The sequence below is a fragment of the Amycolatopsis sp. lyj-108 genome (genome assembly GCF_046549005.1).
Classification (GTDB): Bacteria; Actinomycetota; Actinomycetes; order Mycobacteriales; family Pseudonocardiaceae; genus Amycolatopsis.
The window spans coordinates 1-46,432 of sequence record NZ_JAJPWQ010000021.1; the positions used below are offsets into that span (position 1 = coordinate 1).

General features: G+C 66.2%; 47 protein-coding genes and 1 pseudogene. 16 read left to right on the forward strand and 32 right to left on the reverse strand.

Going from position 1 to position 46,432, the window contains the following annotated elements; genetic code table 11:
• Nucleotides 1-181: 181 nt before the first annotated feature.
• The 4 genes from ACLJO0_RS43280 to ACLJO0_RS43295 are packed head-to-tail and all read right to left on the reverse strand — an operon-like array spanning nucleotide 182 to nucleotide 3,058.
• Entirely contained in the window at nucleotides 182-664 is a 483-nt protein-coding gene (locus ACLJO0_RS43280) for a DUF6653 family protein (RefSeq protein WP_410585704.1), read from the reverse strand.
• A 13-nt stretch (nucleotides 665-677) separates the two neighbouring features.
• Nucleotides 678-1,946: a glycosyltransferase gene (locus ACLJO0_RS43285; protein ID WP_410585705.1), complete on the reverse strand. Its 1,269-nt coding sequence runs from the start codon at nucleotides 1,944-1,946 to the stop codon at nucleotides 678-680.
• Nucleotides 1,943-2,554 (reverse strand): TetR/AcrR family transcriptional regulator, encoded by a 612-nt coding sequence (locus ACLJO0_RS43290; RefSeq protein ID WP_410585706.1) that lies wholly within the window; start codon nucleotides 2,552-2,554, stop codon nucleotides 1,943-1,945. The genes ACLJO0_RS43285 and ACLJO0_RS43290 overlap by 4 nt, the downstream gene beginning before the upstream one ends.
• A 57-nt stretch (nucleotides 2,555-2,611) precedes the next feature.
• Nucleotides 2,612-3,058, reverse strand: coding sequence for a CBS domain-containing protein (locus ACLJO0_RS43295; protein WP_410585707.1), 447 nt, complete (start codon nucleotides 3,056-3,058; stop codon nucleotides 2,612-2,614).
• 214 nt (nucleotides 3,059-3,272) lie between these two features.
• On the opposite strand from ACLJO0_RS43295, the gene ACLJO0_RS43300 reads away from it, so the two are divergent.
• The gene (locus ACLJO0_RS43300) at nucleotides 3,273-4,769 is read left to right on the forward strand and encodes a SulP family inorganic anion transporter (RefSeq protein WP_410585708.1); all 1,497 of its coding nucleotides are present in this window, start codon (nucleotides 3,273-3,275) and stop codon (nucleotides 4,767-4,769) included.
• Nucleotides 4,766-5,257, forward strand: a complete 492-nt coding sequence (locus ACLJO0_RS43305; RefSeq protein ID WP_410585709.1) for a beta-class carbonic anhydrase — start codon at nucleotides 4,766-4,768, stop codon at nucleotides 5,255-5,257. Before ACLJO0_RS43300 ends, ACLJO0_RS43305 begins: the two co-directional genes overlap by 4 nt.
• Here the strand turns inward: ACLJO0_RS43305 and ACLJO0_RS43310 are convergent, their stop codons facing one another.
• A complete protein-coding gene (locus tag ACLJO0_RS43310; RefSeq protein WP_410585710.1) occupies nucleotides 5,258-5,704 on the reverse strand; it encodes a CBS domain-containing protein in 447 nt (148 codons plus the stop codon).
• 38 nt (nucleotides 5,705-5,742) lie between these two features.
• Nucleotides 5,743-5,898 carry a hypothetical protein gene (locus ACLJO0_RS43315; protein ID WP_410585711.1) on the reverse strand — a complete coding sequence of 52 codons (156 nt, stop codon included), beginning with the start codon at nucleotides 5,896-5,898 and terminating at the stop codon, nucleotides 5,743-5,745.
• Nucleotides 5,899-6,175: 277 nt separating this feature from the next.
• On the opposite strand from ACLJO0_RS43315, the gene ACLJO0_RS43320 reads away from it, so the two are divergent.
• A complete protein-coding gene (locus ACLJO0_RS43320) occupies nucleotides 6,176-7,468 on the forward strand; it encodes an SLC13 family permease (RefSeq protein WP_410585712.1) in 1,293 nt (430 codons plus the stop codon).
• A 10-nt stretch (nucleotides 7,469-7,478) separates the two neighbouring features.
• On the opposite strand, the gene ACLJO0_RS43325 is transcribed toward ACLJO0_RS43320, so the two are convergent.
• A complete protein-coding gene (locus ACLJO0_RS43325) occupies nucleotides 7,479-8,651 on the reverse strand; it encodes a PucR family transcriptional regulator (protein WP_410585713.1) in 1,173 nt (390 codons plus the stop codon).
• Between the two features lie 208 nt (nucleotides 8,652-8,859).
• On the opposite strand from ACLJO0_RS43325, the gene ACLJO0_RS43330 reads away from it, so the two are divergent.
• On the forward strand, nucleotides 8,860-9,291 hold the full coding sequence (locus tag ACLJO0_RS43330) for an NfeD family protein (protein ID WP_410585714.1): 432 nt from the start codon (nucleotides 8,860-8,862) through the stop codon (nucleotides 9,289-9,291).
• 3 nt (nucleotides 9,292-9,294) lie between these two features.
• Nucleotides 9,295-10,344, forward strand: a complete 1,050-nt coding sequence (locus ACLJO0_RS43335; protein WP_410585715.1) for an SPFH domain-containing protein — start codon at nucleotides 9,295-9,297, stop codon at nucleotides 10,342-10,344.
• Between the two features lie 94 nt (nucleotides 10,345-10,438).
• Here ACLJO0_RS43335 and ACLJO0_RS43340 read toward each other — a convergent pair whose 3' ends face one another.
• Nucleotides 10,439-10,909 (reverse strand): hypothetical protein, encoded by a 471-nt coding sequence (locus ACLJO0_RS43340; protein WP_410585716.1) that lies wholly within the window; start codon nucleotides 10,907-10,909, stop codon nucleotides 10,439-10,441.
• 141 nt (nucleotides 10,910-11,050) lie between these two features.
• Here ACLJO0_RS43340 and ACLJO0_RS43345 point away from each other — a divergent pair, with 141 nt between their 5' ends.
• The 3 genes from ACLJO0_RS43345 to ACLJO0_RS43355 all read left to right on the forward strand — a co-directional run bounded on the left by ACLJO0_RS43345 (nucleotide 11,051) and on the right by ACLJO0_RS43355 (nucleotide 13,579).
• Entirely contained in the window at nucleotides 11,051-11,740 is a 690-nt protein-coding gene (locus ACLJO0_RS43345; protein ID WP_410585717.1) for a winged helix-turn-helix domain-containing protein, read from the forward strand.
• On the forward strand, nucleotides 11,737-13,125 hold the full coding sequence (locus ACLJO0_RS43350; protein ID WP_410585718.1) for a sensor histidine kinase: 1,389 nt from the start codon (nucleotides 11,737-11,739) through the stop codon (nucleotides 13,123-13,125). The genes ACLJO0_RS43345 and ACLJO0_RS43350 overlap by 4 nt, the downstream gene beginning before the upstream one ends.
• A 238-nt stretch (nucleotides 13,126-13,363) precedes the next feature.
• Nucleotides 13,364-13,579: a hypothetical protein gene (locus ACLJO0_RS43355; protein WP_410585719.1), complete on the forward strand. Its 216-nt coding sequence runs from the start codon at nucleotides 13,364-13,366 to the stop codon at nucleotides 13,577-13,579.
• Nucleotides 13,580-14,396: 817 nt separating this feature from the next.
• Here the strand turns inward: ACLJO0_RS43355 and ACLJO0_RS43360 are convergent.
• Complete coding sequence (locus ACLJO0_RS43360; protein ID WP_410585720.1) at nucleotides 14,397-14,831, reverse strand: SPW repeat protein; 435 nt, start codon at nucleotides 14,829-14,831, stop codon at nucleotides 14,397-14,399.
• A gap of 315 nt (nucleotides 14,832-15,146) precedes the next feature.
• A complete protein-coding gene (locus ACLJO0_RS43365) occupies nucleotides 15,147-15,287 on the reverse strand; it encodes a hypothetical protein (protein WP_410585750.1) in 141 nt (46 codons plus the stop codon).
• Between ACLJO0_RS43365 and ACLJO0_RS43370 the strand changes: the two genes are divergently transcribed.
• Nucleotides 15,265-15,759 carry a DUF4232 domain-containing protein gene (locus tag ACLJO0_RS43370; RefSeq protein ID WP_410585749.1) on the forward strand — a complete coding sequence of 165 codons (495 nt, stop codon included), beginning with the start codon at nucleotides 15,265-15,267 and terminating at the stop codon, nucleotides 15,757-15,759. The two genes, ACLJO0_RS43365 and ACLJO0_RS43370, sit on opposite strands and share 23 nt — an antisense overlap.
• A gap of 439 nt (nucleotides 15,760-16,198) precedes the next feature.
• Here the strand turns inward: ACLJO0_RS43370 and ACLJO0_RS43375 are convergent, their stop codons facing one another.
• Nucleotides 16,199-16,405 (reverse strand): hypothetical protein, encoded by a 207-nt coding sequence (locus tag ACLJO0_RS43375; RefSeq protein ID WP_410585721.1) that lies wholly within the window; start codon nucleotides 16,403-16,405, stop codon nucleotides 16,199-16,201.
• Between the two features lie 63 nt (nucleotides 16,406-16,468).
• Nucleotides 16,469-16,831: a hypothetical protein gene (locus ACLJO0_RS43380; RefSeq protein ID WP_410585722.1), complete on the reverse strand. Its 363-nt coding sequence runs from the start codon at nucleotides 16,829-16,831 to the stop codon at nucleotides 16,469-16,471.
• 99 nt (nucleotides 16,832-16,930) lie between these two features.
• Between ACLJO0_RS43380 and ACLJO0_RS43385 the strand changes: the two genes are divergently transcribed.
• Entirely contained in the window at nucleotides 16,931-17,686 is a 756-nt protein-coding gene (locus tag ACLJO0_RS43385) for a hypothetical protein (protein WP_410585723.1), read from the forward strand.
• Nucleotides 17,687-18,993: 1,307 nt separating this feature from the next.
• Entirely contained in the window at nucleotides 18,994-19,818 is an 825-nt protein-coding gene (locus tag ACLJO0_RS43390; RefSeq protein WP_410585724.1) for a DUF2637 domain-containing protein, read from the forward strand.
• 401 nt (nucleotides 19,819-20,219) lie between these two features.
• On the opposite strand, the gene ACLJO0_RS43395 is transcribed toward ACLJO0_RS43390, so the two are convergent.
• Nucleotides 20,220-20,351: a hypothetical protein gene (locus ACLJO0_RS43395; protein ID WP_410585725.1), complete on the reverse strand. Its 132-nt coding sequence runs from the start codon at nucleotides 20,349-20,351 to the stop codon at nucleotides 20,220-20,222.
• 42 nt (nucleotides 20,352-20,393) lie between these two features.
• On the reverse strand, nucleotides 20,394-21,809 hold the full coding sequence (locus ACLJO0_RS43400) for a family 2B encapsulin nanocompartment shell protein (RefSeq protein ID WP_410585726.1): 1,416 nt from the start codon (nucleotides 21,807-21,809) through the stop codon (nucleotides 20,394-20,396).
• Between the two features lie 615 nt (nucleotides 21,810-22,424).
• Here ACLJO0_RS43400 and ACLJO0_RS43405 point away from each other — a divergent pair.
• A complete protein-coding gene (locus ACLJO0_RS43405) occupies nucleotides 22,425-23,297 on the forward strand; it encodes a geranyl diphosphate 2-C-methyltransferase (protein WP_410585727.1) in 873 nt (290 codons plus the stop codon).
• Nucleotides 23,298-23,489: 192 nt separating this feature from the next.
• Here the strand turns inward: ACLJO0_RS43405 and ACLJO0_RS43410 are convergent.
• Nucleotides 23,490-24,034 (reverse strand): annotated as a pseudogene (locus ACLJO0_RS43410) (IS5 family transposase); the annotation flags it as partial.
• A gap of 41 nt (nucleotides 24,035-24,075) precedes the next feature.
• Between ACLJO0_RS43410 and ACLJO0_RS43415 the strand changes: the two are divergent.
• On the forward strand, nucleotides 24,076-24,381 hold the full coding sequence (locus ACLJO0_RS43415; protein WP_410585728.1) for a hypothetical protein: 306 nt from the start codon (nucleotides 24,076-24,078) through the stop codon (nucleotides 24,379-24,381).
• Between the two features lie 338 nt (nucleotides 24,382-24,719).
• Here ACLJO0_RS43415 and ACLJO0_RS43420 read toward each other — a convergent pair whose 3' ends face one another.
• The 3 genes from ACLJO0_RS43420 to ACLJO0_RS43430 are packed head-to-tail and all read right to left on the reverse strand — an operon-like array spanning nucleotide 24,720 to nucleotide 26,711.
• Entirely contained in the window at nucleotides 24,720-25,112 is a 393-nt protein-coding gene (locus ACLJO0_RS43420; protein ID WP_410585729.1) for a hypothetical protein, read from the reverse strand.
• A gap of 14 nt (nucleotides 25,113-25,126) precedes the next feature.
• Nucleotides 25,127-25,507 carry a hypothetical protein gene (locus tag ACLJO0_RS43425; protein WP_410585730.1) on the reverse strand — a complete coding sequence of 127 codons (381 nt, stop codon included), beginning with the start codon at nucleotides 25,505-25,507 and terminating at the stop codon, nucleotides 25,127-25,129.
• Between the two features lie 10 nt (nucleotides 25,508-25,517).
• Nucleotides 25,518-26,711 (reverse strand): hypothetical protein, encoded by a 1,194-nt coding sequence (locus ACLJO0_RS43430; RefSeq protein WP_410585731.1) that lies wholly within the window; start codon nucleotides 26,709-26,711, stop codon nucleotides 25,518-25,520.
• Between the two features lie 316 nt (nucleotides 26,712-27,027).
• On the opposite strand from ACLJO0_RS43430, the gene ACLJO0_RS43435 reads away from it, so the two are divergent.
• The 3 genes from ACLJO0_RS43435 to ACLJO0_RS43445 are packed head-to-tail and all read left to right on the forward strand — an operon-like array spanning nucleotide 27,028 to nucleotide 29,081.
• Nucleotides 27,028-27,588: a hypothetical protein gene (locus tag ACLJO0_RS43435; protein ID WP_410585732.1), complete on the forward strand. Its 561-nt coding sequence runs from the start codon at nucleotides 27,028-27,030 to the stop codon at nucleotides 27,586-27,588.
• Nucleotides 27,585-28,589, forward strand: coding sequence for an RICIN domain-containing protein (locus tag ACLJO0_RS43440; RefSeq protein WP_410585733.1), 1,005 nt, complete (start codon nucleotides 27,585-27,587; stop codon nucleotides 28,587-28,589). Before ACLJO0_RS43435 ends, ACLJO0_RS43440 begins: the two co-directional genes overlap by 4 nt.
• Before the next feature lie 39 nt (nucleotides 28,590-28,628).
• Nucleotides 28,629-29,081 carry an RICIN domain-containing protein gene (locus tag ACLJO0_RS43445; RefSeq protein ID WP_410585734.1) on the forward strand — a complete coding sequence of 151 codons (453 nt, stop codon included), beginning with the start codon at nucleotides 28,629-28,631 and terminating at the stop codon, nucleotides 29,079-29,081.
• A gap of 1,130 nt (nucleotides 29,082-30,211) precedes the next feature.
• On the opposite strand, the gene ACLJO0_RS43450 is transcribed toward ACLJO0_RS43445, so the two are convergent.
• The 14 genes from ACLJO0_RS43450 to ACLJO0_RS43515 form a co-directional block, all read right to left on the reverse strand.
• Complete coding sequence (locus ACLJO0_RS43450; protein WP_410585735.1) at nucleotides 30,212-30,910, reverse strand: class I SAM-dependent methyltransferase; 699 nt, start codon at nucleotides 30,908-30,910, stop codon at nucleotides 30,212-30,214.
• A gap of 75 nt (nucleotides 30,911-30,985) precedes the next feature.
• Entirely contained in the window at nucleotides 30,986-32,197 is a 1,212-nt protein-coding gene (locus tag ACLJO0_RS43455; protein WP_410585736.1) for a SagB family peptide dehydrogenase, read from the reverse strand.
• 98 nt (nucleotides 32,198-32,295) lie between these two features.
• Nucleotides 32,296-33,153 carry a thiopeptide-type bacteriocin biosynthesis protein gene (locus ACLJO0_RS43460; RefSeq protein ID WP_410585737.1) on the reverse strand — a complete coding sequence of 286 codons (858 nt, stop codon included), beginning with the start codon at nucleotides 33,151-33,153 and terminating at the stop codon, nucleotides 32,296-32,298.
• Nucleotides 33,150-34,598 (reverse strand): hypothetical protein, encoded by a 1,449-nt coding sequence (locus tag ACLJO0_RS43465; RefSeq protein ID WP_410585738.1) that lies wholly within the window; start codon nucleotides 34,596-34,598, stop codon nucleotides 33,150-33,152. Before ACLJO0_RS43465 ends, ACLJO0_RS43460 begins: the two co-directional genes overlap by 4 nt.
• 13 nt (nucleotides 34,599-34,611) lie before the next feature.
• Nucleotides 34,612-36,564: a TOMM precursor leader peptide-binding protein gene (locus ACLJO0_RS43470; RefSeq protein ID WP_410585739.1), complete on the reverse strand. Its 1,953-nt coding sequence runs from the start codon at nucleotides 36,562-36,564 to the stop codon at nucleotides 34,612-34,614.
• On the reverse strand, nucleotides 36,561-38,279 hold the full coding sequence (locus ACLJO0_RS43475) for a hypothetical protein (RefSeq protein WP_410585740.1): 1,719 nt from the start codon (nucleotides 38,277-38,279) through the stop codon (nucleotides 36,561-36,563). The genes ACLJO0_RS43470 and ACLJO0_RS43475 overlap by 4 nt, the downstream gene beginning before the upstream one ends.
• Nucleotides 38,276-40,792 carry a lantibiotic dehydratase gene (locus ACLJO0_RS43480; RefSeq protein ID WP_410585741.1) on the reverse strand — a complete coding sequence of 839 codons (2,517 nt, stop codon included), beginning with the start codon at nucleotides 40,790-40,792 and terminating at the stop codon, nucleotides 38,276-38,278. Before ACLJO0_RS43480 ends, ACLJO0_RS43475 begins: the two co-directional genes overlap by 4 nt.
• Nucleotides 40,789-41,850: an LLM class flavin-dependent oxidoreductase gene (locus ACLJO0_RS43485; RefSeq protein ID WP_410585742.1), complete on the reverse strand. Its 1,062-nt coding sequence runs from the start codon at nucleotides 41,848-41,850 to the stop codon at nucleotides 40,789-40,791. The genes ACLJO0_RS43480 and ACLJO0_RS43485 overlap by 4 nt, the downstream gene beginning before the upstream one ends.
• Nucleotides 41,850-42,926, reverse strand: a complete 1,077-nt coding sequence (locus ACLJO0_RS43490; RefSeq protein ID WP_410585743.1) for a hypothetical protein — start codon at nucleotides 42,924-42,926, stop codon at nucleotides 41,850-41,852. The genes ACLJO0_RS43485 and ACLJO0_RS43490 overlap by 1 nt, the downstream gene beginning before the upstream one ends.
• A gap of 86 nt (nucleotides 42,927-43,012) precedes the next feature.
• Entirely contained in the window at nucleotides 43,013-43,165 is a 153-nt protein-coding gene (locus ACLJO0_RS43495) for a thiazolylpeptide-type bacteriocin (protein ID WP_410585744.1), read from the reverse strand.
• Nucleotides 43,166-43,193: 28 nt separating this feature from the next.
• Nucleotides 43,194-43,373 (reverse strand): thiazolylpeptide-type bacteriocin, encoded by a 180-nt coding sequence (locus tag ACLJO0_RS43500; protein ID WP_410585745.1) that lies wholly within the window; start codon nucleotides 43,371-43,373, stop codon nucleotides 43,194-43,196.
• 79 nt (nucleotides 43,374-43,452) lie between these two features.
• On the reverse strand, nucleotides 43,453-43,974 hold the full coding sequence (locus tag ACLJO0_RS43505; RefSeq protein ID WP_410585746.1) for a hypothetical protein: 522 nt from the start codon (nucleotides 43,972-43,974) through the stop codon (nucleotides 43,453-43,455).
• 21 nt (nucleotides 43,975-43,995) lie between these two features.
• Complete coding sequence (locus tag ACLJO0_RS43510) at nucleotides 43,996-44,739, reverse strand: HTTM domain-containing protein (RefSeq protein WP_410585747.1); 744 nt, start codon at nucleotides 44,737-44,739, stop codon at nucleotides 43,996-43,998.
• On the reverse strand, nucleotides 44,736-45,746 hold the full coding sequence (locus tag ACLJO0_RS43515; RefSeq protein WP_410585748.1) for an alpha/beta hydrolase: 1,011 nt from the start codon (nucleotides 45,744-45,746) through the stop codon (nucleotides 44,736-44,738). Before ACLJO0_RS43515 ends, ACLJO0_RS43510 begins: the two co-directional genes overlap by 4 nt.
• Nucleotides 45,747-46,432 lie beyond the last annotated feature (686 nt).

The window sequence follows — 46,432 nt, forward strand, 5'->3', positions numbered from 1 at the left end:
TCTTCCGAGAAGCGCGAGCGGCGGCAGGGCCAGCGCGGTCACTGCCCGTTGGCCGTTCGAACGTGAAAGCCGCACTAGGCACACCGCGCCGTCAGCGGCATGAGCGGATGTTCCTCGATACCCGCTGATCGCCATCGATGGAACCTCGGGCACGGTACGGATAGTCGACGACTGACGCCTGTCACGCGGCCGCCTGCTCCTCGGCCCGTTCCCAGAGCCAGCCGAACCGGTCGATCCGCCACAGCTGGGCCACCACGACCACCGTCGCGCCGAACAGTGTCGGCCAGAAGTCGAGCGCGATCAGACCCCACGTGATGAGCCCGAAACCGGCAAAACCGAGTACGACCAGGACACGCAGCACCCGCCGATGGTCCGGCGGCACCAAGGATTTGTCGTGTGCCCAGACGCGTTCGCCGTAGATACCGCGTGCGGCCCAGCTGCGTGGTTCGACCGGCGGGAACGCCGAGGGGTTGAGGAACAGCCACACGACGACGGCCGCGATCGGCACGAGACACCACCAGCCGATCCAGGTCCGGCTCCAGATCGCGAGCAGCATCAGCGGGATCGCGGCGAAGCGGGTCCACACGCTCCAAGGGTTCGCGTGGCGGCGCCAGGCTTCGTCGTCCATCCGGAAGGTCTTCGTCACCGCGTCGGTGAGTTCCATCATGGTCTCCTTGTCAGGTCAGGTTTTCGAGGAGCTCGACAGCGGCGGATACTCCGTTCTCCGCGCTGATTTCCCGGCCGAGTCGTTCGGCCCGTTCGCGCATCCCGGCGTCGCCAGTGGCTTGCCGCAGCGCCGCGGTGAGCCGGTCGGCCGTGAGTTGCTGCTGGCGTATCGGGGGCGGCGCGACGCCGGCGGCGTGCATGCGGTTCGCCCAGTACGGCTGGTCGGCGACGAACGGGCACACCACTTGCGGCTTGCCCGCCACCAGTGCGGCTCCGGTCGTGCCGCCGCCTCCGTGATGCACGACCGCGCTCATGCGCGGGAACAGCCAGTCGTGCGGCGCGTGGTCGAGCACGAACAGATCGCCGGTTCCGGCGTCCGCGGCGATACCGCCCCAGCCGGTGGCGAGCACCGCGCGCACCCCGGCCCGGCGGACGGCCTCCTCGACCACCGCACGGGTACGGCGCGAGTTCCTGCCCGCCATGCTGCCGAATCCGATGTAGACCGGAGCGGGGCCCGCGTCGAGGAAGTCCCGCAACGCCGCGGGTGGTTCCCACCCTGCCGCGGCGGGGAGGTACCAGAAACCGGTGGTGTGCACCGAATCCGGCCAATCCGTGGCCGAGAGGGCGATCTCGCGGCTGAATGCCTGCAGGACCAGCCGGTCGCGGCCCTCCGCGTCGTGCAGGATGTCGTGGCTCCCCCGGCGGCGCGGCAGCCCGAGTTCGGTCGTGCGCCAGGTGGAGGTGATCCCGGCGAAGGCGCGCAAGATCCCGGCCACCGCGAGATACGTGGCGCGGTTCAGAATCTTCGGCAGGCGGGGCAAGGGAATCATCGGGCAAGGGAACTCGCCGGTGGGGATCCAACCGGGTTGCAGCGCGACGACCACCGCGGGAACGCCGAGCATCTCCGCCGCGTGGTGGGCGGGCACCCCCGTCGTGTGCACGACGACATCCGCGCGAGAGGCTTTCGCGGCCACACCGACGTGGTGCAGGACCTCCGCCATCATCGGTTTGACCCGCTGGGCCGTCCGCAGGGCGGTGATCTTGCCCCGGATGCCCCGGTAACCGCCCTCGATGGCTTCCTTCACCACCGGGTCGTCCATCAGCCGGTTCGCGCCCTCACCCAGCGGGGCGAACTCGATGTCGTACTCCCCCGCGGCATCGGCGAACGATTCCGGCGCGGCCAGCACCGTCTCATGCCCGCGATCGCGCAGGGCGACCGCGAGAGCCAGCATCGGCTGAACGTCGCCGCGGGTGCCGTGGGTGACCAGCAGCGCCCTCATTTCGACCGCTCCTGGTCGTTGATGGCGGTGAACGCGGTCAGCCAGCGGTCATCGGTGAACAGGCCGTTGGTCAAGATCTCCAGCCCCGCCCTGGCACCGCGGACCGCGGTCGCGGTCTCCGCGGCATCCCCGCCGAGCAACCGGCCCACGTGGTCACCGAGCACGAGTGGTGCCAGTAGCCACGACACATAGACGACCGCGCGCGCACGCGAGTCGTCCGACGGGCGCACCCAGCCCTCCCGCTCGCCGTCGGCGAGCCACGCTTCGGTGCGTTCCACGATCTCGGTGAACAGCGCGGACGCCCCGCTCGACCCGTCCAGAAACGCCCTGGCCAGATAGCGCCGCACCGGCGTGGCTGCCTGCAGTACCTCCGCCAGCGCGTCGTCGCCGGCCTCACCTCCGCCCCGGATCGAGTCGAGCACATGCTCGTCACAGGCCTGCCGCAGCCCGTCCTTCGAGCCGAAATGGTGGAGCACCAAACCCGGAGACACCCCGGCATCGGCGGCTACCGCACGCACCGAGGTCCCGGCGATGCCGTCGGCACCGAACCTGGCCAGCGCCGCATCACGGATACGGGCCCGTGCCGTCAGATCAGAGACTGAACTCATGTTCAGAGTATTGAACATCTGTTCAGCCACGTCAAGGCAAGGCCGCTTGACGAGCAGTCAGTTCGACGAGAGGACGAGTTCCAGCAGCCGGGACGCCGTGATTACACCGATCATCGTGCCGTCACGCAGTACCGCGGCCAGCGGACAGCGCAGCCGGGCCATCATCGCGGCGACTTCCACGATGTTGTCGTCGTGCTCGACAACAGCCAGCTCAGGAGGCCGAGCGGGAAGGAGGTCGCGGACCGTCTTGCCGCCCAGCTTGTCCGCGGCCCGGTCGGCCATCGATTCCGAGAGCACCGCGGCCAGCGCGGGAGCCTCCTGAACATAGGCGGGCACCAGGAACTTCACCACGTCCGAGGCGGGCAAGACCGTATAGGGCATGCCGTCGGCCGCGGTGACGACAAGTCCGGGCAACCGATTCTCGGCCAGAAGACGAGCCGCCTGCAGCGCGAGCGAATCGAGACCCACCATCGGGAACTCCTCGGCCATGACGTCGGCGCGCATCTCCACAGAATATGGCAAATCGGTCATTTCAACCATGTCGCGGACCACCGAGCGTCGGTTAGGCCGTCGGCGTGATGATCTCGACCGTCAAGCCTCCTTTACTGGACCTTTACACTCTTTTAGGGCATCTTTACGCCCAGGAGTGCCGGGAAGTCTGGTCGGCGGCTTGGCCCACCGAGGGCCGAGTTAGACGTATGCCGACGAGCGGGGACCGATGCTCCAGCGTTTCGCCAGAGAACTTCTTGCCGGGCTGACCGTGGCCATCGTGGCGCTGCCACTGGCGATCGCCTTCGGCATCACCGCGACCGGCACCTCCGAGGGCGCGCTCGTCGGCCTGTACGGCGCGATCTTCGCCGGATTCTTCGCCGCGGTCTTCGGAGGAACACCTGCGCAGGTGACCGGTCCGACCGGCCCGATCACCGTGGTCGCCACCGGCGTCATCGCGGCACACGGACTCGAAGGCGCCTTCCTCGCGTTCATCATGGCGGGTGCGCTTCAGATCCTGTTCGGCGTGTGCCGGCTCGGTTCTCTCATCCGCTATATCCCGCACCCGGTGGTGTCGGGGTTCATGGGCGGGATCGCGCTGATCATCATCCTGGGCGAGCTCGACCAGCTGCAAAAGAGCTTTCTGGTGGTGGCGGCCACGATCGTGCTCATGCTCGTGGCCGCGAAGGTGGTCAAATCCATCCCGGCGAGCCTGATCGCGCTCGTGATCATCACCGGCATCCTGTCGTTCGCGGAACCCGTCCTGCAGAACCTCCGGATCGGCCCGGTTTCCCTCAACAGCACGGTCGACTACATCGGCCAGATCCCCGAATCGATTCCCTCCATCACCCTCCCGGAGTTCAGCGGCTCGCTGATCCTCACCCTCGTGCTGCCCGCACTGAGCATCGCGCTGCTGGGCTCGATCGACTCCTTGCTCACCTCGGTCGTGATGGACAACATCACGGGCCGACGGCACCGCAGCAATCGCGAACTGGTCGGCCAGGGTCTCGGCAACATGGCCAGCGGCCTGTTCGGCGGCTTGGCCAGCGCGGGTGCGACCGTCCGGTCCGTGGTCAACGTCAGAAGCGGCGGCAAAACCGCGGTGTCGGCCGCGACCCACAGTGTCATCCTGCTGGCACTGGTGGCGGGTCTCGGCGCGGTCGTCCAGTACATCCCGCTCGCCGTGCTGTCGGGGATCTTGATCCTGACCGCGATCGGCATGTTCGACTGGGAAAGTCTCCGCAAGACCCATGTCACTCCGCGGGGCGACGTCGTCGTGATGTTCGCGACGATGATCATCACCGTCCTCGTCGATCTGACCGTGGCCGTCGCGGTCGGCGTCGCCGTGGCGCTCATCGTGCATTTCACGCAATCACGCCGAAGCAAGGCTTCGGTCATCTACGACGAGACCGGCACTTACCACATCGAGGGACCGCTGTCGTTCCTCTCCATCGACCGCGTCTTGACCAGACTGCGCGACGACGAGCCGAAACTGTCGCTCAGCCTGCGGAACGTGAGCTACATGGACATGTCCGGAGCCAAGGGACTGCTGACCTTCATCGACCACTCCCACAAATCCGACGTGGAACTCGACTTCAAGGACCTGCCGCCACACGTCGAGCACAAATTGACCGCGCTCGCGAACGACGAACAGCGCGGCAAGCTCACGACCGTCATCAGGAACGCGCCCAGTGCCGCGAACCGGCCGAACGATGGGAAGTCATGACCGCGATCGACGTACTGCTCAAGCGCAATCACGAACTCGGCGACGCGGTGCCAGGCGATCGGCGGTCGCCGCGGCCGTCCCTGCAGGTGACCATCCTGACCTGCATGGACGCGCGCGTGCGAGTGTTCGAGATCTTCGGCCTCATCCAGGGCGAAGCGCATGTGCTGCGCAACGCCGGCGGCGTGGTCACCGACGACATGATCCGCTCGCTCGCGCTGAGCCAGCGGAAGCTGGGCACCCGCGAGGTCCTGATCGTGCAGCACACCGACTGCGGATTGTCGCTGGTGACCGAAGACGACTTCAAGGACGAACTGGAAGCCGGCACCGGGCTGCGACCGACGTGGTCGGTCGAGGCGTTCCGCGACGTTTCCGACAGCGTCCGCCGCTCGATGCAGCGAGTGAAGCGCTCGGATTTTCTCCTGCACACCGACAGAGTCCGCGGTTTCGTCTACGACGTGAAGGCCGGAGCGCTGACCGAGGTCAGCTGATCACCGTGGCGCGAGCGCCAACTCCAGGAGCCGGGACGCGGAGATCACGCCGAGCAGCGTCTTGTCCTGCATGACCGCGACCAGAGGGCAGTGCAACCTCGCCATGATCGCGGCGACCTCGATGATCGTGTCGTCGGAGTTCACCTGAGGCAGCTCGGCGGGCTCCTCCGGAAGCAACGAACGCACCTTGCGGCCGCCCAGTTTGTCGGCGACCCGATCGGCCATCGACTCGTCGAGGACACCGGCGAGCGACGGATCGTCCTGCACATAGGTCGGCACCAGGAAACGGACCACCTCTGAAGCAGGCAGGACCGACTGAGGACAGCCACTCCGGTCGGTCACGACGATTCCGGGCAGGCGGTGCTCCGCGAGAAGCCGCGCCGCGTCGAGCGCGTCGGAATCCATGTCCACGACCGGGAATTCCTCGGCCATCTCGCTGGCTTGCATGCCGCAAGACTACGACCGTCCGGGCAGGTGCGCCCGGGTCAGCCGTCGTTACTGTCCGACTCTTTACGGCCCGACGAGATTCCGGTGCTCTTCGACGATTCCCCGCGCTCCTGCCGCAGGTGCATTACGCGGAGAGCGGCCATCAGGACGACGAACACGGCGATCAACGCGAGAGGGCCGAGCAGTCCGGACATAAGCCCCCCATCTCACACCACTGTGATCACCGGCACAGTCCAGAGTAGCAGGACCGCACCATCACCGAATCCACTGGACAGGGTGGCAATTGTCCGAGTTGCCTCTGCTTCTCGTTTACGGCATCTTGACGCGTGGAGCGCCGGGAAGTCTGGTCGGCATACCCCGTCCCTGACCGGGCCGGGGCGGTCGGCATGGACAGGAATCGGTGAGAGTACAAGTGATCTGGCAGCGTCATCGGCCGGTATTCGCCCTTGATTCCGCTCCCGGGGACATGGCATGAGCGCCGCCGTCGCGATCGTCGTTTTCGTGGTGGCGTACCTGTTCATCGCCACCGAGAAGATCCCGAAGATGGTCACCGCCCTCGCCGGCGCGGGCATCGTCCTCGGCCTCGGTGTGCTCGACTCCGAGGACGCGTTCTACTCCCACGACACCGGTGTCGACTGGGACGTCGTCTTCCTGCTGCTCGGCATGATGATCATCGTCGGAGTCCTCCGGAAGACCGGCGTCTTCGAGTTCACCGCGATCTGGGCGGCCAAGCGCGCCAAGGGATCGCCGCTGCGGATCATGCTACTGCTGGTGCTCATCACCGCGGTCGCTTCGGCGTTCCTGGACAACGTCACCACGGTGCTGCTGATGGCACCCGTGACGCTGCTGGTCTGCGATCGGCTCGACATCAAGCCGGTGCCCTTCCTGATCGCGGAGGTCATGGCCTCGAACATCGGCGGGGCCGCGACCTTGATCGGCGACCCGCCCAACATCATCATCGGCAGTCGCGCCGGCCTGACGTTCAACGACTTCCTCGTCAACATGGCGCCGATCGTGGCGATCGAGCTGGTCGTGTTCTGTCTTGTCCTGCCGAGACTGTTCCGTGGTTCCTTCACGGTCGACCCGGAACGGGTCGCCGACGTCATGGCCCTCAACGAACGCGAAGCCATCCACGACAAGCGACTTCTCGTCAAATGTGGTGTCGTGCTCCTGGCCGTCTTCACCGCGTTCATCGGCCACTCGATCTTCCACATCGAACCCTCGGTCGTCGCCCTGCTCGGCGCCGGTGCCCTCGTGCTGCTGGCCCAAGCCAAGCCGAAGGACTATCTCGCGAGCGTCGAATGGGAGACCCTGCTGTTCTTCGCCGGTCTCTTCATCATGATCGGTGCCCTGGTCAAAACCGGCGTCATCGGAGATCTGGCGAAACTCGCCGCCGACGCGACCGGAGGCAATGCGCTCCTGGCTGTGATGCTCATCCTCGGCGTCTCCGCGCTGCTGTCCGGCGTCGTCGACAACATCCCCTACGTCGCGACGATGAGCCCGCTGGTCCTCGACCTGACCAACAGCATCGCCGACCCCACCCACTCCGAAGCTCTCTGGTGGTCGCTCGCCCTCGGTGCCGACTTCGGCGGCAACGCCACCGCCATCGGAGCCAGTGCCAACGTCGTCGTCCTCGGCATCGCCGCGCGAGCGGGAAGTCCCATCTCCTTCTGGGAATTCACCAAGAAGGGCGCTCTCGTCACGCTGATCACCGTGCTCGTCGCGGCGCCTTACCTGTGGCTGCGCTACTTCGTCTTCGCCTGACCTCGCGCGCTCAGCCAGGGGGCGCCAACGTGTGGGCGGGCCAGTCGAGCAGACGCGCACCCAGCACGGCCGCTTCCAAGGTGAATCGCTGGGCGGGGTCACGCGGGTCGTAGCCCGTGCTGTGCTTGACGCGGTCGAGCCGGTAGGTCACCGCCCGAACGCTCAAGAACAACGTCCTCGCCGTTTCAGCAGCGACCCCGCCGGAGGCGAAATAGGCGGCGAGGGTGTCCAGCAACGGCCGTGCACCACCGCGAGTTTCGTTCAACGGCCCCAGAACCGTGTCGACCAGTTCGATGATCGCGGCCCGGTCGCGGAACAAGACCTGATACACCAACAGGTCGCTGGCATTCAGGACGGACTCGGTGAGCCCCAGGGACTCGGCGAGGTCAAGAGCGCCTCGCGCCTCCTCGTAGGACCGAAGAATGCCGCCGGGCCCAGGATGCCTCCGGCCGACCCCGATCTGGAACCGCAGGCGTGCGGACAAGCCCGCCTCCACCTGCCGGGCGAACTCCGCGGGGACCTCAGGAAGCGCGCCAGGGGCGATGCAGAGGAGCGTGCCGTCCTTCGTGGTGATCATGACCTCGCGGGAATCAAAGCGGCCTGACAACGCCGCCTCGATCCGCTGCGCCGCGGCGTCCCCGTCGACGAACACGTGGTCGGCACGGGCGACGGTCACGACATAGCTCGCGGCCAGACGAAGGCCGAACCGGTCTGCGCGCTCAGCCAGGCGACCGAGATCGCTTCGCCCGTAGAGCAAATCATCGAGGAACTCACGTCGCTCCGCCCCCTCCCGCCGCAACACCCGGCGCTGAGCGCTGTCGTACCCGTCGGCCAGCGCCACGATCGCGTCGTCCGAGGCACGCAGGATCGCCTCCGCGATCGCGCAGACCTCCTCCTTCCCGCTCGCCTCCACCACCGCGGGCAGCTTCCGCCAGCACATCCAGTTCACGCTGAGATAGAGATCGACCAACGACCGCAGGGAAACACTCCGCTCGGCCGCGGCGGCACCGAGCTCACGCCGGGAATCGAGTTCAGCACGCGACAACCGGCGTTGCGTCCCGCTGACGCCGTCGAGCATCTCGAGGTAACCGTCGAGGAATGCCGGGGATACGCCACCGGCGTCACGCGCGGCCCGATCCGCGAGGGAGGCGATGTCCAGCCTGGGGCGGGCACGTCCGGCCATCGCAGCACATCCTGCCTAAGTCGCATTGCCCACTACCGGCAATCGGGCAAACCCAATCGTAACCGTTTCCCGGAACCGCTGGCGACGGTCTTGCCGGGCTCCGGCAACCAACGGGTGCCGAACCTCGCCGGGCAGCCACCTAGGCCAGGAGCGACTGGGAAGCGACGATTGACAGGACACGGAGACCATCGACGGATCGAGGTGTCAGATGCTCGATTGGCATATCTGGCTGATTCTCGCCGCGGTGCTGGGAGTCACCGAGATCTTCACACTGACGGCCTCGCTCGGGATCCTCGGCGGAGCCGCGTTGATCGCCGCCGGATCCGCCACCGTCGGGCTGCCGGCGCCGTTCCAGCTTCTGGTCTTCGCGATCGCCGCGACCTTGGGCCTCATCCTCCTGCGACCCGTCGTCCACCGGCACATGCTCCAGCCGCAGCTGCAACGTTTCGGGGTGGACGCGCTGATCGGCAAATCCGCGCACGTCGTCCGCGAGGTGAACGGTATGGACGGGCTCGTCCGCATCGGCGGGGAGGAATGGACCGCCCGTGCCTACGACGAAACCCTCGTGATCCCGGAAGGCGCGGTCGTCGACGTCATGGAGATCAGCGGCAGCACCGCACTCGTCTACCCCAGGGAGTAACCCATGGAAGTATCCGCTCTCCTGATCGTCGGTCTGATAATCGCCCTGCTCGCCGTCATCACCGTGCTGAAGGCCGTCCGCATCGTGCCGCAGGCACGCGCTCGCAACGTCGAACGGCTCGGCCGGTACAACCGCACACTGCAACCCGGCCTCAGTTTCGTCATCCCCTACATCGACCGGGTCTACCCCGCCATCGATCTGCGCGAGCAAGTCGTGTCGTTCCAGCCGCAACCGGTCATCACCGAAGACAACCTGGTCGTCGAGATCGACACCGTGCTCTACTTCCAGGTCACCGATCCGCGCGCCGCGGCCTATGAGATCGCCAGCTTCCTCCAAGCCGTCGAACAGCTCACCGTGACGACACTGCGCAACGTGGTCGGATCGATGGACCTCGAAAGCACCCTCACCTCCCGCGACACGATCAACAGCCAGCTGCGTGGCGTACTCGACGAGGCCACAGGGAAATGGGGGCTTCGTGTGAACCGAGTCGAAATCAAGGCGATCGACCCGCCGAGCACCATCAAAGAAGCCATGGAAAAGCAGATGCGGGCCGAACGTGACAAGCGCGCCGCCATCCTGAGCGCCGAAGGACAGCGACAGTCCCAGATCCTCACCGCCGAAGGCGACAAGCAGGCGTCGGTCCTGCGCGCCGAGGGCAATCGCGCCGCCGAAATCCTCAAAGCCGAAGGCCAATCCCGCGCCATCGACCAGGTCTTCCAGGCCGTCCACCGCAACGACCCCGACCCCAAGCTCCTCGCCTATCAGTATCTGCAAATGCTGCCCCAGCTCGCCCAAGGACCCGGCAACACGTTCTGGGTGATCCCCAGCGAAGTCACCTCAGCCCTGCAAAGCGTCTCGACCGCGTTCACCGAAGCCCTCCCGAAGTCGCCTGCCACCCGCGAGGCCACTCCGGCCGACACCGTGGCCGAGGAGGCCACCGAGGACGCTGCCCGCGCCGCCGAAGCCGCGGCCCAGGCGGTGGCCGACGCTGCTGAACCCGGCCCCGTTACTCGCAACAGCAGGGCGAATCACACCGGCGAGGCCGTTTCCTGACGCGATTCGCACTGCTTCCCAGCCGTCTACTCGATACACTCGCCGGACGAAGGCCCCGCGCTCCCTCCCCCTCGGCGCGGGGCCTTCGCCACACTCAAGCCGTGCGTGCTTCCACCGCCATCGCCCGGGCGCGGCTGTCCGCTTCCCCCGCCGCCGCTTCATGCCTTCGTGCGGCCGCTTCGTTTCCGACCGTCCTCGCCGTGTACGCCGCGGCACGTTCATGATGCGCTTCAGCGCGACGGATCGCCGAGAACGACCTGTCGAGCAGAAGCGTCCATTGTGGAGACTCGCGGGGATGCGCCTTGGCCGACGCTCGGGCCTCGGCCGCATTGGCGAGTTCGTGATACGCGAATCCGTGGTGCGCAGCCACCTCGCCCAGCAGGCGCTGCATCTTCGCGCGCCGGAACGCATCGGGCCCACTTCCCGCTTCAAGCTCTACGGCCAGATCACGATGCCCGGCGGCGACGGACCACAACCGGTCCGCATGGTCACGCTTCCGCCGCACCTCCGGATCGAGCTTCGCTCCGTTGACCACTCCAGCCTCTGCCGTCAATACCTCGGTCATGCAACCCACCCTCACATGAAGAAAGGCCGTCGCACCTGACGAGTGCCTTACGATCAACGGTGGTCGATCCAAGAAAGGGTTCCAGCGCGGCCTGATATCGTCGGCCGCGGTGTGCCGGGAAGTCTGGTCGGCGGAAAGGAGATGCCGGCTGTGTCCACTCGCGTACTTCTCGTCGAAGACGACGCGATGATCAGCGAGGCCCTGAGCCTGGCGCTCGCCGATGAAGGTTTCGACATCGAGTGTGCGGCGACCGGCGAAGACGGTCTCGAACTCCTCGAACGTATCCAGGTCGACGTCGTCCTGCTCGACCTCATGCTGCCGGGCATCGACGGCCTCACGGTCTGCAGGACCGTGCGCGACCAAGGGGCGCTGCCGATCATCGTGATCACCGCCCGCGCCGACACCCAAGACGTGATCGCCGGCCTCGAAGCTGGCGCGGACGACTACGTCACCAAACCACTGGTCGCCGGCGAACTCGCGGCACGGATCCGGGCGTTGCTCCGACGAACGGCGCCGCCTCCCCCCTCGCTGTTCACCGTGGGCGAGCTCGAGATCCGCCCCGACGAGGAGAGCGTTCATCGCGGCGGGTCACCGGTGCACCTGACCCGCACCGAGTTCCGGCTGCTGGCCGAACTCACGGCGGCCGAGGGAAAGGTCGTCACCCGCGAGCAGTTGCTGCACCGTGTGTGGGGGCACGACTACTTCGGCGACACCAGGTTGCTCGACGTCCACATCAGACGGCTGCGCCGCAAGATCGAGCCGGATCCGGACAATCCGACGCTGGTGCTGACCGTACGCGGGCGCGGCTACCAGATCTCGTCCGGGTCATGACACGTTCGGCCGTTCGTTCGGCGTTGCGTCGGCTTTCCCTGCGCTGGCGCGTCGCCGCCGCTTTCGGCCTCGGGCTGGCGCTGGTGATGACGGTGCTCGGTGTCGCGACCTGGAACCTGACCACCGGCTACATGCTCGACCAGCGAGAGCAGAGCACCACTCGTCAGTCCGAGGTCAACGTCGGCCTGGTTGACAAGGCATTGGCAGAGCACTCGGACAACCTCGACGAACTGCTGACCGGGCTCGCCAGCGGACCCGATTCGTCGATCTTGTTGTCGCGGCCGGACGGCTGGCTCACCAGCGGACGGCAGATCGAGCCGGGAGCGATACCCGCGAGTCTCGTGGAGAGCGCGCGTAAGGGTGTCGCGGCACGCCAACGCTTCATCGCCGATGGCATTCCCGTCCTCGCTGTCGCGACTCCGGTCGGAGGTGGCGACAGCATCTACGTCGAGCTGTATCCCTTGCTGGAGCTCGATCGCACCTTCCGGTACCTCAGCTTCCTGCTGATCACCGGCACCGTCGTCGCCGCGCTGTTCGGAGTCGCCCTCGGTGCCTGGGCCACCAAACGAGCCCTTCGCCCGCTCGCCGCGCTCCGAGGAGCCGCATCCCGAGTCGCACGAGGAGATCTCACGACACGGCTCCCTCACCAGAACGACCCCGACCTCGCCCCGCTGGCCACCAGCTTCAACACCACGACCGAGCAGCTCGAACAACGGGTCCGCCGCGACAAACGCTTCGCCGCCGACGTCAGCCACGAACTCCGCTCACCCCTCACCACGATGATCAACGTCACCGAAGTGATGGTCCGAAGGCAGGACGCCATGCCGGAGACAGCCCGCAAGGCCCTGGGGTTGCTCAGCTCGGAACTGCACCGCTTCCAGCGAATGGTCGTCGACCTGCTGGAGATCTCCCGGGCAGACCAGGACGACACCGAAGACTCGTCCGAACTGGTGGACCTCGACGCCCTCGTGCGCAACGTCATCGACAGCAGGAACGCCGCCGGGATACGTATCGAAACCGATCCCGAAACCCCCCTCGTCTCCGCCGACCGCCGCCGCATCGACCGGGTCGTCACCAACCTGCTCGACAACGCCGACCGCTACGGCGAAGGCGCCGTCGCCGTGACCGTCCGCAGGAACGGTGACCGGGCGAGGATCGAAGTCGACGACGCCGGCAGCGGTGTCCCGCCCGCGCTGCGCGAACGCATCTTCGAACGCTTCGCACGGGGCCTGCACGCCGGACGCCGCGACCGCGAGACCGGCAGCGGCCTCGGCCTGGCCATCGTCGCCGACCACGTCCACCGCCACGGCGGCACGGTCTGGGTCGAGGACCGGCCCGGCGGCGGTGCCCGCTTCGTCGTCGAACTCCCGGAGGCCACGACATGAAGCTCCACTCGTCCGCACTCGTCTTGGCCTCGCTGGCGTGTCTCGGCGGCTGCGGCGTGACCGCCCAGGACGAACCCGAACCGATCACCACCCTCGTACCGACCACGACCCCGACGGTCACCAGCCGATCGATGCCGCCGACACCCTGCACGCCCCCGCCGCAAACGTCAGACACTCGTCAGGTGCAGTCCCCGCCACCACCGACACAATGAAGGAAGTCGTCGTAAGGAGGAGGGACATGACCGTCCACGACCACCGGACCGACGACATCACCGAAGAAGTTCGCGAGTGGCTTTCCCGCGAATTCGCGGCCTCCCTCCCGGAGTCGGCCGTCGACGACATCGTGCGGTCAGCCCACGCCGACCTCGATGGCCAGATCCGGCCCGACGCGATGGGGGAGATGCTGCACCGTCTGGCCCGGTTTCGCGTTCTTCGGGCGCTTGAGAACCACTGAGAAGGTCTCTTCAACGACGCTTCTGTAAGGCTGAGGTCAATGAGTCCACTATGGACTTTTCGCAACGGTCGTCTTTGTTCGTCCTCGAATTGATCAATACCGCGGTGAGCACCTGGACGGTCGTACTCGACACCCGCCACCCTCTGGCCGTCGCCCGCACGCTCGGCGCCACCCCAGGGCAAACGGGGCTGGGTCTCGCCATGGCTCAGCTGCTTCCCGCCCTTCCCGGCGCCGCCGGGATCCCCTTCGCCTGGCGCAGCCGAGTCCAGTACCCGCCCGGTCCCTGGCTTCTGGCTCCCGGACTGGGGATCCTGCTCACATCACTGTTTTCACGGCCATCCCCGCACTCGCCCTCGCACGATGACCAGTCGCGCAAGCACTCCGGTCAACCCCGCTCTGACAGTCGGTCGAACAAGAACCATCCACGCTGTCAGCTGACTCGCCGCCGTCCTGCCCGGAAGTGGTCGTCGGCTCGGACGTCACGCCGACGACAAGGTGCCAGAAGGCCGGATGTCGTGCTCGAAGAAGTCGGTGCGGGCCAACTGATGCCGCATCGGGGAACGTGTTCGCGGAGGTTTCGTTCCGAGCGCGTCTCCGCCTTGCCCATGAGTGCGCGGATCAGCACATGCGAGCACGCTCAGGATCGCCACCGCCAAGTCAACCCGGATCAGCGCATTGGAAGGTTGATCATATCTCATATACGATGCGCTCCCGCGAAGAACTCGTCCGCTCATGGTCGGTGGTCACCGCCCCGAAACGACATCGCGAAGACCGGACTGCCGCACACCACCGCCTGCGTAGCTCGATTTCCTCGGCGTCACTGTCCGCGCGAGTGGCTTACCCGAGACGTGGGGATGACATACCAGATGAGCAGCAGGAACACACCGACCGCGATATCGCTCGTCGTGATTCCGGGTGCTGGCATTCCGTCGTTATACTCCAGCACAAAAGGCGCTACGAGCAGCCATAGGCCAAGAATCGGCGGCACCGAGAACCACCATGAAGCCGCGCGAGGTTCCACCAGGGGCGCGGAACCGATTGCGATCAGCGCGATACCCACGAGCACATCGTTCCAGTGCCCGTCGAATCCGCCTCCGGTGTACTCATGATCGAGCACAAACGGTGAAAGTATCAACCAGACACCGGCGAGAAAGGTACACGCTCCCGCGACAGCGGGAGCCAGGCGGCTCGTTTCGTCGGCTTCACTATCACTCCTGTCGCTTGTGATTGCCTTGGGCCGGCGTGGCTTCATACTTATGAGAAAACTCCTGTCGTCCGGCATCCCCCGCCAAGCCGACGGGGGGCCTTCCACCTCAAGTGTGGCGACTGCCCAAAGAGCTTGACCTGACGATTCCCTTGCGATCCGGCGATGCCGCCGCCGATGTGATGACCACGCGAACGACAAGTCCCAAGCCAGCCAGAAGTGATCGATAGTCAGGGCCGCCGCCCACCCGTCGCGCCGAACATGTCTCTGACGTAACGGTTTACCAAGGTAGGAATCGAACACCGGACACACGGGTAAGCCATCAGGACCTCCCGTCACCACTCATACCGATCAGAAAGGAATTCACATCATGTTGAAGCCAAGTCCGAAATGGACCTTGGCCATCACGGCGTCGGTTTGCACTCTCCTTTCCGCCTGCGGTGATGATGGAACGACACCGGCTTTGACCGGTGCTCCCCCTGTGTCCTCGACAAGCAGCTCCATCGGGTCGACCTCGGCGCCACGGACGCTGGAGACCGAGACGGCTTCAGATGGTCTTTGCCAATCAGACGACGTCACCTTGGCGCTCGGCAAAGGAGATGGTGCCGCCGGTTCCGTCTACCGGCCCCTTCTGATCACCAATTCCGGCAATGAGTCATGCCGGATCCAAGGCTTCCCCGGAGTGTCCTATGTTGCCGGTGACGACGGGCACCAGGTAGGGAAACCAGCCGACCGCGCCGGCGACAAGGGCGGTGTGGTCGAGCTGCGCCCTGGGCAGGTCGCGGCCGCCGACATCCGGTTCGTCAACGTCCACAACTACGATCCCGCTACCTGTGACCCGGTGCCGGTCAAAGGCCTGCGGATCTACCTGCCGCAGGAGACCGAATCGAATTTCGTGCCTGCCGACGGAACCGGCTGCGCGAATCCTGACATCCCCGGCGATCAGCTGACGGTCAGGTCGGTCCATCCAACCTGATCCGGGCGATGGGAACTCCGCCGCCGAACGACCTGTGGCCTGCCCACCGCAGGCGGAGGAATCGCTCGCCATGACAAACCCTTCCTGTGGCCAGGGCTTCCGGCTGCGGTGCTCGCCGCGCTCGCCCTGGGTATCAGTAAGGCATTGCAGCATCACGCGACCCAGACCGCGCCGTGCTGGCCGGGACGACGCTCTGCGCGGCAGAGCTTGGCGCCTTTTCTGAGCTTCGCCAGGCCGGCGCCCGGCGACAACCAGCTTACCGACCATGAACTCGCGATAGCCGGGTTTGCTCTCGCCGTGATCCTGGTCTGTTGCCTGGCCCGGGGGCCACACGGGGCGTCCGTGCCGGCCGGGCTGGGTCGGGTACGGGGCGGGGAGGCCGGTGATGAGTTCCCATCGGTGCACGGCGGCGTACTCGCCCCAGTTCACCGGTCCGGGTTCACCGCGTGCTGTGCGTCGGGCGCGCGGTGCGCGGGCGGTCGTCACGGTCCTTCACCTCCTTCCGCGCTCGGGACTTCGGTGCGGGTCTGGTGACGGCGATGACGACCGAGGGCGGCATCAGATCGCCCTTCGAGCCGCGCTGCGCGGGACAGCCTTTGGTGCCGTCGGTCGCGCGCGGGGTCGGCAGAAGTCGTGGAGTGTCCATGAGAGCTGGGTCTCCTTGTTATGGGCGTGGCGGAGATGTCGGTGGACGAACCCTCGTGCGCGATCAGGTGTCTGCGGTAAGGCCCCACGCACCGGTGGAAAGGCAGCTATCGATCACTCCGCTGTGGGCCGCGGCGCACCACGGTCCGTCCAGCGGTGGCGCCGGGGTGCTCAGGGCACGGGCGCGATCGGGAAGAGACGGTCCGCCGTCCTGCGTGTCGTGGGTACAGTTCTTCGCGTCCGAGGCGGTCGGGGTCGGCAGCAGCCGCACCGAGTCGGTCAGCCTCACGCACCCTGCCGGGATCGGACGGCCCGGCTTCTCCACAGTCTGGATCGCCGCCGACCGCGAGGTACGGGCGTCGCTGCGCCAGCGGCCATGCAGCGAGAGCTCGGTGAAGGCTCCGTTCCCCAGAACCAGCTGTCTCATGAGACTCCAGTGGCCGAGCCGTTACCTCTCCTGAGAGTCGTCACAGTTAGCGGCGGCCATGATCTCGGTGAAGATGATCGTGAGAACGGGGAGATGACCGTGAGCGGGAGTTCCGAGCCACCTGGGGGCGCGAGCTGGAAGGTGTGGGCCAGGCGGTGGCGCGGCCGGTGTCCGAGGTGCGGGCAGAAGCACCCAGGCGACGGCGACGGTCCGCTCGCTCACCCCCGCGCCGGCATCGCGTCGAAGCGGACACGTCGGACGGTCTACGTCCTCATGTGCGGGCTGCTGCCATGGGCGGGCGTCAAGACGATCTGGACGCTGGGCGGTGACGCGCTCGGGGTCACCGCCGAGGGATGGCGGGAAATCAACGCCGGCGGGCCGAGAGCGGTTGAGGCGCTGGCAGCGGTGGGCATCGATGTGACGGTCCTGGCCGCGGCGGCCGGGGTGTTACTGCTGTTGGGGCTCATGTACCCGTGGGGCCAGGTGTTCCCGCGCTGGACGCTGGTCCTCGCCGGACGGCGGGTCCCACGCCTGCTGCCCCTGCTCCCCGCGTGGCTGGCAGCCGTCGGTCTGTCGGTTTACGGGATCTTCCTCCTGATCTTCGCACCACTCACCGCCGTGGGCGTGCTGCCAAGTCCGGCGATCGCGCCGCCGTTCACCACCACTTCCGGAATCACGTGGATGATCGCCTTCGGCGGCCTGGCCTTCGGCGGCCTCGGCCTCGGCCTGGTCGCAGCCGCCAAGTCCTACGCCACCCGCACTCGACCGGTCTGCGCGGCACACCTGCCGGTGCACAGCCCCGCCGACGCCTTGCAGCTCGGCACTTCCACCCGAAACGGCTCGCCCGGTCGATGACACGGTTCTCGACGAGCTGGAGAACCACCGGAATCCAGCGCCCACTGCCCCAACGCGCGAGGCAGGGTGCGGCGCCCGGCCAGGCGCTGGTGCGAGACCAGCAACGGCACCCTGAGATCACGAGCGAGCCAGACGGGCTGGTGGGTGCCGAGAAAGAACCTCACGACGCCACCTCCCGCCGCCGCGACCACAGCGCCAGGACCACGCAGACCACCGCTGTGGTTGCGGCTTTGCCCGCGAGCTGCCCGGGCAGCTCGCGGGCGATCCGAACGCGAAGGGCACGAACACCGCGCTGTCCACGATCTGGCCGGCGAGATTCGAGGCAGCGATCGCCGCAGCTCGTCCCCGCGAGCGCCACCTGCGTGTGAGGCCTACTCCCTAACTCCCGAGCGCAGAACTGCGGCGGCGCAGTCACGCATACGACCTAGCCATCCATGAATATCAGCTGCCAGCCTCACGATCTTCCGATGCCGCACCGGGCACGCCGACGCTTGCGCCCGCTCTCTGTGGTCTCCAAGGCCCAACCGGCAAGGCTGACCATGGCCAACGGTGAACCCGCCGCCAACACGCTGACAACCCGAGACCCGACCCAAAGACACAATACTGCACAGAACTTGGACACGGTTTTGGGGAACCAGGCCGCAGAGATTCGAAGTACTACTGGCAAACGAACTACTCCCTTGGTTCTCACGATCAACCGAGCCATCCCAGCGAACCAAACGGGCCCTCTAAAACCTGAGGAGTAGCGTCCACGAGAGAGCAGTGCCGGCAGAGCGCTTACTATGTGGCCTGCAGGCACTGCCCTGCGTACGACACCTTCGCATGGACACGAGCGAAGGCCAGCAGCTCCTGCTCGACCCGCTTCCGCCGTTGGCGACCAGCCCAACGACTGCAGCCAGTATTCAACACAAAGGCGCGGGAGCCTACTGCGGCAACTGCGGCAGGATCGAATCTCAACCCACAATGGGTCTTCTGATACGATCTCCGCATGACCTCCCAGAAATTGGGGGATCTGCCAAGGATCTGTGATCAAGTCCCCCCTCGGACACCGCTTTAGGTGAGATCTCACCAGTTGCGAGAACCTTCACTCAACCCTACCGAGTGAAGGTTTCTTCTTTTCAAGGCTCGCCTCGGCGTCCCGGGTGCACACGGCTGCAGCCATAGGATCAAGTGCGCGATGGCGCCCGTGTGAGTTCGAATCCCCGGCGCGGTTCCAACAGGTACCTCACGAACCAAAATGCCCCGTGAGCTGCGAATCTCCGCGACGACCGTGATCGAACGGCGCCGTCGCACGGCCCGGTGACGGCATGAGCAACCCAACTCGGGCGGCTTCGCCCGCCGTTCCCCGCGACCTCGCGCTGATTGTCCGGTGCGGCTGCACCGCGCTTGTAGCGCTCGGCGCCGCCTACGCATCGTATCGCCACGGGCGCGAGTTCGCGCTCCAGTTCGGAGCTGACCACACCACCGCGGCGCTTTGGCCGCTCATCGTCGACGGCCTCCTCATGATCGCCACCGTCGAACTCTGGAAACCCGCCGAGACCGAACGAGCAGGAAGCCGATGGACCGCGTGGCTAGCGTTCACCTTCGGAATCTCGCTCTCACTTTGCGCCAACATCGGCTCCACACCAGACCTGAGCATCTTCGGCGTCACCGTCGCCGCCTGCCCTCCCCTCGCCCTGCTCCTCGCCGTCGAACTCCTCAACCGCGCACTCAAACGGCACCGCGCCAAACCCAGCGATCGGCAGCTCACTCCCACCAAACCACCCGACACGGCAGGCCTACGCACGCCAGCCCCGGCTGAACACCAAGCGACCACACCAGACGAGCCGGACCAGCTGCACACAACAACCGCCGAACAATTGATGTGGGCTCACTACCTACGCGAACGCTCGCGAGGACGAACACCGTCTGGCGCCGAACTGGACCGCATCGCCGGTACCCACAATTACGGCCGCCGCATCCTCCGAAAATGGCGCAAACGAGGCACACTCCCGGACTCTGCCCCCGCAGAACACAAGTCAGACCGCCCGCACGAAACGCCGCCCAGGTTCCGTACGACGACATCACAGGACCCAGATCCGCACGCCGACACGCCAGAACGAGAACTCGTCGAATCAACACCCGGACGCTAGATCGAACCTCACAGCCACCAAGCGACACCACAGCCGAACTGAACAAATTCGCCATTATGACCTTCAAAGGCCCAGGTCAACTCGCCGGTCACAGTTGGGTGATTGACCTGGGACATCGCCACAAGTTCCGAAAGCGCCATGCAACCAAGGGGGCTCAACGACGTGTCAATAGCCATCAAAGAACCCCACCGGAAAGACGCCCGGAGCCGACCCCGCCGAAAAGCGTAGCCACCCCCTGGCCATCATCGCAGCAGCAACTCGGCGAGCTCCCGCGGGACGACCCGTACCTCGGACCCGAGATTGGTGAAGGTCACCCGCCCGTCACCGACGGTGCGGGCCAGTCTGCGGTTGACCTAGTAGGTGCCGCCGGCGACGTGCACCCAGGGCAGCGTGCGCAGCAGTCAGCGCGGGGAGATGGCCCGCATCTGCGGTTCGGGCTTGGCCGTGGTCGCCAGGTTCCTGGCCGCCCCAGTGGCCAGGCTCTGCTGCGAAGACCCGCCGTTGACCCGGACATCTGGCTCGATAACGGTCACGGTGCACCTGCCGATCCCTCAGCGCGTACAACCACGAGCGGTTCAGTTGTCCCGCCCGATTTCGACGTTCTCGAGCATGGCGAGCGCGTCCGGGACGAGGACCGCGGCGGAGTAGTAGGCACTGACCAGATAGGACATGATCGCCTGCTCGCTGATGCCCATGAACCGCACGTTCAGGCCGGGCTCGTACTCGTCCGGCAGCCCGGTCTGGCGCAGACCGACCACGCCCTGCTTCGCCTCACCGGTGCGCATCAGCAAGATGGAGCTGGTCCTGGTCTCGCTGATGCCGATCTTGTTGCAGGGAACGATCGGCACGCCCCGCCAGGAGGGGAACCGGTGGCCGTCGACGTCGATGTTCTGCGGGTACACGCCGAGGCGGCTGCACTCCCGCCCGAACGCCGCGATCGCGCGCGGGTGGGCGAGGAAGAATGCGGGATCCTTCCACACCAGTGCCAGCAACTCGTCGAGATCGTCCGGGGCGGGTGGCCCGTTGCGGGTGTGGATGCGCTGCGAGAGATCGGCGTTGTGCAGGAGACCGAAGTCGTGGTTGTTGACCAGTTCGTATTCCTGGCGTTCGCGCAAGGCTTCGATGGTGAGACGGAGCTGCTGCTCGGTCTGGTCCATCGGCTCGTTGTAGAGATCGGCCACCCTGGTGTGCACACGCAGCACTGTCTGCACGACGCTCAGCTCGTACTCGCGTGGTGAAGCCTCGTAGTCCGCGAAGGTGCCCGGCAGCACCGCTTCGCCCTCGTGCCCGGACGCCAGTTCGATCTCCGCCTCACCCGAGGTGTTCTGCGCGATCTGCGGGTCGGCGATGAACCGCTCCACATGCGCACGCAGCACCTCGGACCGGTCCATCAGCGCCTCGAAGTCGTCCTGGGCCAGCGCCAGCACGGTGCACGGAGTGACCGCTTTGACAGTGAACTCCCAGTAATCATCGGACTCCACCACAGCCTGGGAACTGAAATGGTCGCCATCGGCCAGCACCCGCAGTACGGTCTCCGTGCCGTACGCCCCGGCACCGATCTTGTTCGCCTTGCCATGCGCGATCAGAAAGATCCGGTCGGCGGGAGTGCCACGCTCGATGATCACATCGCCGGCCTGGTACTCCTGCTGCACGAACCGTTCCGCCAGTGCGGAGAGCACCTCCTCGTCGTCGAACCCCCGCAGGAGCGACAACTCCTGCAACTCCTGCGGGATGACCCGCACCTGGGACCCGACGTTGGTGAAGGTCACCCGGCCATCGCCGACCGTGTAGCTGAGCCTGCGGTTCACCCGGTACGCGCCGCCGGCCGCCTCTACCCAGGGCAGCAGGCGAAGCAGCCACCTCGAGGAGATGCCCTGCATCTGCGGTTCGGACTTGGTCGTGGTCGCCAGGTTCCGCGCGGCCGCGGTATTCAGGCTCTGCTGAGGCCCGCCACCGTTCACGCTCGATTCCATCGACTCCGTAACAGTCACAACGAAAACCACCAATCTTGCACAGCCGGCAATAATACGCCTCGAAATGAAACTCGGACCCCGAACACCGAATGAAGACCAAACAAATGGCCCGGACCATCCGGACAGTCAATGAAATGCACAAGTGTCTGGACGACACAGGGCCGACGGGACGATTCACCCTTGAGAAAGAATCTTCAGATTCTTTCGACCCGCCGAGTCTAACATGGCATTGGGATTGGGATTATCACCCGAACGCGTGAGCCGAATCCTGACAACAAATGATCTTTCCACAACGGCGCGCCTTCATGAAAGCAGGGCCAGTCACACCCAAAGTAGGCCTCGTTCACTCGATGAAGTTTCCCCTACTCCAGGCGTGGTAAATATCCGAACCAGACAGACTATTCATCAATGCCACCCGTAAACACATGGTCGCGACCAGTTAAGAAATTCGCTATTTCGTGCCCATTGCCATGCCACTCGTTCGATGACTGTACCGGATGAGAATGCAAGTGCTAGCGTCAGGAATTGGCGACAGACAGACAGGAAGCCTTTGCTGGTGGGGCATGATGAGTCGCGCCCATTTCCTACCCGATGGTTGCCGAAACAACGACGAAACGACATAGGAGATCACGAATGGTCACTGCACATCCGGAATCTGACGTCGCCGGCCGTCCGGTATTGCGCACCCCGTACCAGCGGTCGGTCGCGAGCTACTGGAACAACGAGAAGGACCCGGTCAACCTCAGGCTCGGCGACGTCGACGGTCTCTACCACCACCACTACGGGATCGGCGACTACGACGCCGCGGTTCTGGACGGCCCGCCGGAGACCAGGGACGACGCCATCATCGCCGAGATGCACCGGCTGGAAACCGCACAGGCGAACGTCCTGCTCGACCACCTCGGCGACATCGGGCCGGAAGACCGGCTGCTGGACGCCGGCTGCGGCCGGGGCGGCAGCAGCATCATGGCCAACCAGCGGTTCGGCTGCCAGGTCGACGGCGTGTCCATTTCGGAGGAACAGATCGAGTTCGCCAACGAGCAGGCCCGCCGCCGCGGGGTTTCCGACCGGGTGCGGTACCACCTGCGCAACATGCTGGACACGGGGTTCGAGACGGGTGCGTTCACAGGCGCCTGGAACAACGAAAGCACCATGTACGTCGACCTGCACCAGCTCTTCGCCGAGCACGCCCGGCAACTGGCACCGGGCGGCCGCTACGTGACCATCACCGGTTGCTACAACGACCTCACCGGCGGCCGGTCGCGGGCGGTCAGCCAGATCGACCAGCACTACATCTGCAACATCCACGCCCGCAGTGAGTACTTCAAGGCCTTGGCCGCCAACGCTCTCGTACCGATCAACGTGGTCGACCTGACCGCGGCCACCATTCCCTACTGGGAGCTGCGCGCGAAGTCCAGTGTGGCCACCGGAATCGAAGACCCCTTCCTCACAGCCTACCGCGAAGGCAGCTTCCACTACCTGCTGATCGCCGCCGACCGCGTCTGAGAACACCCGCCCCCGGAAAGACGAAAGGAAGCGCGATGATCGACACCGGCCACCCGGATCGATGGTTGGTGTGTTCTTCGGGATTGGCTCGGTTGAGGCGGGTTTCGGCGGCGAGTTTGGCGAGATAGGTGCGGTAGGCGGCGTCGCGGGCCGCGTTGGCTGCCGCGGTGGCGGCGCGGGAGGCGGAGTCGGCGGCGCGCTGGGCCGCGGCTTGATCGTCGGCGTCACGGCCGGGATCGCCATCACCAGCGGCTTGAGTGCGTGGCTGTCGTGGGTGTTGGCGGCGGAGACCCGCAACGGCGAGCGGCAGCCGGGCACGGTCGGACAGGGCATGGATCTTCGAGCCGGGGTTGCCGCGGTCGACCGGGCTGGGACCGGTCAGAGATCCCCTTTCCGGCCCGCACGCAGGCCCCGTCCACGATCGCGCGGCTCCAGTCGATGAGGCCCTGGCTGCCGAGTTCGTCCAAGAGTGCGTGGTGCAAGTCCCGCCACAGACCGGCTTCGGTCCACTGGCCGAAGCGGCGGTGCGCGGTCTGGAACGGCACCCCGAACGACGGTGGCGGATCCCGCCATGCGCATCCGCTGGTCAGCACGTACACGATCGCAATGAACACCGCACGGGCGTCCACCGGGGCAGTGCCGCCGCCCTGCGGACGCGGCTCGAACACCGGGATCTGCGGCTCCGTCATCTCCCACAGCTCGTCCGGCACCAGCCGCAACGACAACCGATCAATCACAGTCAAGATCATCACTCACCACGTAAGACACACTCTTAGTGATGCCGTCCGACGCGGCGGCCATTCCGGACGACGGCCTCGGCGATAAGCGCCCAGAACATGGCAACTTGCCACCGGAGGCCTCCTTCAAGCATAGTCCGATCATGATCAAGCGCCGCCAGGACAATAAAGTCGCAACACTGTCGAGCTATCTGGCTATCGGGATAGCACTGCTCACCATTTCTATTTCCGTCAAGGATCCGCAGTGGCTGAAGGTCGGCCTGCTGGTGCTGGCGATCGTCTTCATCGGCACCATTTCGGCACAGCTGCTACGCGAGACTCGCCGCCGCCGAAACGACGAGGGCTGAACGAAGGACAACAACACATGCCGACTGCGCGGGCCAGACATCGAGTCGACGCCGTTTTCGACCGGTTCGGCCTCGACGGACCCGATTGGGCCGCAGCCACGGCGAGCGGGCGGGCGGAACGACAATTGGGTCGGCACCACCGTCACCGGTCGCTGGGGCTTCGCCACGAGGATCTCGGGTTCGGACCCGGTGGTGACACGTGACCCGCGCCGCACTGAAGCCTTCTGCCGGGCACACGCCGACTCTGGCGCGCTGAACACGTCGCGCATGGCCACATTGGTCGCATTCGAGCCTATGGCAGCCACACCGCCACCTTGGAGAACTTCCATATCTGGCCACTAAGCCGACATGTTGTCCGGCGAGCAAGCATGGCCCCACGAAGAAGATCTAACCGGGAGGTCGAACCAGCAAGGTTCGCCGAACTGCGACAGTCCTCCTGCCTGCAGTAGTCGATCAATATATGCACCGATCCGCTCAGCGGGCTCCTTGGCCGTCGCAGACCGCAGACTGAAGGCCTCTTGAACGAATCCAGGACCCAAGAGTCCGCCAGTGACGAACTGGACCGACCTCTGTTCGGCCAACTCACTTCCCTTCTGGCCACCATCGCCGTGAAGACCGGAAACATAGACGAATTCCACCAGCGAAATGTAGCCGCCTTTCGCCAGAGTCATCAGGTCATTCTTCCAGGGCATCTCGCCGTCAGCCGTCGTGCCGCCGCGCTCCGCCTTCACGCTTGAAAATTTGACTAATCAGGTAGATGCGGATCGTCCCTGATGGCTGATTCGATCATCCTGCCGCCGTCCAGGGTGAGAAACAAGGAGTACCGTCCAGTCTCACACAACCCTTGGTAAATGCGGTCCGCAAGCTGGCGTTCCGCGACGTGGTCTCTGCTGAAGTTTCGCACAACAATCATCCAAGGATGATCTTCAAATGGAATGTCTCCATCATTCTCCAGCCTCATGTCATCATCTACTTCAATAGCCACTTCTCCGTCAATACTTGCACCGGCGACGAATCCATTCCAGGGCGTTCGATCAAATCGAACGCACAAGATCCTCTCAAGGTCCACCACCACATCGAACCGCTCTCCAAGAGGACGCAGGTATATTTCATGATACGCCGTCAAGTTGCCCTACCTACGGTCGCCAGGTGAAATCGAAGTCTCGACCTATGATTCTGATCGAGTCATAATGCCCGGAGTTGTTCCCCAAGCGCCGCTTAATTCCAAGCCGTCCGGCGTCTTGCGTGAGTTCGACTCCGCAGGAGTCCAAGATGATATCCCGCGCTTGGCCGCCCCCCTTGGCGCTCTTATCCAGCAGGTTCTTGACCGTGTTGTCGTTCCCGGCATCGAGGGTCTTGAACTCGACAGGCTTTCCATCGACGAGCGCGTCAGGAGTCCGAACCTTCCGATCTGGTGACTCTTTGAGCGCTTTAACGTTTTTGCCTTCTGAGGCGAGTTTTTCCGCGATGCCGCGTTCCTTGGGTGAGAAGGTCTTCGCTGACTCATCGATGTTACCGCGCTTGTTGAGTTTTTTGATGTCGTCGGCGGCTTTGGTGATGCCGTCCGACGCGGCGGCCATGCCCGCGGCGATCTCGGCGATACCGCCGGCGACCGCTGGTCCGCCGGTGAACACGCAGGCGACCAGGCCGCCGAGTCCACCGATCACCCCGCCTGGGAGTGCGCCGATCCCGGCTCCCGCGGCTCCGACCCCGGCGCCGATCCCCGCGCCCGCGGCGATCTCCTCACCGCATACCGCCAGTCCTTCCGCAGTGGTCACCGCACCCGCCAGCGCGAGCCCCGCGCCGCCAGCGGTCTGGAAAAGGTGCCCGAGCAGCGCGAGAAGCTCACCGAGGTGCTCACGCACGTAATCCGCCGATGCGACACCGAGCTGGGCCAGCATCGCGAGCAGCCGGTCGATTTCCTGTTTGACCGCGGCCATGGCCGGGTTGTCCTGCCCGGCGTTGTCCGCGGCGTTACGGAGCGCGAGAAGGGATTCGCGTAGCTTGTCGAGGCTCTGCTTCGCCTGAGCCCCTTCCTGCTCGCGACGCTGTGCCGCCTCGGCGCGTACGGCGGCGTTCACCGCCTCGGTCGCGACCTGGTCTGCGTGGGCCGCGTGCTGTTCGGCGAGCGTGGCGGCGGCTTCGGCTTTGTCCGCCCAGCCGCGTGCGGCAGCGGCGTCCTTGTCGGCTTGGCTGGCCGCTGTGCGGGCGACGGCGGCGTCGGCTTCGGCTTTGGTGGCCGATCGTCCTGCGATCGCGGCGTCCGCTCCGGCCGCGTTGGCGGAGCGGCGAGCCGCTTGCGCGTCGCCCCTGGCTTGGGCGGTGGCCACACAAGACCGTTTACCCACTACTCCCCTCAACCGGCACACGGCCGCAAGACTTCGCGCACGACTCAGAGCCCGGAACAGGCCCGGTCCAGGCGCGATAAAAGGGATCAGATAACACCGCGGGACCCGAAAGCAAGAAGATCACCGCAGCTGAGGACCTTTGTCACCGGTCGGCCATGAATTTCTCACGGCTTGCACCAACAATTACCTTCATCGGTGAGCGAATAAACAATTCGACGATCTGATTCGAATACGAAAACACGATCAGCAGTACCCTCCACCGGGAATTCATTGACCACATTTCAGGGGAGACATCCGCATGCGCATCGAACGATCCCGGGGAACAAGACCGGGCAATACCGGACGAAAGGCGATCCTGGGAGCGCTCACCTTCGCGGTGCTCACGTCGTCGCTCGGGGTCCCGGCCGCCGTCGCGGCGCCGACCACTCCCGGACCGAAGGCGGCGAACGCGCAGGCGCCGCTCGAGGAGTCCACCACCGACGAGAAGTCCCGTGCGGCCGCGGCGCTGGGGATCAACGCCCACGAGGACATGCTGGTCCTCGACGACAGGAACTTCGTGCTGACACTGTGGCGCAAAGCCAAGGAAGGCAGCGAAATCAAGAGCGCGGCACTCATGGCCTTCACCAGCTCCGACGGGTACGCGTCCACCCGGTTCATCAAGACCGGCGTGTACCAGGCGAAGAAGACCGACGCCGACAACGAGGTCAAGGACTCGGTCGCCAAGCAGCAGGCGCGCGCGGCCAAGCGCAACGCCGTAGCCCAGATGCCCGGCATGGAAGCCACTGACGAGGTCGTCAACCTCGGCGAGAAGGAATTCGTCTTCCGTGCTGGCAGAACGCCAAGGCCGGATCGGCGGTGAAGAACGCCGCCGCTGACGTGCTCCGACCGCAAAGCACTCCGGAGGATCGCCAGAAGTTCGTCACCAAGGGCATCTACGACGCCCGCGAACTCGATAGGCAGCGGGAGATCACCGATACTCAGGAAGCCGAGCGAAAGGCGAAGGAACTGGAACAGTCCCGGGTGGCCAAAACGCTGGCGGTGTCGGCTGCGCTGGGGCTCGTGGCCGACGATGACACGAAGAACCTGTCCGACCGGGACTTCGTGACCATGATCTGGACCCGGACGACCGGCGCCGAGGTCAAGATCGCGGCGAGGGCCGCGCTGGACACGAACACGCCCTTGGCACTGAAGGACTTCATCTTCACCGGAGTCCACTCGGCACACCAGCGCGACCTCGAAGCCCTCAACACCAAAGACCTCGCGTTGAAGAGTCGGCAAGCACGGGAGATCCTCGACGCCGCCGAGCGGGACGGGTTCCAGCCGAACCTCGTCACCGCCGCGAAACTGGCACTGAAGGACCCCACTCTGGCCAAGCTGACCGCATTCCTGGACAAAGAACAGCACGAAGCCGCCAAGCGCGACTTCGCCAAACCCGCGCAAGGACTAGTCGTCGAACTCAAGGGACTGCAGTCGGGGCGCTGCCTCCAGGTCGCCGGGGTGAACCAGGACGCCCACCGCGACGGCGCGGGCACCGAACTGTGGGACTGTGTGCGCGGCGCGAAGCAGCGCTGGGTTCTCCAGGACAAGAACGACGGCAGGTACGCGCTGCGGAACGTGAACTCGCAGAAGTGTCTCGCGGTCGCCGGAGGTGGCATCGGCGACAACGACGCGCTCGTTCAGGTCGACTGCACCCCAGGCTCCCCCGAACAGTTGTGGGAGTTCGTCCCCGTCGGCGACGACGGCCTGTTCGAACTGCGCAACGTCAAAAGCGGCAAGGCAGCCGGCGCCGCGGGCGGCGGCACCGCGAACGCCTCACTGGTCGTCCAGTACACCAACACCCACGCCGCCGGGCAGGCCTGACGACTGGTCGACGTCAACCACAACAGCCAGGCCCTCGCCATGCGGCCCGGCGTGGCCGAACTCAAGGGCGTGCAGTCCCAGCGTTGCCTCCAGGTCGCCGGGGCGAACCAGGATTCTCTCGCCGACGGCGCGGGCACCGAACTCTGGGACTGTGCCGGATCGGGACAGCGCTGGCCGAAGGAGCGCTGGACCCTGGTCGGCCTGGCGGACAACCATTACACCATCAAAAACGTCAACTCCGGTCTGTGCCTGGATATCGAAGGCGGTCAGGCCACCGACGGCGCGACCGTGGTCCAGGCCCGCTGCCAGCCGGGCCCGAGCCAGCGCTGGGCGTTCTTCCCCGGCGGGAACGATGCGATGAAGGTGGTGAACGCACTGACCGGTGGTGTCCTCACCGCGGCGAACGCGGGCACGGCCAACGGTTCGCCGATCCAGCAGTTCGCGGACGGCAACGGTGACGAGCAGCAATGGCTGGTCAACCCGCTGCCTTGACGAAACACGCGGCTTCCCTCACCACCAGGGCGGGAATGCTGCTGGACCATTTCAGCCTCCCACCCGTGGCCGAAGATGAGATCCACCGCGCACCGGCCCGGGAAACCGGCGCCGCGGGGCCGGACCATACGAAACGTGAGGTGGTGCCTGCCGCGGCACGACAGGCACCACCTCACGTTCGAATCGGTCAAGCAGCGAAGGCATCCTCGGTCACGACAGGAACTCCCAGAACTCGTGCATCTTGCACCTCACCGGACAACGAATACGGATCCACGGCGACAGCGAATCCGGCCTTCCTGCTCACCCCTACCCGGAACAGGCCTGATTCAGACGCGATCACAGGGATCGCAGCTGAGGAGCCTTTTCACTAGCCGACCATGAATTTCTCACGACCTGTACCGACAACAACCTTTTATCAGTGATCGAATACACAATTCAACGGTCCGATTCGACAACGAAATAACAGCACGCAGTACCCTCCACCGGGAATTCATCCAAGAATGGCGCGGTGACGCTGCAGAGCATGTTCAGCAACGGCGACGGCCACCAACGGCTCGCCACCGCCCTGTCCACACATACCTGACTCACGCGGAGCCGGTGAGGTCGCCCCAGCCACGACGAGGCGCCCTCCCTTGCCGTAGCACCTGCCCGGCCAATCAGCCGCGGGCTCACGCCCTAGGAAGGGACTACTCAACACGGAGCAGCATTTAGTCAGATATCAAAATCAGTGGGACTGTCCGGAGTTTGGGGGACTGTAACGCGAACGGCGTGTCCGACCGTGGTTGTCAGTAGGTCTCAGCGCCCGGCCAGTGGTCACTGAAACCGTCGTTCTTGTCGACCGTGATGGTGTTCTTGCCGACCGGCGCAGGGTTGTCAGCGTCATCCCTCGACCTCCCTCTGTAATGTTGGCGCAGGCCTTTCAGAAGGAGAGCTTGTCAGGCTCGGTGCACCGTTGCCGCGAGCCTGCCAATGAGGCGCGACGCCCCCAGTGAGTCCCGCCTCGGCCATACCGTCTTCGCTGCCCGGATCGCGGCCAACAGTACTCGTCGATGCTCCTCGGAGATCAGCTTCCGGCCGCGATGTGTCGTCAACGCCGTGCCTTCGAAGTCAGTTGGCGTGTTTAGCGGGCTTCACCTGCGGGCGGGCTTTGTCGCGGTGACCAGTCGCGTGGTGACCCACGGGCCGCTCCACCAGCCGCGCCAGCCCTGCCTGCGCAGGGAAACGTGCTGCATGGACAGGTCCGTCAGCGTTTTCGCGTATTCACGGGCGACGCGCAGATCCGCGAACGCGAGCCTGCCGCCGGGTTTGAGTACTCGCACAGCTTCCCGCACAGCCGTTTCCCTGCCGCCGGGGTCCTTGATGTTGTGAATGGCGAGGCTGCTGACGACCACGTCGAAGGATTCGTCGGCGAAGGGTAATTCCGTCATGTCGCCGGTGCGCAGTTCGATCCGATCCGCGACACCTTCGGCTTCCGCGTTTTTCAGGGTGGCTTCGGTGCTGTTGCCGGATTGGTCCACGCTTCGCCATAGGTCGATGCCCACCGCGCGGCCGTGCTCGCCGAGCCGCTCGGCCGCCATCAGCAGGACCGCGCCCCGGCCGCAGCCGAGGTCGAGTACCCGCGCGTCCGCTGCGAGGCCGAGCCGATCGATCACGTCGGCCCAGATCCGGAACTTCCCGCGGAAGGTGGTGTGGAGATAGATACCCGCGCACAGCAACATCAGTACGCCGACGACCAAGGGCACGATCGAGGTGGCGAACCCGTCTGTGAGGGCGTTCGCGACGCCGAGGCCGAGGGCGAGCAACCCGCCTAGCACGTATCCGATCGGCACATAAGGTGCATCGACTCCATATTTCCCTTTACGCATGTATTCCCCGTTGGACACCGCACCACTCCTGTTTCTGGTCTAATCCGTCTGCATTTCCTGGCGAGTGCCCAGCATAAACTCCCCGACCGGTATTTCCTCGGGAAAACGCAAGGACAACGCTCGCTGGATCAGTGCGTTGTCACCGAAACCGAGCGCGCACGCGGCCAGCCCCATCGCGGCCGCCACGAGGTACAGGTTCTGGTAGACGACTCCGGTGTTACGCAGCGTCAGTGAATAGCCGAGCCCTTGGTATTTTCCCGCCAGCTCACTTGTTCTCGAAGTCAGCACGACGAGGACGTCAGGGCGCTGTGGCGCGCCTGCCACCCCCTTCGCGGCCGCAAGCAACACCGCTGGATCGAATCGATCCTCTTTCGGTGCGAGAGCGTGCTCGGCCGGGAGATAGCGGTACACCCCCGATGGCAGGCCTGTGCATCGCCCGACCGCCAGGTAGACGGTCAATTCGTCGATTCCGCCCGCGGCGGGATAGGCGCGGCCCCGGTCCCTCGCTCCGACCGCACGGTACAGGAGCTCCCCCAGCTCCCCGGCCGTGATCGGGCGGCCGAATTCCCTGGTCGACCGGCGTTGCTCGATCGCCTCGGTCAAGGTCACGTCAGCAGACCGCAGCCGCGTGAGGTCCACCGGCGGCAGCGTTATCGCCTCACCCGGCCGGAAGCCGTCCGGGCGGCTACCCGATCGGTGCATCACCCGGTCGGATGACGCACCGACCGGGTAGTCGTGCAGCCCCGGCCTCGATCGCCACCAGGACTGCAAATCGTGGAAACTCCACAACGAGGCGTCCTCTGTGAAGCCGCCGTCGTCGTCCGCGGTCGCGATCAGGCCGCAGGAGGCCAGCGCGGCCAAGGCGGGACCGGACGGCAGGGTGGCGCACCGCGCCGCGCCGGTGAGTGCGGTCAGAGCGGAGAGCAGCTCACCGTCGCGGACGATCGCCCGGTGCGTGGCCAGCGGTGACTCCATGAGCAGCTTGCCGTTCTCCGCCCGGATGGCGGTGAACCGGGACAACCGCGCGATCGGGTTCCCGGCCACGACGGGCCAGGAGGCCGAACCGGTGATCGGTTCGATTTCGACCGCCGGTCCGGTGTCGGTCGCCGAGATCAGGCTGCACGCGAAGGCGAAGTTGTCCCGCAGCACGCGAGCGACCCTCTCCGGCAGGTCGTCTTCGGCGACTCCGAAGGATCCGGCGCTCTCCAGCGTGCGGAAGCCCGTTTCGACGGCCGGCGGCAGTGTGCGCACCCTGGTCGCTCCCCAGGGATGAAGCAGAACCAGATCGGCATCGCCGGAACCGAAATACAGGCGGATCCCCGGCCGGAGCGCGATTCGCCAATGCGGGTTCACAACGACTCCGCGAGTACCGCGTGCAGCAGGGAGATCAGCCTCAGTTCCTCGTTCAGCGAGATACCGAGCCGATTACTCATCATGTGCAGATGCGAGGCGAGCAGCACCTCCGGCGGCGTCGCGAGCACACCACCGCGGTGGTCCGCGGTCCAGCGCGAGAGCGCCGTACGAAGCGGCCTCGTCCACGGCTGCCAGACAGCCGCGGACCTACCGGCCAGCAGGCGCTCGACGAACGGCGAACCGGCCAGCGCCGTGACGTGAGCACCGGCCGCGTCGAGATCGCCGCCGACCGAAGCGGGCCAATTCCGCCTGCTGTGCTCAAGATAGCGGAACATTCTGGCCGGGTCCCTCAACACGCTCAGACCGGCCGCGAACGCTTGGACGGCGGCCGACCGCCTGCTCACCTCGCCCCGGCCGATGGCGGCCACGACAGGCAGCGCCGTCCGGCTGGAATGCCAGAAGAGTTCCTCGGACAGGGCCATTTCGGTCGTGCCGCCGTAGCGGTCGGTCTCGGGCCGGTAGGTCTCCCGATAGAGACCGGGCTCCCGGAACGCTCCGGGCAGGGCGGTATCGGTCCGGTCGATCTCGGCGACCTTGGCCACCAGGTTTCGATAGCCGTCGGCGTCGAGCTCGAAAGGCGTCGAGGGCAGGAACTGCTCCAGCTTCGCGTGGAGATCCATGCCGGCGACTGCATCCCTCAGCCGCAGCCGGACGTGAGGTCCGCGATTCCAGTAGCGAACGTAGAACCACGACGTGCTGGGTACCGCGGGTGCCACCACCTCGGTGATCAGCCGGTCCATCAGTGGCGGGGAGAAGGTTCCGACATGCAGGTGCCATGACGTCCACGGGGTCATGTCCACAGCCCCAGTGCGGGCTCGCGGTACCTCGAGGTGCCGACGACCACCATCAGCAGCGGGATCTCCGCCGGCGGCAGGTCGAGAATCGTCTGCATGGTCACCTCGTCATAGGACCTGGCCGGCCTGGCGTACATCCCGTGCGCGGCGGCGGCGAGGCACAGGCCTTGCGTCATCCACCCCGTGCACAACTGGGCGAGCGCCCAGGCCTCGGGCCCGAAATCACCGTGCAACGCCGACAGGTCAGCGTGCACCACCCAAGCCATCGTGGCGGCGGACATCCCGGAGTCCATGTCGGGCGACCGCGGGTAACCGAACTGCTCCGAGATCCGCGTCATGACGGTCTCATCCGCACGGGCGAGGGCAGGCTCGTCGGCCAGCTGGTAGACCCCCGTCGGCATCCCGTCGATGTCCTGGACGCACACACTGACGCTCAAGTGCGCGCCGATCTTCCGCAGCAGAGCGGACGGCGGGGCGATCGAGGCCCAGGACCGGAGTTCCTCCAGTACCGCCTCCGGACGTCGAAGACGCCTGCCGGAGAAGCCGTCGACACCGTCCGGGCTGCGCCCGGAACTGCGTGTCCACAAGACCTCGGCCCAGGTTTTGCCTACCCCGGTCTCGGCGGGTAATGCCGACCCCGGCTCACCGCGCAATTCTTCCCCGACTGCCCGCAACGCGTCCTGCGACCGGATCACTTCGGTCAGAATCGCGTCCCGCTCGATACCGTCCGGTTCGAGAACGCCGAGCCGAGACCCGGGAAGCGCGACGTCCCGCAGGGTGAACTCTTCCGGCCCCAGATCGATGATCATCGGCGGCGTCCAGCCCGCTTCGGGCGGAACGCCCAGCAATCGCGCGAGCTGCTCGTCACCGATACCGGCGAGTGCAGGCCGGAACCCGAACACTTCGGCGGCGCAGAAAGCCATCCGCAGGTTGATCCCCAGCTCCAGCAGCAACAACGCACTGCGCAAGCGCTGATACGAGTTGGGCAGATCGGTGAACCTTCCCGCCAGCACCAGCCGCACCGGTGCCCGTGACGCGGGCCCGGCTCCATCCAGCGCGACCAGCGCGTGACGGAGCGGATCCACATACCAGGCGCGGCCCGCCTGCAGCAGGAACGCGTGGATCGGGAACTTGCTGCGGACCGAGGGCACCGCCCGATGGTCGTTGTAGATGTTGTGCGGTTCCCTGCGGAGAACGCCGAACGCGGTGTGCAGCATCCCGCCCAGTCTTCGGATCGGGCTGAGCGTGGCCTCCGCGGCCGCGCCGAACGGCACGGACGCGAGTGTGCGCCGGGTGCCCAGCGGCAACGGGATACCGACACCGCCACGAGCGTTCGGTGGTGCCAGCAGGCTCGTCGTCGCGTCGGACGGCGACACCGAAACCGCCGGGGTGTAGAGCTCCTTCCCCAGTCCCTGCAGGAAAGCGAACTTCGCTGTCGTGTCCATTCATCTGCCCCTCTCAGGGGAACGGGTGCGGGTCGAGGGGCAAGTCGTCTTCGGTGACCGTCATCCCGCTCGCGGCAAGCCGGTCGGTAAGCCTGGCAAGACCGGCCAGTCGTTGCTGCGCGTGCCCGAAGGACATCGAGACGATGCCCGGCACGACCGTCTTGACCGACGCGAGTCCCGCTTCGGCGTGCTCGGTAGTGGTCTGGTCCACCACGATCAGTTCGGTGAGGCCCGCCGAGGCGAACAGTCCCGCGACGAACTCGACGGCTTGCCGGATATCCCCTCGTGCGTGCCGGACGAAACGGTCCGGCCAGTCCGGGAAGGCATCGGCCAAGGACAGCACCGGACCGCCGAGGGCCCGGCTGACTCTCGGCAGCGTTTCCGGGAAGCCGTACAGCCGGTGGTGGTCCACCAGCATGTCCACTCGCCACGGGTCGGACAGCATGGGCTCGACTTCGGCCGGGTCCCAGTTCATGCCCTGACCGACGAGCTGGCACACCTCCCAGAGTCCGGCGCGGACGGCTTTGATCGGTTCGGGACCCGCCCCAGCGGCGGTGAAGCTGGCGGGCCGCCCACCCGACCGGTTGACCACCAGAACCCAGACCGACGGCACCGCCAGATCCGCCGTGGTGACCAGGACGTGCGTGTCGTACCCGGCCGAGTCGATCAGGTCGAGCAGATGGCGGGCCTCCGGGTCGGCTCGGATCTCGGCGAGATCGAGCTCTGGCAGCGAGGCGGCGGCGTGCCAGGCCAGCAGGAAGGCGTCTCGTTCCGCGAGTTCGAACAGCGAGTGCAGCACGGCTTCTTCCCGGCTCGCTCCGAGCGCGCACCCGCTTGATGACTCGAGGAAGTAGTTGTTGTGGCTGCGTGCCCGGCCACCGCTGTCGGCCCGCCTCGCCCGCTGCAGCACCAGGTCCGGCCGGTCGCCGGGTGCGGGGTAGCCGTATTGGTAGAACGCGATGTCTGCGGGGACCAGCACAGGAGAGCCGTCGTGCAGCCGATGTCCCCACGCCCAGTCCATCGGCTCGTCGTCGCGATAACGGCGGACCCGTGCCAACGGCGCCGCGAGTTGCCGGTCGGTGTAGTGCCCCATCCGCAGTGGATCGAGCGCGTCCGCCGAAATCTCCCAGAACGCTTTGTCCCGCACCAGGTTCGCCTGATGAGGATAGCCGCCGAACCGTTCGTAGGCCTCCAGGATCGCCACCGGTTCGGTGTCCGCGAACACGGTTCCTCTGCCGAACCCGGGAAACCGCGCGCCGCCGAGGGTGACGCCGGTCATCGCGAACGGCGCACGGTCGTCACGGAAAAGCTGGGTGATCGGCCCGAAACGATGGTCGGCGAAGGCTTCGCGCATTGACACGCGGTCGAGTACCAGTCCTGAATCCCCCCGTGTCGGCACCGGCAAGCCGGACGGGACGGCCTTCAACTGCAGCGGTTCCGGCCTTTCCTGCGCCCTTTCGCGTTCCCGGTCCCACACGGCCGATCCACACAGGACACAGTCCATGCTCTTCCTGATCCGGTGTGTCCGGCTGCCGCGAGTCAGGGACACGGCGGCCAGTTCGCCCGGCTCGAGCGGATTCGCCCGCAGTACTCGCGCGTATGTCTCGACGACACCGCGAAGCAACGGTGAGCAGCCCGCCGCGCTGGTCTCGTCGGCCAGCTTCGCCAGTACCGAGGGGGGCTCGAAGAACACCGGGTCGCCGGCCGTGCCCAACGCCCTCGCCTGGGCGCAACCGGAACACGGACCGCCGGGCACCCAGAGCGGGCCGATCAGGACCTCGGAAGCGGTGACCCGGACGCTGAGCCAGAACGATCGCCGCTCGGCGGCCTGCAGCAGCATGTCCCGTTCCCAGCCGGGGTCGAAGCCGCCGTTGACGCTGACCAGATCGGCCATCCCCGCGATCCCGTCCCAGCCCGCCGGCGCACCCGGTCCGGCCAGGATCCGGGTGGCTCCGATCGCGCTCATGCGAGCCACACCCAGCCACCACTCAAGGGTGTTTCGGGACAGCGGACCACCTTGGCCGTGACCACCGAGCGCTCATGGAGCCCGGTAAGCAGAGACCGGACGGCGCTCTGCGTGAGGTAGTTGAAGATGACGGTCCCGCTGGAAATCGGCGTCTGCGGCACACCGAACGCCCGGCAGGTCTTCCTGCTGATCGCCTCGGCCAGCGCCATGTGCAAGCCGTTGCCGGCCTCGTCGCCCCATTGGCAGGCGAGGGTCGTCCCGTCTGCACGGTCGACCACCCGCACCTGTTGCCACGGCACTCCGGGCCAGGAACGTACGCGCACCTCGAAGTCGACTTCTTCGTAGTCGCTCAGCGCCCGCCACAGCCTCCGTGCCTGCAGATCGGTGACGTCGTCCCAGAGCAGGCCGGTTTCGGCGAAGTCGTCGCGTAAGGCGATCGAACGCAGCAGACCGTCCGCGAGCCATCTGGTGTCGTCGACACCCGCGGCGGCGACCGCGTGGCCGACCGGCGGCTCGTGCAGCGCGGCGAGCCTCAGCCTCAGCATGTCCAGGATTCCCTGGGTGCCCGCGTGCGCTTGATCGGGGCCGAACCCGGCCGACAACGCGGGAACGCCAAGCGCACGGCCCGCCAGCACGACCGACGCAACCGGCAGCTGAGGCAGCTCGTCCACGATCTGCCACTCGAACAGCCCGGTCCAGGGGGTGGTGAGGTCCAGGATGGTGGCAAGCACGCCCGCGGCGTCGACGGCTTCGTCCGCCGGTGCCGCCATACTGTCGAGCAGATCGTGCGCGTACACCGCCGCTGCCGGCTCCGGTGAAGGCCCGAGCAGGATCTCGAAGGTGTCCACCTCCAACCGCCGGGTACTCAGCACCGACCCGACCCGCTCTTCCGGGTTCAGCAGGCGTTGCACGGCGAGCGATCCGGCGAGGACCGCGCTCAGCGGGCGGCTCACGGAGTCTCCGCCCCCGCCGTACCACCAGCCGAGTGCCCGCTGCCAGGCACGCCACGTGGCGTCCACCGCTGCATCGGAGTCCAGCATCGGGGACACGAAGCCGAGGTCGGCGGAGAGCAGGATCGCGACGGACGGATGGCCCGACCGGGTCGCCGCGGACAGCCAGTCCGGCGCGGTCTCGGCGGGATCCTCGACGACACCGATGAGCACGGCGCCGTCCGGCCGGGGATCGGCGGCCGTCACCGAGGACACCGCCGTCCATTCGTCACCGGCCGGGCCGGGCCATTCGTCGTCCAGCGGCCGGTCCACCAGTATCCGACCGACACCGATGTCCATCAGGCCGGTCACCACCGAGGCCGCCGCGTCCACCGGCCCCACGACGACCACCGTGCTCGACCGCAGTCGCCGGAACTCGGCCTGCGGATCGTCGGCGTAGGTTTCGAGATGAGCCAGGACGTCCGCGAACCGGGCCCGCAATGCGGGTTCCATCGGTTCGGCCGCGGAGGAGCGCAGCAGCAGCCCCTTGCCCTCCAGTGCCTCGACGAGGACGCCCACGCTCGTCCGCATCCGGTCGCCGCCGGTCGCTTGGACCAGTTCCTCGAAGGTGACGCCGTCCTCGAGAGCGGACACGCAGCGATCGACGAGCCGGTAGAGCGCCTGCGGCCCTCGAAGGACGAAGTTGGTGTGCGGCGTCTGGAAGTAGACGCCGTCGGCGACCGGGGCGAAGTGCGCGCCCGGCCGCATTCGCAGCATGGTGGTCATGACACCTCCGCGGCGAACGTGCCGTGTGCCGGCCGGTCGAACTCCACGACCCATTCGAACGCGTGCCTGCCGTCGCGAATCCCGGGCAACGCCTCCTCGAAGTACGTGTCGTCGCGCCTTTCCAGCATTTTCGGAAGTACACGGAGCATGGTGAGGCTGGTGAGGTCGACATACTGTGGTTTGGCCCTGCGACGGCGGCGTAGATAGGACAGCTGGCCGGTGTGCTCGTCTAGCTCGCTGAGGTCTTCGCCGGAGATCGGTGTCTTCGCCACGATCTGCTCGGGCACCCCGTTCCGCGCCCGCCACTCCGTCCAGTCCAGCAGTCGCTCCGCCGCTCCCCCGGCCCGCGGCGGCAAGTCGTCACCGTGATACCAGCGGCGGCGGTGCATCACGACGTCGCCGAAACACACCCGCGGATAGCCGACCGTGCCGAGATCGGGCGCGACCCGGCGATGTGCGACGTCCACGGCGTCGGTCACCAGCCTGCCGGTGTCGAACATCCAGCTCGCGATCCGCAGTGGCTCCGGAAGGACCTCCGGCCATTTCATCCCGAGTGGCAGCACGACGAGCGGCTCCCCACGCTCGTCGGCGAGGGAAAGATCGTCCGTGTCGGGATCGTGCTTCAGTCGGACGCGGGACCAGTCCTGCGGACCGACGGTGCGGTCCAGCAACCGGATCCGGTGGTTGATGTTCGCGTCGTGAAGACCGTGGTCTTCGGCGAGATGCGGACCGTAGAGTCTCCGCAACCTGGCCTTGAGCAGATCGGCGGCCGTGCCGCCGATGGCCTTGTCGTGGCCGAGGAAACGGGTGTAGGTCATGCCGTGGCCGGGATAGAGGTCGTTCAGGATCAGCCGGTCTTCGCCGAGCACCTGCAGCAACGCGCTGTAGGAGGCGGGGGTGCGGGCGAACCTTTCGGGCAGCTCGAATCCCGAGTACCCGCCCGGATCCAGGACGAGTTCCTCCGCGCCGGCGTTCTCGGTGATGTCCCTGGCGAGCCGGGTGATCAGTTCTGAGCGGACCTCGATCAGCCGCGCGAGCGAGCCGTCTCGAGGGCCCAGCTCCGCCGCTGTCGACCCGTCGAGAGCGTTCTCCCGGCGGTAGACCATGGTGACCAGGTTCTGAGCGACAGTCGTCAGCCCCACGTCGAACCCCACCCCGAACTGGTCGACCGCGGCGGCGGTGAGGATCGCGCGGACATCGTGCTGCCGGTCGAAGATCGACCGCATCCCGATCATCGCGGCGAGGTCACCGAGCGCGGGCCCGACCCGGGCGAAGTCGGCGCCGCGGCTCGGCAGCTGCAAGTCCTCGTTCACCTGCAACCGGGCAGGCCTGCCCGACAGCGACGTCAGTTCGTTTTCGATCGTCTTGACCGCGCCCAGCGCCGCCACCCGGTCCCCGGTGTCCCCTACGGCCACCATCTCCAGCTGGCCGCCGAGATCCCGGCACAACCGGACCGCACGGGGATTCGTGTCACGCAGTACCTCGATCGCGTCGGCCACGATGTCGGCCGCCTGGTCGTCGACAGGTGAGTCCGGGATCAGCACTCCGGCCCGCACCGCCGCCGCGACAACGGCCGCCGCGTGTTCGACGGGCACCTCCAGCTGATCGGCGACATCGGCGACCAGCTCGTCGGTGCGCCGGGCGCCGAGGCCGGTCTGGGTCAGCAACACGTGCAGGGGCTCGGTGAGCGGAGTGGCCAGCAACCGGACACTGTCGCCGTCGGGACGCGAGTAGGTGAGCCGGTTGTCCTCGACCGTCGCGGTCGGATGCCCCTTGAGCGCGACGTCCGATCCGAACGATTCAGACGGTTCGACCAGCCCGCCGCAGACATAGGAGAACAACGCGCGATCCACCGATACGAAGGATTTCGCCCCGCTCGCAGTCAGATCCGGCTGGTCCACGGCCACGCCGTCCGGGTCCACTGTGTACAGGCCGACGGCGGTGAAGCGAGCCAGCGGGCTGGTCCGCACCATCGCCCTGGTCAGGTACTGCACGATCCCGCGCTCGGACTTGCGATCCCGCTGGTCGAGCTCCTTGTGGCCCTTCGCATACCGTACGGCGGCGGTGTAGACGCCTGGTGTGACAAGGGCGAGCGAATTCAGCAGGCCGGAGTCATCGAGAATGGCGCGCATCTTGGCCAGCTCGATCCCTTCAGCCTCCGGCACCAGCGCGGTGACCTCGTGGGCGATCCGTTGATACCGCCTCTGCGCCCGAAGCCATTTCGCGGTGACCGGCGGAGGTTGCTCGACCCAGTCCGCAGCTCCCGGTACGCGGCTGTTGTGGATCGTGCGCCTGAGGTTCAGCAGCCTGGTCCGGCAGGCACCCTCGGCCGTGCCGATCAGGTCGTACAGTTCGGCACAGGCGGCTTCGGCGATACCCGCCATGATCCGCGCTTCGCGAGCCAGCTCGGTGAGCCGCTCCCGTATCTCTGGAGTGGACAACCGGAGGCCAGGCAACGGATTCAGCCTCAGCTGGACGACCTCACCGATTCCGGTGACCCCGTGCCCGTTCACAGGCCCACCACCTTCGGCATGACCTCCGAGGCGAACAGCTCCAGGCTCGGTGCGGAGATCTCGTAGGGCATGCCGCCGAAGTCGACCTGCCACAGGATCACGTCGACGCCACCGAGCGCGCCGACGTAATTCCGTACCATCTCGGTGACCCGTTCCGGGCTTCCGACGAAGGCGCTTCCCGTCGTCCTCATGTCCCGGCCGGTCAGCGTCTTCAGATAGCGGCTGAGCCCGGTGTAGGACGGGTAGTCCTTCGACGAGGCGTTGTTCCACGAGTCCGTCGACTTGATCCAGACGCGCAAATACTCGTTGAGGTAGCGGTCCGCCACCGAGGCGGCTTCCGCGTCGGTCTCGGCGACGTAGAGCGGCAGGCTGGCCACGACCTTCGGACGGCGTCCGGAAGACCCGTGATGGGCATTGAACGCGTCGCGGTACGCGGTGACCTGGTCGACGTCGAAGTCCAGCCCGCTGGGCGTGATCATCAGCCCGTGCCCAAGTTCCCCGATCCGGGTGAAGCTTTCCGGAGTGCGTACAGCCGAAAGGTAGACGGGCGGATGGGCTTGCTGAACCGGGCGAGGCAGGCTCGTCGCGTCGCGCAGAGCGAAGTACGGCGTCTTAAGTGACACGTCTTCCTCCGTCCACAGCTTGATCACCGCATCGATGGTGGCCTCGAAGCGAGCCCTGTTCTCGTCCATCGGCACGCCAAAAGCTTCGAATTCGTAGGGCAGATACGCCCGCGCGAAACCGACGTCGAGACGACCGGCGCTGATGGCGTCGACCATCGCGGTGTAGGAGGCCAGTTTGAGCGGGTGGTGGAAGACCGGCAGGATGCATCCGGTGAACAGCCGGATGTCCTTGGTCTGCGCCGCCACCGCGGACAGGAAGTTCAGCGGGCTCGGGCAATAGCCGCCGTAACCCATCAGGTAGTGCTCGGTCATCTTGACGTGGCTGTAGCCGAGGCCGTCCGCGAGGCGGCTCAGCGCCAGCGCGTCGGCGTAGTAGTCGACCGGCGACTTCGTCTCCGGTTCCCCGTCGGGCAGGAACGAGATCCCGAATTCCATCAGATACTCCCCAGGCGGTCGGAGGATGTGGTGTCCATGTCCGGACGGATGTCGTCGAGCCGCTGCTTCCAGGTGGACCCGAATGCCGCGTCGATCGCTTCACTGATGGCGAAGCAGCAGTAGTAGCGCTCAAGCGGGCTGACATCGAGCAGCGGCAGGGCGCTATAGAGGAAATTGAGCAGGCAGCGATAGACCGTGAACCACGGGGCCGGTTCGTTCAGCAGTCCGCTGTCCGCGAATGTGCGGTGGAACTCGGTCACCGGTTCGCCTCCCTGACCGCGGGACAAGGAGGCGAGGACGTCCGCGTTAAGGACTCCTGCCGATACCAGGGAATTGAGCGCGCCCCAGCCGTAGTCGATCCCCGACAGCCACTCCGGGATGTCCGGGACCCCCGAGCTGAGCTGACGGTCCACGATCGACGCGAACAGTTCCCGGTCAGTCTCATAGCGCCGTCCGAAGTGGACACGCGTCCCGTGCCCGGCGGAGGCGGCGAAGAAGGCTTCGGAATGGGAGCGGTAGGACATCGAACCGAGGGCGAGGCCGACCGGGGTACTGGCCGCGAGGGCCACCATCACGGTGGCGATCCGTTCCCGCAGAGCGAGCGCGTCGATCGCGCGCTCCTCGGCGGCCGCGGCGGTGAACCTGGTCAGGATCGCGTCCCGCGCCTCCTCCAGCGGAGCAGGCCAGTGGGCACCGGGACTCTCGAGCACCTCGACCGAACCGTGCGGGCGAATCGGCAGATAAGGCGGAGGTACCTGCTCGATGCGGCCGAGTTGTGCCGCCGACCGCGGGTAGCCCGCTTCGTCGAAATCGGCCTCGGGCAGCGGTATCCGGCGAAGCTCGTCCGCCAGTTCCTCGGCGAAGTCCGGGTGCCCGTGGTGTGCGCGGAGCACGATGTCGACATGGGGCCCGAAAAGCCATCCACACTGGGCATAGGCGACCGGCAGCCAATGCCGATCGGTGAACCGCGCGAGCAGTGGATGGACGTGCCGGGACAGGATGGCACGCTGGCCGCGGGCGTGGTTGTAGACACGCACCACCCGGGCGCGGGTGAACAACCGCTCGTTCTTGTTCATGATCGCTCTAACTGGGTGTTGGGCTTGGCCGGGAAATGAAATCCCCGGCCAAGCGGCCAATCTCGGATCTTCAATCCTTCAAGACTTCAGCAGCAACATGACGAGCACGTCGAGGATGAGCAGCCGACGAACTTGGACGCGCCCATTTCGGGCAGGGCCACGGCGTCGGCCACCTCGAGTACCGCGAGTTCCTCGAGCTGAATTTCGATATCGTCGGCGAGCGCACTCGTGAAGTTCACTCGGGCCTCCTTCCGGTTCCGGCCTCGATCAGCAGCAGCAGGTCGAGGAGCACGTCGAGGACGAACACCCGATGCTGCTCTGCGAAGCACCGAGCTCCGGCAGCGCACGGCCGTCCGCGACGTCCAATACCGACAGTTCTTCGAGCTGGAACTCGATGTCGTCACTGGACAGTTCCAGCTGAGCCAGGTTCTTCACCACATTCTCCATTCGTTGTTTCCTTCGGTTCTCCGGATACCGCAGGACTCTGCGGCACCCCGCGGCGAGTCCGACGACTTCGCCACGTCTGTCAGCCGGCCGGAGCCAGCTCGATCATGGGTGAGCGGATGAGCACACGCGGCTTCTCCGCGGCGTCGTACCCGGCCGAACGCAGCACCACGAACTGGGTGGCAACCGCTCCTTCGGCATGAGGAACGTTCCGGCAGACGTAGTTCACGAGCAGCCGATAAGAATTGATTTCCGCGATCGGCACTCCGGCCGCGGCGGCCAGTATCGTCCGGCCCGCCGCGTCGGCCACCGCCTTGCCTGCCCTGCTGTCCGGGTTCCACAGCGCGTGGGACAACCGTCGCTGTGGATAGCTGGTCAGTCGGCGCCAGGTGGTCGCAGCGTCGCCCACCAGATCGCGGCACAGGATGTAGTGATCGTGAACCATCGGTTCCGGCGCGTAGAAGCGCCAATCCGGGATCAGCACCCGCCTGCGGTCGAGCGCCTCGGCCCAGCGGATCCGCCTGCCGGGATGATGCGCACAACAGGTCACGAAAAACCAGCCGAGCAGGCCGGCAGCCAGCACGCGAGCGATCACCTTGGGCATCTGCCGTATCTCCAGACCCGATCAAAGTCGTCTGGCGCAGTACCGGACCGCCTCGTGCGCCGCGAAGAACGCGAACGGGAACCGGTTCAGTCCCATCGCCAAGGCGGTTCCGAGGTGGAACACCTTCGCTGCGCCCAACAACGCGGAAGCGAACGGCCTCGGCATCACCAGGACCAGGGGAAAAGCCAGCTCGAGCACGATCACCGCGCGGCTGAGCACTTTCACGGCCGCCGGTCGCGCGGACAATACGGCGTGCAGTCGCCGATGGCCGGACGACGCCGTGCGGGCCACTCCCACCAGCGCACTGCCGTCCCGCCATTGCCGGGACACCGACTTGGCGAGCCCCGACACGAAATAGGCGAGTGCGGTCTGCCCTGCCACGAACCACAGTGCCGACCGCTGGACGGTCGAGTCGCGGGTCATTCCGCAGAGCGCCGCCGCGGCCTGCACGAACACGTGCATCTGGTCCGCGCCGTCCCGGCCATGGGGATACCGATACTGCAGCACGCAGCCGGATCCGGCCAGATAGCCGTTGGCGAGGACCCGGCCCCGCTCCGGCCCGGCGATCAGCGACACCGCGGCGGCGAGCCTGCCGGCGTGGACGAGGACGTCTTGCTGGGCTTTCCCCTCCGCCTCGGGGCGGGAGAAGAAACCACCGGCTCGCCGGAAACGAGGGCGGCAGAGGAACTCCGCCGCCGCCACCGCGACTCCAGGAGCCGAAACCAGCTCCATCCTGCGGACCGCCTGCCGCACCGTGCCGGTCATGACGAGAACACCCAGTCCACCGCGGCTTTGAACCAGGACGGCGCGTTGTTCTGCAGGTTCATCGAATGCCCCGCGCCGAGCAGGACGAACGTGCGCAACACTCCCTCGGCGAAGAACTTGCCCTCGCTTCGCGCGACCGACCCCGCGTCCGTGCAGTCGACGTACTGTCCGCAGAACAGTGCATCCGCCTGCCCGACCGCGAGGAACACCGGCACCTTGATCGCTTGCGTGACCTCCGGCGCCCATGCCATCCCGAGATCCCGCTGCTCGGCCGGAGTGGTCGTCGACTTCGTCCGCTCGTCAAACTCACTCAGCAGGGGCGCCGTGTCCCCAGAGGCCTCGAACAGAGCCGCGCGAGCGCCAGGTCTGGTCGTCAGATAGCCGTCTGGATACCGGCCGGTGAGCCCGGCGTTCGTGTCCGCCGGCACCAGCGAGGCAGCGAAATCGTCCAACTTAGGCCCGAAACCACGGACAAACGAGGTAAGAATCACACCGTCAACATCACCGAACCGGCCTGCCTCTTTCGCCGCGATGGCGGCACCGAAGGAATGACCCACCGTCTGCACTTTCGCGAACTTCCTGCCGAGCTCGCCGGAGCGGGCACGGTTGATCAGTTCGTGCAGAATCTCCACCTGCCGGGCGCCGGTCAATTCCGCAGCGGACGGCTTACCGGACACTCCGGTACCGGGCCGGTCGATCGCGAGCGTCGAGACCCCTCGCGTGGCAGCGTATCGCACATAAGAGTTCTCTCCCGGTGCGTCCCAGTACCGACTGTCATAGGTGACACCGGAAAGCAGCAGCTGCAAGACATCGCCACTACCAGGGCAATACCTGCCCGCAATGCGCCACGGCAGCGCTTGACCGGATACGGATACGTCAAAGAACAAGTCTTGACAACTCGACAGCTTGCCAGCCCGGCTCGCCTCGGCAGGACCAGCGGCTGCGGCCAAGGAAACCAAGGTGACGAAGAGTAGAACCAACAGCGAACGAACATTCTTTACTCGCACGCCCACCACCCTTTCGCTCGATCTAAAATCAGGAACCCCAACCGAGTCGACCGCAGTCCACTCGTGACTATTCAGTGCCACTTATGCTCAGCTCTCAGCCGATGCGGCGGCTAGTACAGAACCTCACCACTTCAAATGTGATTTTTTCACTGCCGAACACAGGGCTGCCCACTGTCCGCACCCGAAAAGCTCCTCCCGGCAACCGGCTGTCCGCCCCTGCAGGCGTTCGCTGAGGCCCGCCACTCCCCATCCTCGGTTGCGATGCTTGATGCGGAGCCGTCTCTCCGGCGAACCGAGCGACCGAATCCTCTACGAGGCACACACAGCGCGGACCCCGTGCAGCTCATCCGAGTCTTCGGGCTAAGCGTCACCACCGCCGTCCGCTACATGCAGGCCGCGCACCCGGAACGCTTCCGCCTCGATCCCGCCGAACCGTGAGCGCCGACAGGTACCGGGCCACGTCGACGGTAGGTCGGGAGTGCGGTGAGCGAGGACGTATTCGGCGTATCGTCGATGCCAAGCCGCCAGGTTCAATCACGAGCCTGGTGGGCCAGCGCCGAGCCTTCACGTCCGGCTGCGAGCACGAACGCCACGGCCACCACCAAGCCGGCCGTCGGAGCCAGCGCGAGGCTGGCCGCTACCCGGCTCTCCAGGTCGCCAGGGGCCACACTCAGCAGCGCCGGGCT

Excerpts from the sequence above, each read along its gene's own strand:
- ACLJO0_RS43280 (WP_410585704.1), bottom strand. The coding sequence starts at position 664 with ATGGAACTCACCGACGCGGTGACGAAGACCTTCCGGATGGACGACGAA.
- ACLJO0_RS43285 (WP_410585705.1), bottom strand. The coding sequence starts at position 1,946 with ATGAGGGCGCTGCTGGTCACCCACGGCACCCGCGGCGACGTTCAGCCG.
- ACLJO0_RS43290 (WP_410585706.1), bottom strand. The coding sequence starts at position 2,554 with ATGAGTTCAGTCTCTGATCTGACGGCACGGGCCCGTATCCGTGATGCG.
- ACLJO0_RS43295 (WP_410585707.1), bottom strand. The coding sequence starts at position 3,058 with ATGCGCGCCGACGTCATGGCCGAGGAGTTCCCGATGGTGGGTCTCGAT.
- ACLJO0_RS43300 (WP_410585708.1), top strand. The coding sequence starts at position 3,273 with ATGCTCCAGCGTTTCGCCAGAGAACTTCTTGCCGGGCTGACCGTGGCC.
- ACLJO0_RS43305 (WP_410585709.1), top strand. The coding sequence starts at position 4,766 with ATGACCGCGATCGACGTACTGCTCAAGCGCAATCACGAACTCGGCGAC.
- ACLJO0_RS43310 (WP_410585710.1), bottom strand. The coding sequence starts at position 5,704 with ATGCAAGCCAGCGAGATGGCCGAGGAATTCCCGGTCGTGGACATGGAT.
- ACLJO0_RS43315 (WP_410585711.1), bottom strand. The coding sequence starts at position 5,898 with ATGTCCGGACTGCTCGGCCCTCTCGCGTTGATCGCCGTGTTCGTCGTC.
- ACLJO0_RS43320 (WP_410585712.1), top strand. The coding sequence starts at position 6,176 with ATGAGCGCCGCCGTCGCGATCGTCGTTTTCGTGGTGGCGTACCTGTTC.
- ACLJO0_RS43325 (WP_410585713.1), bottom strand. The coding sequence starts at position 8,651 with ATGGCCGGACGTGCCCGCCCCAGGCTGGACATCGCCTCCCTCGCGGAT.
- ACLJO0_RS43330 (WP_410585714.1), top strand. The coding sequence starts at position 8,860 with ATGCTCGATTGGCATATCTGGCTGATTCTCGCCGCGGTGCTGGGAGTC.
- ACLJO0_RS43335 (WP_410585715.1), top strand. The coding sequence starts at position 9,295 with ATGGAAGTATCCGCTCTCCTGATCGTCGGTCTGATAATCGCCCTGCTC.
- ACLJO0_RS43340 (WP_410585716.1), bottom strand. The coding sequence starts at position 10,909 with ATGACCGAGGTATTGACGGCAGAGGCTGGAGTGGTCAACGGAGCGAAG.
- ACLJO0_RS43345 (WP_410585717.1), top strand. The coding sequence starts at position 11,051 with ATGCCGGCTGTGTCCACTCGCGTACTTCTCGTCGAAGACGACGCGATG.
- ACLJO0_RS43350 (WP_410585718.1), top strand. The coding sequence starts at position 11,737 with ATGACACGTTCGGCCGTTCGTTCGGCGTTGCGTCGGCTTTCCCTGCGC.
- ACLJO0_RS43355 (WP_410585719.1), top strand. The coding sequence starts at position 13,364 with ATGACCGTCCACGACCACCGGACCGACGACATCACCGAAGAAGTTCGC.
- ACLJO0_RS43360 (WP_410585720.1), bottom strand. The coding sequence starts at position 14,831 with ATGAAGCCACGCCGGCCCAAGGCAATCACAAGCGACAGGAGTGATAGT.
- ACLJO0_RS43365 (WP_410585750.1), bottom strand. The coding sequence starts at position 15,287 with ATGGAGCTGCTTGTCGAGGACACAGGGGGAGCACCGGTCAAAGCCGGT.
- ACLJO0_RS43375 (WP_410585721.1), bottom strand. The coding sequence starts at position 16,405 with ATGGACACTCCACGACTTCTGCCGACCCCGCGCGCGACCGACGGCACC.
- ACLJO0_RS43380 (WP_410585722.1), bottom strand. The coding sequence starts at position 16,831 with ATGAGACAGCTGGTTCTGGGGAACGGAGCCTTCACCGAGCTCTCGCTG.
- ACLJO0_RS43390 (WP_410585724.1), top strand. The coding sequence starts at position 18,994 with ATGAGCAACCCAACTCGGGCGGCTTCGCCCGCCGTTCCCCGCGACCTC.
- ACLJO0_RS43405 (WP_410585727.1), top strand. The coding sequence starts at position 22,425 with ATGGTCACTGCACATCCGGAATCTGACGTCGCCGGCCGTCCGGTATTG.
- ACLJO0_RS43415 (WP_410585728.1), top strand. The coding sequence starts at position 24,076 with ATGCCGTCCGACGCGGCGGCCATTCCGGACGACGGCCTCGGCGATAAG.
- ACLJO0_RS43435 (WP_410585732.1), top strand. The coding sequence starts at position 27,028 with ATGCGCATCGAACGATCCCGGGGAACAAGACCGGGCAATACCGGACGA.
- ACLJO0_RS43445 (WP_410585734.1), top strand. The coding sequence starts at position 28,629 with ATGCGGCCCGGCGTGGCCGAACTCAAGGGCGTGCAGTCCCAGCGTTGC.
- ACLJO0_RS43460 (WP_410585737.1), bottom strand. The coding sequence starts at position 33,153 with ATGACCCCGTGGACGTCATGGCACCTGCATGTCGGAACCTTCTCCCCG.
- ACLJO0_RS43465 (WP_410585738.1), bottom strand. The coding sequence starts at position 34,598 with ATGGACACGACAGCGAAGTTCGCTTTCCTGCAGGGACTGGGGAAGGAG.
- ACLJO0_RS43470 (WP_410585739.1), bottom strand. The coding sequence starts at position 36,564 with ATGAGCGCGATCGGAGCCACCCGGATCCTGGCCGGACCGGGTGCGCCG.
- ACLJO0_RS43475 (WP_410585740.1), bottom strand. The coding sequence starts at position 38,279 with ATGACCACCATGCTGCGAATGCGGCCGGGCGCGCACTTCGCCCCGGTC.
- ACLJO0_RS43485 (WP_410585742.1), bottom strand. The coding sequence starts at position 41,850 with ATGGAATTCGGGATCTCGTTCCTGCCCGACGGGGAACCGGAGACGAAG.
- ACLJO0_RS43490 (WP_410585743.1), bottom strand. The coding sequence starts at position 42,926 with ATGAACAAGAACGAGCGGTTGTTCACCCGCGCCCGGGTGGTGCGTGTC.
- ACLJO0_RS43500 (WP_410585745.1), bottom strand. The coding sequence starts at position 43,373 with ATGGAGAATGTGGTGAAGAACCTGGCTCAGCTGGAACTGTCCAGTGAC.
- ACLJO0_RS43505 (WP_410585746.1), bottom strand. The coding sequence starts at position 43,974 with ATGCCCAAGGTGATCGCTCGCGTGCTGGCTGCCGGCCTGCTCGGCTGG.
- ACLJO0_RS43510 (WP_410585747.1), bottom strand. The coding sequence starts at position 44,739 with ATGACCGGCACGGTGCGGCAGGCGGTCCGCAGGATGGAGCTGGTTTCG.